Consider the following 57,671-nt stretch of genomic DNA (forward strand, 5'->3'; position numbering starts at 1 on the left):
TTCCATCCTTATCGAGTTTTACAATCAAAACATCTTTGGAGCCATAGCCTTTAGCTGAGTTTTGAACATTCCCTGCAACAAAGAATCCTAAATCCGTGGTCTGAATGACTGATCTGGCTTCTTCATCTGAAGAACTTCCCAAAGTTTTTTGCCAAAGCTCGTTTCCAAATTCATTGATTCTGATCAGCCAAATGTCGGAGCCTCCTTTTGATTCATCTTTCTTATCCTTATTTTTTCCAGAATACGAGGTTCCAGAGAGCAAAAATCCGCCGTCTTGCGTGGTAACGGTTGCTGATAGATAGTCATGATTATTCCCTGAGAAGTATTTCTCCCAGACTTCTTCGCCTTGTTGGTTTAGCTTTACTAAATGGAAATCGTAGCCGTTGTTTTGCTTTTGACTTGAGGTCCCTGAGCCTATTGAAGGGTTGGATTGAATTGAGCTTCCAGTTATCAGATACTGTTGATCTATTGTTGTAGTAACCTGGCTTAGAAAATCCTGTGTAGAGGATTTGATGTCTTTCTGCCAGAGTATCTGCTGGCCGCATAATGGAATAGTTGCATACAACATAAGTACGCTTAAGTAATTTTTTTTCATTGGCATCTGAAATTTTTTGTGAATTTAAAATTAGTTTGTAATCAATTCAATGGGGAAAACCCCATACTTTAATTAGTGATTTTACGGCTGGATATTTTAGCCTGATAGATAATCTTTATTCATAAAGTTTGGTTTAGTATTATTATTTAATTCTGTTACAAAGCTAGTTCCGTCCAGCGACAATACCTGTCGCATTATATTAATCAATAAATTATATGAAAATTATTTAAATACAAATGCAAAAGGCACGAGCTGAAGCCAATCCGTTAGAGAGGTACTGCGAAGAACCCGACAACCAGAAAGACCCCGCCCATGCCATATAGGTACACGGGCGTAAGTCTGTCAAAATCTGGTTGTCAAAGAAGATTCGCAGTTTTCTCTAACCAATATGACAGCTTACGCTTTGTTTCGTTAAAATTATGACTACGAAGATAAAAATATTTTATATCAAATGATAAATTCTCCTATCCGTATTTTCCCCATATTTTGATATAATCTTTTTCTATATTACATAGAACCGTATTGCTATTTAAATCTGCCTTAAAATTGTTTGACGGTTTATTTTATTATGATTGCTATGTTGTTTTCATATTGTTTCACAACATAATTGAAACCTAAATTATTAAGGGAATTTAATTTTTAGAGTAAGAAGTTTCGTTACGATCTAACAATACATTCAAAAAAAGCAATTTATTAAAGAATCACTACCAGTTCAAAAACCATATATTCTTTTTATTCAGGAACAGTCGATATGACTATATTAAACTGTCAAATAAATATAATTGCATTTTAATTATTTGTAAAGACTTGTGTGGGAAGTAATGTAAAATACTAAATTTATATCTAAATAGCATTAATATATTATAATGGGTGACTGAGTAAGAGTTTAAGTATATTATATAACAGGTGAAAAATAATAATGTAATGTTTAGGAACTGTAAAAAAGATCACACCCTATACTCTTTTACGACATATTTTGAAATTTAAAAGTCGATTTAAAAAATACTTATATCTAGTTCACATCTATAAATTTAATTTTCCTTCACTTTTTACTAATTAAATAAATCCTTTTTTACGAGTAAGAAAAATCGGTTATTTTAAAATATTCCGAAGATTAACATAACAATTGTAAAAGAATGAGAAAGGTAGGGAGAATTATATGTGTCTCTATTTTTCTTTTTTGACAGAACTGTATTTATTAACCTTGTTTATCCTTTTCGACCTCTTTCACCTCGATTGTTTTCAGAATCCCTTCAATAGTGCCTAGCTGTTCCGGGCTCATTTGTTCTATGATCTCTTGGTTTAATATTGTTGCTCCTATCTGGATAAAATTATTCTGGTTTTGTATCAGGGTATTGTTGTTTAAATTATTTTGATTACTTCCGGATGAAATGTTTTTTAAGGCTCCAACACATTCCAGATATAATTTAGCAGCTTTCATATCACCATTAATGGCATGCTGGAAAACTGTGGTCATTACTTTTGACTGCATGACATGAAAATGTGTCTGAAATTCTGAATAGTAGGCACTGTTTTTATAATCCGTTAAATGCTTATGAACCGTTTGCCGGCTCAGTTCGGTTTTACTTGCTATTTCGGTTTTTGTAGGCATCCTGCCATTTTCTTTGATATGGGAAGTAATAGCCCACATGATATTAATATGGTTCTGCTCCCACATTTGATTTTTAGTATCATCTACCATAATAGCTTCAATCTTTTGATAAAATATGTCCCTTTCTTCACCCCGCAGTTGATTGAAATGATTTTGGATAGCTTCAGAAAGATTATTCCTTTGCTCAGTGGTGAACCTTTTTATATCTTCAGGAGTAATTTTGTCTAAAGACAGAACTGAGTCAATGATAGATTCTGATTCTGTCAACTTCTGTAAACCTTTATTATTTCGTAAGGTTTGCTTTCTTTCTATTTTCATTGTGTGATAATTTTATAATTTATTCTGGGGCCGATAAGTACGGTAGAAAATGAATCTACTTTAGCCTGTTTTAAAGTTGCTCTACAATTGCTTTTCGTTTGCTTTGGAGTTTTCAATCTCAGGTTTTATAAGGTTTTGCAAAATTCAATTTCAAGTTTTTTCAAGTTCAAAAAACTGTTTTTTAATACTAACATTGACAACATATTGCATTTTCAATGTCAGGTTTTGACAGGCTCTAAATATGAAGTTTTGAATTTTTTAGCTGTAATTTCAAGTTTCAATCCTTAACGACCTTTTATTTCAAAGCTGTATGATTTCGTAAAATTCAAACTAACTTTTTTTCATCTTGCGGTACCCTTTGTGGCTCAAATTGAGTGTCAAAAAAATCGCAGATAGATTTCAGCCAAAAAGTTTAACATTCGGCCTCTTTTTTTAGGGCTTATATATTACGGCAGTGGTTTCACTAACATTTAAATTTCCTTTAAATATTCTTTAAACAAAACTGGGCTTGTATTAAAATATCATAATCTTTATTTCTATGTTTTTTGAGCTTATTTTTTCTTTCTCTTTTATGAATTATCATATAATTTATGACCTCTTCTTATTAGAGTTATTTTTATAAATGGTGCATATTCCAAATTTATCAGTCTGAAAGAATTTTTTCATTTTTGAAAAATCCAGATTTTACTAGCACTTCCTGTTTGGAATTTGCACCACTTAACAATTCAAAAATTTTGTCTAAAATTTGCACTTTGATTGTATGGTGCAGATTGTTCATGTTCTGTAATTTATGGTAGTATTTTTTTACTTCTCTTGCATAACAGTTTCGATAAGGATTTTGTAGTTTTGTTATCCAGAATTCAATTGTACTTGCTTCGGTTATATATTTTACCTCAGTAGGTTTTAACCCTGTTAAATTAGGCTCTAAATTGATGATAAGGACATTTTCCCATTCACTCAGTAAATTTTCCCCTATCTTCTGGTAAACCTCATCGCTGAATAAGTCACATAGGGAATAGATTCCCAACTTACGGATATTCTTTGCCTGCTTGCTTCTGACCTCAAAACGAAATGTATTTCTTTGTATATTGTACTGAGGATAATTTATAAACTGGATGCCCTTATCATAGGCTTTAATTTGTTTATACGAGGTGGCATTGGTTATTTTATAGGTCGTGATATTGCTGCCGAAAATAAATGGGGTTTTCTTGTAGTATATGATTCCTTCAATGAGGTTTTTCATACTCATGTCTGGGATAACATTAACACCATATTCCAAATTAATTAATTGCAGCTCTATAAATTCTGAGGGCTTAATTTCCAGAATAGAGAAAAATATTTCTGTCAAAACTTCTTTACAGTCTTCGGGGCTGAAGTCATTTCCATTATGTTTATTCCCATTGAAATAATAGTGCGGAGTGATGAGTATATCTACAAAAATGAATTCGTTTCCAGCTGTGTTTTTAGATCTGCGGCATTCCAGTTTAATATTCTGCTTTGTATGTTGGTATATAGTGGTATGATTTCCCTTACTCCTCAACTGTTCAAAGTCTGTATTATTAACCAGATTATTTATTACCTTCTGGTAAAACGTTCGGAATTTAAGGAAATCCAGCATGATACTTTGAAATGCTAAGTACATAACAGGACTTAATTACAGCCTGTTACGGTTGATAAATTCATCAATTTCGTTTCTCTTGAAATAGATCCGGTTTCCCAGCCCGTAGGCAATAAGGGTTCCGTCCTTTCTCCATCGGTGAAGGGTTGATAAATCAATATGAAGTATTTCGCATACTTCATTGCGGGTAAGATAACTGGTAGGTTCTTTGGGCTGGAATTCCTCTTTTAGTTGTTCTTTAAGTTCAGGGATAATTTCTTTTTTAATCTCCCTGATTAAGTCACTCGGTGTAGTTCCGATGAATTGTATTGCACTCATATGATTTGTTTTTATTTATGAGTACAAAGTTGAGGCATTGCAAGAGGCAAGTGTTATCCAGTTTTGGCAACAGTTTATCCAGTCTGCAAATTAATTACTGATTTTCAAAGAATTAAAGAATGAAATTATTTTTCGAGTTGAGAACAATTAGGAATCTTAAAGAGATCCTGTTTATCATTACTGAATTTATTTTGTGTAAATAATGACTGTCTAACACTTTCTAATGACGGTTGGACTTCCTCTCTGATGAATTCAAAATGATCTAAAATCATTTTAGCTGTTCCCTGTATGTTAACTTTGCCATTTTTACGCTGAGGCTCTATATATCCTTTCTCAAAGAGTTCTGTAAAAATATACCCTAATGCTTGTAAACTTCCAGTGATTTTGATTTTAGATGTAATAGGCACAGCCTCTTTATCAAAATTACTTTTATTTTGTTCTTGAGATTTGGCTTCTGACTTTAGCCTATTATAAAAACTAAATTCAAAAGCATTTAAAGATTTAAGCCTTTCATCTATAAAGTTTGCAATACGAACAACAGCAAATCCAAAGTTTCGATAAAGAGTAGCATTAACTATCTTCCCATTTATCGGTATATAAGTTTTTAAAAATGGAAGTGTTAATTTATGTATATCAAAATTAATCCAATATCCAAAGCTATCATTGTCAGAAATAATATCTCTCCGTCCTATATAATCTTTAATATTTACGCCATCTACTATTTCTACTTTATTATTTTTAAGGTACATATTTACTAAGTCTAAAACATGTTGTGCATATTCTATCATGGTAATTGTTTTCTTTTGAAAAAGGTTTCCTTCTTTGTCTTTATAAGTTGTAAAAAAAGCTCCCAATATTTGTAAATTTCCTTTATTTCTAAAAGGAACTAAACAATCCATAATTTCAATGACTCCTTCAAAATCCAGTTTATCTTCTACAACATTATAACATAAATAATACCTATATAGCTCTAATAAATCTTTTAAAAAATCTAATTCATCAGCATCACAATAATGCTCAAACCACTTTTTCAAATCTGCTTGATAATTTTTTTCAAATTCTTTGAAACTTAAATAAAATGGAATTTCCATAACTCTATATTTTCCATCAAAGTTAATTCCCTAATGCGACAATATATGTCGTTTTATATTAAAGCTTAATCAATTAAATGAGATATTGAAACACTCCATAAATCAACAATAGTAGTATTTTTTGATATAGAAGACTATAAAATTCTTTGTTTATCTGATAAATCCTTAAAGGTTTTAGCTGTTTGCATTGCCCAATCATCAGCCGTTCTACCAATATAATTTAGAAACATAGATTCTGTTTTATGACCTGTAATACTCATAAGTTGAGGTGTAGTAAAAAGTTTATTCCCATAAAAATTGGTGGCAAATGAGCGTCTGCAGACATGAGAAGAAACAAGATTACATTTTTCAGTTTCTATTATTTCGTTTTTCTTGGTGATTTCATTAAAAACTTTGCCTTTTATCATTTCATGGATACCTGCTAATTCACAAACTTTTTTAATATGCCTGTTAAATAGTGCAGAATTAGAAGCAGGATTATTAGCAAATACAGGCGGGAAGTCTCCATTATATTTACTTAAAATAAGTTCAACCTCATTATGTAAAGGGATAACAACTTTTTCTCCTGTTTTTTGTTGCGTTATCTCTATAAATCTAAAAGAGTTACCCTCAAAATCTGTTTTAGAGTAAATCATTTTTTTAGTCATTCTGAGTAAATCGCTTGCTCTTTGCCCCAAATAGCAGCCTAATACAAGCCAATCAGCAGCTTTACTCCAATCAGAATTTAGAGTGGTGATACCCTTTATTTTTCCTATTTCATTTAAAGAAAGAAATACTTTATGTTCACTGTTCGTCGTTCCGGTAGTAAATCCAGCTATTTGATGATTGATCTGTTTACCATTATTCCTTGCATCAAAAATTACAGTTTTAAAATTTTTAATAAATCTAGTTGCTGTAGTTTCTAATAGATTACAATCAACAATAAGGTAATTTTTAAAATCTAACAAAACCTTAGCACTGATTTCTTCAATCAAATAATTTTTCTTTATTTTTTTCTGATAATCTGCAAATCTATCTTTTAAGTTATTATACTTTCCAATAGTACTATTAGTATTGGCAGCAATGCTCTTTTTGAAATCTATAAAATTGGTAAGATAGATTAAAAAAATACTGTCATCAGTTTTTTCATTAATACGATTATAAAAAGAATTTATTCTCCCCTCTAACCATTCTTTATTAAAAATAACACCTTTTGCATAATCCGAATTATAGCTTTTCATTACAAAAATTTCCAACTCGTTAAGCTCTAAAGCTAAATTTTTAAATTCTGGAAGCTTTTGAATTGGCCTGGACGTTTTACTACTCCAAAATGCAGGGTTAATGGTTTTACCTGTTTTAGATTGAAAAACCTTTTCTCTACTTAACGAAAAGCGTAAGTATATCTGAGCATTATCTGACTTATGTAATACACGAAATTTAATAGTAGCCATTCATAATATTTTGATAAATCAAATATATAAATTATTCCAACAAAATTCCAACAGAAATACAATCTAATAAAATACATTGAAACATAATGAAATATTAAAATATTAATAATCAATAAATTAAAACAATATTTCATTTCACATCATATCACAAGAAGCTATAGTTTGGGTACGCTAGGTACCTCCAAGCCTTTCTATATAAAACTGAATTTCAGTAAATTATAGAAAGGCTTTTTTATTTGTCTCAACAGTACAGGAAACAGCTGTTTATTCCCAACAAAAAACCATCTGCAAATTTTAAATCAAACTGAAGAGTTTAAAGTAAAATTTAGCTATTTATATTTTAATTGATCGCGGGTTATTTTTAAATTAAAACTTAAAATTATAAACTCTGTGTATGAAAATAGTTATTAATGGAAATTTTATTCGGCAAAAATGTATTTTTGCATAAAATCACTTCAATGATAAAAAAGTTTATTTTTTATTTTTCTTTTCTTTTTTTCATTAATCTAAACGGACAAAAACCCGACCAGCAAACTATAGACAGTTTATGGACTGTGGCAACTGACAAGCAAGCATATGCCCATAAAGGATCAAAAGAAATGCTCCGTTTATGCACAGAAATATATTATCAATCTAAAAATATACATTATGAAAAAGGAGAACTGAGAGCCCTTGTAAAAATGTCTGAAATATATATTAATGAGCAAAATTATGAGGAAAGTTTAAATAAAATTTCTGAAGGTCTTCTACTCGCTGAAAAAAACAACAATAATATCATCTGGTCCGACCTGTTGCGGTTACAAAGCAATGTTTATTCCCAACTCGGGTATTATGAAAAAGCCGATAAGAGTGCCCGTAAAGCATTACTGATAGCAGATAAGATCAAAGAAGATGACAGGAAACATTTAGCAAATTCCCACGCTTTGAGAAAAATAGCTGAAAATAAACTTCAGGAAAATATATTGGAAAAGAAATATGACTCTGTTCATTTTTATTTTTACAAAGCATATACAGAATCTAAAAAATTAAGCCCCAATTTCCCCTACAGGAATCTGAGAATAGCTAAAAATGCCAAAAATATGGCACTGATCCTTTTTTACGAGGATAAAATTCCGGAGGCAGAAAAATATCTGCACTGGTACGAAGAGCTAACCAAAAATATTAAAGAGAATCCTGAATACACTTCCTTTTATACGCTTAAGGGAAATATAGAAAACAGAAAAGGAAATTACCTTAAAGCTGTTGAGTATTTTAATAAGTCCATCCATTTCTCAAAAGAATACAGAATACTTCCTTTAGAACTCGCAGAAAGCTATTCAGGAATTGCAGAATCGTATAAGGAACTTCATGATTATAAAAACCAGTCGGTTTATATTGAGAAAGCAAAAAAAATAACAGACAGCTTATCTGCTGCAGAAAAAAGTCTTGTAGAAAAAGTAGCAAGATCAGAAAAGACTGATGAAAGCAAGGAAAAATATCCCAAATTACTTGTTCTTGGTATCATGCTGGCACTTGTCATAGCAGGTATTACTTTCTTTCTTCTAAAAAGAAAAAAAATATTCTCAAGAGAAAATGCTTTTAATGAAAAGGAAAATGGTACAGAATATACTCAGGCCGGTAATCCTGTTGAAAAACAAACAACTATAACTGATTCACAGGAATTAAATAATGTTATAGAACTGGCTAAAACCAACAACTCATCTTTTTCTCTTAAATTCTCTGAAGTATTCCCAACATTCAATCAAAAGCTTCTTGAAATAAATCCGCAGCTTACTCCTTCGGATTTAGAATACTGCGCGTTGATGAAATTGAATTTTGATACTAAACAGATCGCAACATTTAAAAAGTCATCAATAGGTTCCGTGGAAACAAGAAAATCCAGAATAAGAAAAAAACTCAACATCATTAATTCAGAAAACATCTATACCTGGCTTATGAAAATTCAGTAGTAGTTTCAATCTGAAAACCATTTTTAAACATGATGTAATATCCTGTAATATTTTGTAATAAAATGTATGTCAACATTTTATACACATCATATTCGAGTGTAATAATTTTGCCACCAAAACAAAAACACTTTGGATATGAACAAAAAAATAGTTTCTTTTATTTTTTTCACTTGCAGTCATCTTATTTTTTCTCAGGTAGGCATCAATACAGATATTCCTTCGGCAACATTAGATATTGTAAGTAAAGGCAGCAGCTATGCAACAAAAGCCTTAGAAGTTAATAACTCCAGCTCACAAGAATTGCTGACAGTCCTTGATAACGGTAATGTAGGCATTGGCATTCAAAATCCCTCAGCCCAATTACATACCACAGGTACTGTACGAATGGAAGGTTTGGGTATTAACACAAATAATACAAGGGTTATGACAGCAGATACAGCTGGAAATATTACCACAAGATCAACTTCAACATTATTACCACAGGTACTTGCCGGAGCCAATGGTTTGGATGCGATAAATGCAGCTCAGACAATATCTTCTATCAATAATGTTCCTACCTACACGAACGGACTGCTTATTAAAAGTTTCACCCTTTCACAACCTTCCATAGTTACGTTTTATTATAGCTTAGGGACTATGGACCTCATGAGCTCATCCGGAAGCTCCGTTTTTAACGATGGCGCTGCCAAGCAGATCGGAACTAATTTAATATGGAAAACCGTACCAGCCGGAAGCAGCTTTCCTGTAAACAGTATACTTTGCACAAGTGCCCTGCCGTTTTCGAACATTGGAGACAACTATGTAAGCGGAACCTTTTATCTATCAAATAGCTGCTCATTGCTCTTACCTGCAGGAGCATATTCTGTTGAACTGCAAGGCTTTGTAAATGCATCTGATAATAACCTGGGAATCCGGGCAACGTTTGGCAGCAACAGCTATGACAGGTTTGACATCACGGCAACATCGGCTCAGTAATCCAAATTTATTAAATACAACTATGAATAATTTTAATTGGTATTTCATTATTTTTTTAATGAACAGCTGCTGTTTATATTCTCAAGTAGGAATAAATACTTCTACTCCTTCCGCAATGCTGGATGTTGTGAACTCTGGAAATACAACAAAAATCTTCAAAGTCAGCAACCTGAATAAGGAAATAATTTCTATTCTTAATAATGGTAATACAGGGATCAACGTACCTAATCCATCAGCACAATTACATACTTCAGGAAGTATACGTCTATCTGGATTAGGAGCTAATAGTGCAGAAACAAAAATAATGACCCATGACACCACCGGAAATACCACAACAAGATCTACCACCCTACTATTACCACAGATTCTTGCCGGAGCAAACGGCACGGATGCCGTATCTGTTACCCAGACTTTGTCTTCTATATCAGGAATCCCCAGTTATACAACCAACCTGTTTACGAGAAGTTTTACCATTACACAAACTTCAATGGTTATTTTCTCTTACCAATTAGGGGTTGGCAATATAATCAATACATCAGGAAGCAACCTAACTGACGGAGCTTCCAAACAAATAGGAGCACGCCTGACATGGAAAGCCCTTCCTGCCGGCAGCCCATTTACGATAAACGGCATATTGCATACGGATGCAGTATCTTTCATGAATTTATCCCCTAATTACACAAAAGGATTTTATTACCCAAGAGGAAACTGTTCTGTAAAATTATCTCCAGGCACCTATTCTGTCGAACTGAAAGGATACGTTTATGCATACGATACTGCTCAGGGCATACAAGCAACTTTCGGAGCCTCACCTTATGACCGACTGGACATTATAGCAACCCCTATACAATAACCGGATTATGAGCATTTCAAAGAACATTCATATAGGAAATCTAGTGGGAGCCAGATACAAAGAAATGGCTATCTCACCGAAAAGAGTATGTAATTTTTTTAAACTTAATGAGCAGGAAATAGAAGAAATGTTCCAGTTAGCCCATATGGACTCAGGTTACCTTCTCAAGTGGTGCAAGCTGTTGCGATATGATTTTTTTAGAATATATTCCCAACATCTGATTTTTTATGCGCCAATACAGAAGACCGGCAGCACTAAAAACACTTCACTGCCTCAATTCAGGAAAAGTGTTTATACGAAAGAGATTATTAACTTTATCTTGAATGAAATTAATACTGGCGAAAAAACTGCTCAGCAAATTATTGAATCTTACAGAATTCCTAAAACAACATTATATAAATGGATTAATAAGTATAATGAGGAACCAGATAACTAGCACAATATAATCATGAAAAGAACTAGTCTACCCAATTACAAGCTGATATTTACCGATATAATTTCAAAAAAACATCCGGAGAAAAAAGTGAAATGCCAGTCCATCCTGGATAAAGAAGACATGTCAATACTAGATGTGATTAAACTTAACGAAATTATATTTGAAGTAAATGACAAAGAATCATTGACAAATAATCAAAAATATAAAGCTTACGATGAATCTGCCATTCTCCATATATTGGAGTATCAGAAAAAAAACAAGCTGAATAATATTCAACTCGCTAATTATTTTAAGCTTAGCAGAAATACTGTGGCTAAATGGAGGAAAAATTTTCAGTCAGATACCGACCAATAATATTTTTTAAGAACTTTAATCATTTCATTATATCCTTACTTTCAACAGTAAGGATATTTTGTTGTTCAGCATATAATAGCTGTTGCTTATAACTGAAACGCTGTTGTTAAAACTATAATTTAATTTTTAGGATTTTGAATCTGTTCCAAAATCTTTTTTCCATTCTCATTATCCGGGTTTAAATCTATAGATTTTTTATACATTTCAATCGCTTTATTTGTATCACCTGTTTTTAACAGGATTTCACCATAGCTGTCATAAACATTCCAGCTGTCAGGAAATAAATATACGTTGAGCTTAAAAATATTCAGAGCTTCTTTCTTTTGATTGGTGGTTAGCATGCGGTAGGCCCAATTGTTAAGCTCAAATTCCTTTGGATTGAAATCAGGATTTTGGGCTTTCTCTTTCTTTACAAAGTCTATTGCATTTTCAAATCCGATTTTTTGCAGGTTTTTTCTAAGATACGTTAGTGGGGTCTGCTTTAATAATGTTCGGAATATAGCATCCTGCAATTTCTTCTATGAAATCTTCAGGAGAGCTTCCTCCTAAATTGGTTAATACAATTACCGCCAAGTGATCATCCGGGTATATAAGTAAAACAGATCTGTTTCCTCCGGACATCCCAACTGCCCTATGATTTTTCCGAAGTTTTGCAATTCCCCAGCCGCGTGCCCAATCTGTAGGTGTTCCGTTATTGAATTTGCCCGGTGACCACATCATATCCAATGTTGATGGCTTTTGTAATAATTTACCGTTCTGCAAGGCAATAATCCAATTCGCCATATCTTCAGATGTACTGTTAAGTCCCGCGCTTGTGCGGCTGAAATCAGGAAATTCATAATAATTAGTCGCTAACCTGTCCTGATTTATTTTTTTACCATCGAAAAAAGTCCTGTAGCTGTAGCTGGGGGCATAATGAGGAATTATATCTCTTGAATCTCCAAACAGGGTATGTTTTAAACGAGCTACTTTAAACTGTTTTTCTTCAAAGAAATCAGCAAATGATTTATTGGTAATCTTTTCAATAATTTTACCCAATACATAATAATTAGTCTGGTTATAACTGAATTGCTCTCCTGTTTTAAATTCCAAAGGAGTGGCTTTAAGTTTTTCAAAAATGGCTTCCTCCGTTTTTAGCGGTCCTATATTTCCCGTCACAGGATCAAAAAGTTTTAACATATCAGGCAATCCGGAAATATGGGTCAGTAACTGATCGACTGTTATTTTTTGCCATTCTAAAGGTAAATTATCCAGATAAGTACTGACAGGCGCATCCAATTTTACCTTTCCTTGTTCAATAAGCTGCATAATGGCAACCCCCGTAAAAATCTTTGTATTGGAATTAATCGGAAAAATAGTATTACTTTTTACAGCAACCTGGTCCTGTACGTTTGCAACTCCATAAGATTTACTTAAAACAATTTTACCGTTTTGGACGACTGCAATCTGGACACCCGGGATGCGTCTTGCTTTCATTTCCCGATGAATGATTTCATCTACTGCAGAACTTACGTTTTGAGCAAAAGATGATAATGAAATTAGCAATGATACAATGAGAAGATAAATTTTCATGATTTAATTTTATATATATAAAACAACTGAAACCCAAATCTATTACCTCTTTTCAATAATTTAACATGAATACTTAAAGGCTTAAGGTAATAATAACCCGATAATAAAGATCGGTAAATTTGATGGCTTTTTAAACGCACAATACAATAAAATATAACGCAAAAAAAATCCCCGAATTGCTTCGGGGATAAAAACTAATAACCATGAAAACTCAAATTAAACATGAGTTGCTTCATATATTGAAAAATCGTGCCAAAGTTGTAATACTTTTAAAAATATTTTCTTCTGTATAATGATGATTTTTCTATACTATTTTAAATGAACGAAATATAAAAAGCCCCCTAAAAATAAGGGATTACAGCATAATAGTAAGATAACAGCGGATATAAAATAAGTTCTATAATCAACATAATTATGATTAATATCATGTTTGGCATTCTGATCCATAACATAAGAAAAATAAAAAAGCCTCCTAGTGGAGGCCTAAAAAAACACAAATGATGAAAAAAATTTTATAATCTAATTAAGAAAATTATTATATAATTCTATGTCTTAAAGGTAATGCCTTCTCTCTTCCCATTTTATGAGTTCAGTCATAAATGTTTTTTAATTATTCTTTCAACAAGTATACCCCCTGGTCAGTTAACATAGGTAAAACCGATGTAATCTATAAAAATAAATTATACAATCATTACTTATAAATAATTATAACAAAATATAGTATCGTAAAATAGTAAAAAAAATATCAATACAATATGATTTAAGATATATTTTTTAAAAAAGTATTTTTCTACTTTTACAAAAAACTTAACTCATTAAATCGTGATAAAATTCTCTATACTTATAGCTAATTATAATAACGGTAAGTACTTTAGAGACTGCTATAATTCGTTAATCACTCAAACCTACGAAAACTGGGAAGTTATAATTATTGACGATGCTTCTACAGATGATTCCGTAGAAATAATTGAAGCTATTATAAAACAGGACCCGCGCTTCAGCATCTATCACAATACATCCAACCGGGGATGTGGATATACCAAAAGAAAATGCATGAAATATGCAACAGGAGAATTATGCGCCTACCTGGACCCGGATGATGCCTTATATGCAGATGCTTTAGAAAAAACCATAAATGAATTTAATGAAGATGACATTGTAGCAGCTTATTCCCAAATGATGCTCTGTAATGAAAACCTTATTCCTGACAGAATATTTGGAGGGACAAAACAAATCTACAACAGCAGATATTTTTTCAACTGTCCTACCCAGTTTGCCCATTTCTTCACTTTTAAAAAAGAAACTTACCTTAAAACTTCAGGCATCAACCCCAACCTAAAAAGCGCCGTAGACCAGGATCTGTACCTGAAGATTCTGGAGCATGGCAGTGTAAAATATATTAAGGAACCCCTTTATCTTTACCGTCTCCACTCTAATGGTATTTCTCAGCAGAGCTTCAAACAGGGAGCAAAAGAATCCTTTGCCAAAGTGATTCATGACACCATGAAAAGAAGGGGAATCAGAACAATTAACAATAAAATAGTCCCGGAAATATATACCAATTCACAGGAGATCTACGAGCTTCTGAACTATCAGACCTACAAACTCCACAGGCTTATCAATAAAGTAAAAGTAACTTTCAACATATAATAGCAGCTTCTCAGAAATGAGGAGCTTTTTATTTAATATTATTTCAGCATAAAAAATAGCCTCCGGTTCAGGAGGCTCAAAAACACAAATTAAAAATCCTCAAATGAGAATTTTATAAAGTAGATCTAATATTTACCTGAACTACTCAGCCCAGGTCATAGGAATATACACAGTAATATACCCGTCTGCATCTACCTGGGCGTCCGATACAGTCCCTGTTACGGAACCATAACCGGCCCAACCGCCTTGTCCCTGCATAGCCGAAAAAGTATACGTTCCTGCTGGAATTCCCTCATTATACGCTGGAAGAGCCTGGAAACCGCCCCCATAATACGTGTCATAAACTTCCCCTGTAACCGTATTCTCAGCCAGGAAGCTTCCTACATCGTAATTTCCTGAAAGGGACTTCGTACCATCCAGGTTGACAATACCGAATCTTAGCTTATAAGTTTGAGTCTTTGAAGCCTGTTTAGAGGTTTCAGAATGTGTCTGGGTCTGAACATCAGATATCATATCATCGTTTGAACATGATAAAGCCGTAATAGCCAAGGCCACAAAAGCCATTGTTTTAAAAATTGTCATTTTCATAATAAAGTAATTTGGTTCTTCCAAAAGTAACCAATTCATATGAATTGAATAAAAACTTTTAATGAACTTAAAATTACATCCATGCACCGTTCAATAAGCTAAAGCAACCTGAAAATATTTTCAGTTTTATCAAAAAAATTATCACTTTAACATTTCTTAACTAAATTTTGGCTTCATAATTGAAAATAAATAGGAAGTCACTGCCGTCTGGCGAAGACTACTTATTAAAATTTGAATTATGAAAAAGATAGTATTAGCAGGTTTTTTATCAGTCTTTTTACTGACAGCCTGCAAAAAGGACGAAAGGACAGCTGAAAAATCTCTGGAAGAGCAGAAACTTGAATTTCAGGCAAGACAGCTTGAAATAGAAAAGCAAAAGCTGGCTATCGAGAAAGAAAAAATAGTGTATGAAGCACAGAAAAAGGCAGACAGCATTGCTGAAAGTAAAAAATCTCAGGCAGCTGCAGCTAATAATTCAAAGCCTCAGATCATAAGAGAAACCAGAACAGTATATAGAGACAGAGGATCAAACTCTAATTCAGGAGGCGGAAACTATGCAGATAATGGAAGCAGTTCTTCCCAAGGAACCACTGCCACTCAAAAGAAAGGATGGAGTAAAGCAGCCAAAGGAACCGCTATTGGGGCCGTAGGTGGCGCCGCAGTAGGAGCCATTGTTGCTAAGAAAAACAGAGGTCTTGGAGCCGTGATAGGTGGTGTAGTAGGTGGTGCAACCGGTTATACGATTGGTAGGGCTGGAGACAGAAAGGACGGAAGAGTTCAACCACGTTAATTAATATTTTCACGATAACATTTAAAGATTGCTTATTTTTAAGCAATCTTTTTTTATGATGCTACTTTTATTTTCTTCGGTTCTTGTTCTTTCAGTACTCGCAGGCTGGGGGAAAGTCATGGAAAACTTCTTTGGCTCTCTAACCGGAGGTATTTCAGGTAGCATTTTAACCGGAATATTAGGACTCAGCCTTATATGGACTGTTCTTGCATTTTTTATTCCTATTAATATATATGTAGAAATTCCTTTTATACTTGCTGGAATTTTCTTCTTTTTCAAAAAGAAATTGCACTTAGAATTTCATCATTTTTCCAAGAAAGACACCTTTTTAATCGGCAGTATTTCACTGATTATTTTATACAGCAGTTCTTTTTATCCTTATATATTGGATCATTTCGGGTATTATGTTCCAACCATCAAATGGCTTACGGAATATGGTCTGGTAAAAGGTATTTCCAATCTGGATTTTACATTAGGGCAAATGTCCGTATGGCATATTTTTCAGGCAGGGTTCTCCGGATTTTCAGATCCTTTTCTAAGAATTAATGCCATTCTTCTGATCGCTTATACTTTTTATATTTTTGAGAAGAAGACTTGGATCCAGCTGTGTTTTATCCCCATACTCTTACTCTTCTCACAGTCACCAAGCCCTGATCTTCCTGTTATTACTTTATCATTGATTATTTTAAACGAAATCATGACAGGAAACAAAAATATCAGTCTTCTTTTTGCTTATGCTGTTTTTGTTTTTTCGATAAAACCTACCATGATATGGCTCCCATTACTGGTATTCCTTTGTTCTGTATTCATTTTTAAACCCAATTATAAAAACTGGATCTTAGGAACCGGGATTCTTATTTTGTTCTTTATCAAAAATATATGGACCTTCGGATATCCTGTATTTCCCGTTGCCATAGGTGATTTTGGATTCACCTGGAAACCCAATCCGGAAGTCTTAAAAATTTCATCACAATATGCTCTTCAGAAAACATATGATATGCAGTACAGCTACGAAGAAATTCAAAAATTCTCTTTTTATGACGCGGTCAGAAACTGGTTTACCCTGAAAGGAATTAAATCGAAAATCAACCTGATCTTCATTTTAAGCCTGGTTATTTTTTCTGTTTTTGCCTTCATTAAAAAGAAAAAAATCATTAGCCTTGTCTGCATTTCCTTATTGATAAAAAGTATACTGGTATTAGCTTTCTCGGCACAATACCGTTTTTTTCTTGATGTATTTTTCGTGATCGCTTTTATCCTGTTTATTCATTTCAGTAAAAAAAAATCACTTGCTTTTTTCTTCGCCTCAAGTGTATTGGTGATCGGGACTTTAAGTTTCCCCAATTTCATCCGTCATTATATTCCGAGTTTCAGGCCGGGAAATTTTATGGCCGGATTGAAAAAAGAACAGCTGTATGAGCCTTCAACTTATCATTATAATAAGTTTGAAACTTTCAAAACGGGAAATTTAAAATTCAATGTATCAAAGGATTACCCTTTTAATTTTGACACCTCCCTTCCTGCAATTTCAGCAAGTTATATTTTTGATGATGCAAAAGCAGGAATCTTCCCTCAGTACATTGACGAAAAAAACATCAAAAAGGGATTTATCTGGAAAAAATTGACAGCAGATGAAAAAACTGAAATCCGAAATGTTATCAACAGGATCAAAAATAGCAGACCTAAATAGTAATAAAAATTCCAGGATAAATTTCTAATTGAGATACCTTAAAATATCCTTCTTTTCCAGGGTAAATTTTTCATGAGATGCATTTTCAAGCGTAATCGTCTGGCTGCTGTCAAGGAGTAGTTTTACTTTACAGAAAGTCTCATTATCTATTTTTGACGTATCCATATTGTTTATTTTAATAATCTTCTCTGTTAAATTTAATCCTGATAACTGAGGAATTTGTAATTTATTAACAATAATCAGATTATCATTGACAGGGGCAAAAGAAATACCAAAAGACAAGTACTCCAGACTCTTATTCGGTTTGTTTAAAACAATTCTTTTATTAATAAAATCCAGGTCAACTAAATAATTTTCAATAAACCTGGTTCCTATTAAATCAGGAGAATCAGAGCTACTGTCTACCAGCTGATTACCCAGGTTTGAATTATTAATTTCAACCTCCATAATATCAACCTGCCTCTCCCCTTTACTAATACTGTTTAGAGATTGTGACAGTAACCCTTCAAAAGCCAGAAAATTTTTATCCTTTATTGCATCATAAGATTTTTGATTCATTGTAAAACCCATGCCGGAACCGGTATCAAATATAAATCTGATATTTTGATTCCTTATTTTGGCATTGATTTTTGGAACACCTGTAAAATTTTCTTCGGAGAATGGAATCATCACTGAAGCCGCGGTATATTCTTCCTCAGCTTTATCAGATATAGTGATGGTTTTACTTTTAAAATCAATCCGCCATATTCTATTTCTCATCATATTGGCTCCCAATATCCCGCTTATTTTTTTACAGGCACGGGAACTCATCCAGCCTATATCTGCAAATGAAAAATTTATATTCTCAAAATTCAAATCTGAAATCTGTAAATTATTTGTGGAAAAAACATCCATTTTAGATCGGACATTATTTGCATCAATTCCTTCAAAAACAGTACTGCTTTTCTTTTCATTCAGCTTACCCGTTAATTCAGATGAAATAATGGTGAAGGCTCCGGAATCAAAAATGAAGTTATGCTGGTCATCCCTGATTTTTACTTTAACGATTATTTTTCCATCAATAAAGTCAAAGGGTATTGTTACAGCTTTAAAAAAAGGACAAAGTAATAATAAAGCTATAAAACAATATTTCTTTAAATTTTTCATTTTTTTCTTTTATTTCAGATAAAAAACAAATATAAATATAAAAAAACCAGACTATTTATGAAGCAACTTTATTTACTCTTCCCAAAGCCGGGGCCCGGGTAAGAGAAAGTTAAAAATCTGTTGAATACAAATACAAAGACTTTATTATTATCTGAAGAAAAATAGGTAATTTTGTAACATGTTCAATACATTAGGTAATCTTCTCAGTCTTACAACATTTGGAGAAAGTCACGGTGTGGCTTACGGCGGTATCATTAATAATTTTCCGGCAGGTTTAACGGTCGATTTCGATAAAATTCAATATGAATTGGATCGTAGAAAGCCGGGCCAATCTGCGATTGTTACTCAAAGAAAAGAAAGTGACACGGTAAAGTTTCTTTCCGGGATCTTTGAGGGAAAAACGACAGGTACCCCAATCGGTTTTATTATAGAAAATGAAAATCAGAAGTCTAAGGACTATGATCATATCGCAGATTCATACCGCCCGAGTCATGCAGATTTTACGTATGACCAGAAATTTGGTATCAGAGACTATCGCGGCGGCGGAAAATCTTCAGCAAGAGAGACGATCAATTGGGTTGTTGCAGGAGCATTGGCTAAACAGCTTTTATCCGGTATCGAGATCAATGCTTATGTTTCTTCCGTAGGCGATATTTTCTGTGAAAAACCATATCAGGCTTTAGACTTTTCAAAAACGGAAAGTAATGATGTGCGTTGTCCGGATGCTGAAACTGCAGAAAGAATGATCGAAAGAATTAAAGAGATCAAGAAAGAAGGCAATACCATCGGCGGAACAGTGACTTGCGTAATCAAAAACGTTCCTGTAGGAATTGGAGAACCTATATTTTCCAAGCTTCAGGCCGAGTTGGGCAAAGCTATGCTGAACATCAATGCCTGCAAAGGATTTGAATACGGAAGCGGCTTCTGCGGTGCTAAAATGACAGGAAAAGAGCATAATGATGCTTTCAATACGGATTTCACCACAAAATCTAATCTTTCCGGAGGAATCCAGGGAGGAATTTCCAACGGAATGGATATTTATTTCCGTGCTGCGTTTAAACCAGTAGCTACTATCTTAAGACCTCAGGATAGTGTCGACAAATACGGAAACCCTGTCATTGTAGAAGGAAAAGGACGTCATGACCCATGTGTAGTGCCAAGAGCTGTTCCTGTTGTGGAAAGCTTAGCGGCATTTGTACTGGCAGACCTGTTTTTGATCAATAAAACAAGAAACATCAATAATTTTTAATATAAATATTGGGTAATGAAAAATTACTGGGATCAGGGAATTTCTTTTGAAGAATATATCCGCATCGGAAGAGAAAGATTAGAAAATCCTTCCAACCAACAGGAAATAGAATATAAACAATACTATGAACTCGGGCTTCAGAGAATGGACAGAACGCTGAAAAAGTATGTTCCGGATGAAGAACAGGTAAAAGAATTAGCCTCTAAGAATTTTGACGGAAAAATACTGATCATTTCAGAAGCATGGTGCGGCGATGCCAGCGCTACGGTTCCTGCTCTTGTTACTTTTTTCGAAGGGCATAACGATGTGAGAATCTTCCTTAGAGACAGTGACAAAAGTCTGATCAACCAATACCTGACCAACGGTACAGAATCTATCCCTAAAGTGCTCATTCTGGATAAAGATTTCAATGTAAAGAATTCGTGGGGACCGCGTCCGAAATACGGATACGAATTATTAATGAAACATAAGGCAGATCCGGAAGCTTACCCAAAAGATAGCTTTTATAACGACCTGCAGCTGTATTATGCTAAGAACAGAGGCAAGGATGCCGTTCAGGAGATTTTAGAATTACTATAATATCACAATTGAATTCCATAAGGCGAAAATTAACAGTAAATATTAACGCATGAAAAAGAATATCATATATCTTGTCCTTATCATCATTATCGGTGTCGTCGCTTTTGTCCCGGGAGTAAAAGAATACCTGAGAGATCAGTTCTTCCCGATCGCGACCATCGAAAATGCCGTACATGTAAGCGAAGAAGATTATGACATTGAACTGAAAGGAATCAATGTACCGAGTACCAATCTTAAAACATTTAGGAACAAACCTGTTTTCCTTAATTTCTGGGGAACATGGTGCCCGCCATGCAGAAAAGAATGGCCCAGCATTCAAAAATTATATGATTCCAGAAAGGGAAATGTAGACTTTATTCTTATTGCCATGAACGACAAGGAAGAGGATGTAAAAAAGTTTTTAAAAGAAAATAATTATTCCGTTCCTGTCTATATTGCACAAAGCCCTATTTCTGAAAAAATTCTTCCCAAAGTATTCCCTACTACTTTTCTTATTGATAAGCACGGAAGAATCATCATTAAAGAAGATGCCTCCAGAGATTGGAACACAGAAACTGTACATCAGTTCATTGACAATATCATCAAGTAATTATTTTAACTAAATTTTATAATTTATTGGTATAGAATTTGCGAAATTTACTACGTTGAAAAATTTATTAAAACTAAACACAAAATGAAATATTCAAAATTGAATCTTGCAAAAGAAGCGATCAGCCATAAAGGCTTCGTTAAAAAAATTCCTGACATCTTCAGAATGGTCAAGTTATGGAGAAAAGGAGAATACCCGATGAGATCTATCGATATCATCCTTCCTCTTCTGGGACTTTTATACGTAATTTCTCCTATTGATATACTTCCTGAATTTGCCGTTCCTGTTTTAGGAGTTATGGATGACCTGGCAGTATTGTCACTGACAATCCCAAAGCTTATCAAAGAAGTGGATAAATTTTTACTGTGGGAAGCAGAACAAAGGCTGAACGGCACTAAAATTATCGATGCAGAAATTGTAAAATAATAATTACAGAAATATTTTTAAACCATCCTGAAACATTTCAGGATGGTTTTTTATTGACAAATGGTTGATAAATTTTTAAGCCTTGTTTCAAATCATTAAATTTGCAATATCTAATAAAAAATAATGGAAAGTAAAAAAGAATTTTTCTTAGAGTGCTACAAGCTGGGCATCATCAAATTCGGAAGGTTTACCTTAAAAAGCGGTATCGAAAGTCCGTTCTATGTGGACCTGAGACCTTTGGCTTCAGATCCTAAAATCCTAAAGAATCTGGCTAATTATTTGTTGGAAATGCTTCCACTGGATAATTTTGATTTAATCTGCGGAGTGCCTTATGCAGCCCTTCCGATGGCTACTGCGATGTCTTTGGAAAGCTACATTCCATTAATTATTAAAAGAAAAGAGGCCAAAAGCTACGGAACGAAAAAACTGATCGAAGGAATTTACCAGAAAGGGCAGAACTGTCTTTTGGTGGAAGATGTGATCACTTCCGGAAAATCTCTTGTAGAGACTATTGCAGAAGTAGAGCAGGAAGATCTTAAAGTAGCTGACATCGTTGTGGTTCTTGACAGAGAGCAGGGTGGAAAACAGTTGTTGGAAAGTAAAGGATACAGAGTTCATACCCTTTTCAATATTTCAGAAGTTTGTTCTATTCTTCAGGAAAATGGAGAACTTTCTGATGAAGAAGTAAAAAGAATCCAGGATTTCCTTCAGGGAAACCATATTCAGTTTGAAGAAAAGACGAGAAGTTCTTACGAACAGAAGTTAGAGCATGCACAACATTCGGTTTCTAAAAAACTGTTGGAAACCGCTTTGGCAAAAAAATCAAATCTTATTGCCTCTGCAGATGTTACCACAACCCAGGAGCTGCTTGATCTTGCTGAAAAAGTAGGCCCTCATGTTATTGCATTAAAAACACATATCGATATCATTTCAGATTTTGAATACGAAAAAACAATTGTTCCTTTAAAAGCATTAGCTGAAAAACACCAGTTTTTATTAATGGAGGACAGAAAGTTTGCAGATATCGGTAATACACAGGAACTCCAATTCACCAGCGGCGTATTTAAAATTACAGACTGGGCAGATTTCGTTACTTCACAGGTGATCGGAGGATTTGAATCTCTGGACTGCTTCAAAAATGTAGGCGTTGTCGCAATCGTAGGAATGTCTTCCAAGGGAGCTCTCACTACGGCAAGCTATCGTGAAGAGGCTCTGAAAGTAGCACTGTCACATCCAAATGTGATCGGAGGAGTATCACAAAATCAGATTCCTGAAGAGCTGTTACTTTTTACTCCGGGTGTTAATCTTGCAGATTCAGGGGACGGAAAAGGACAACAGTACAATACTCCTGAACATGTTTTCAAAATGCTTCACTCCGACTTCATCATCGTAGGAAGAGGAATTTATAAGGCTGAAGATCCTGAAACCGCTGCCATTACTTATAAAAATGAGGGCTGGAATGCGTATGTTAATTCTTTGCGAAAAAACGTTTTTCAGGGCTAAAATCCTGCTGGATATATTCAAAATAAGTTTATATTTGGGCTTTATCACAGGATTTTGAAAAAGATTACGACTTGCCTTGTTTTGTTTTGGGGAATTGTACAGGTTTCCGGGCAAAAAGACAGTATATACATTGAAGCTAAATTATCTACCGACAGAAAGACGCTGGAGGTTAACCAGGAAATTGTGTATTACAATCATTCCGACAAAGACCTGCAATCGGTAAAGCTTCTCAATTGGGTTGTCGCTTATAACAAAAAAGGAACATCACTGGTATACAGAAAGCTGGAAGACAGGAATAGTGATCTTCATTTTGCAAAAAATAATCAGCTGGGTACACTTCTGGATTTGCAAATTAAAAATTCTGCACAGCCTGTTTCAGTGAATTCCACATCGGATGAGAATCTTTTTCTTCCCCTGAAAGAGGCTTTAAAGCCTGGCGAAAGTGTCAAATTACAGCTTCAGTATAAAATGCACCTTCCCGATAAGAAATTTACGGGTTATGGTACTTCAGATAAAATCACTGCATTAAAATATTTCTTTATTGTTCCGGATCATTTTGATCCGGACAATATTTCCAAAAGAAACTATCATGATATTGAGGAATCGGTAAGCTTCAATACTTTCTGGACCGTCAATTTTGACCTTCCTCCTAACAGTTTTATAGAAAGTAATCTGCTACAGATCCAGATGAATGCATTTAAAGGTTACCTTGATTCTGATCCTGAATTTGTAATCTCGCAGAACGGGCTACCTTCTATAAAAGTAAATGTGGATGGAGCCGATACCGAGATCAAGTTCGGTTATAATCTAAAACCGGAAGAAAAACAAAATCTTGAATTTTACCTGCCCCTGCATTTGAAGTTCATCAAAGAAAAAATAGGATTCCTTCCAAAAAACCTCTTTATTTCGGAAAAATTTAAATCTTCGGAAGATTTTTTCGGGAGTAATGATATCTCTTTCTGGAAATTCAGATTTCAGCTGTTCACTGACTCCGAAAAAACAGATCTTGATTATTTTGGAATCATTGCAAAAAAAATACTTGACGAAAGCATTATTGCGGATAAACAGAAAGATCACTGGTTTAAAAACGGTTTGAAATCTTACCTGGAAATCCAGTATCTCCAAAAGTTCTATAAGGAAACCAAGCTATTGGGCACGCTTCCGGAAACCCGTATTTTTGGGGTAAAGCCATTAAAATTATTCCATGCATCCAAAGTAAAATTGATTGACCGTTACGGACTGGCCTATCAATACATCATGTCCCAGAACCTGGACCAGAAGATCAGCGAGAACTTTACGGTTTTGAGCAACTTTAATGACATGGCGGTCAGCAGTTTTGAAACGGGAAGCCTTTTTAATTATACTGCCGAAAAAATGGGGTATGATCAGTTCAATAATATTCTTAAAGATTATATTTCCAAAAATACAGACAAGAAAATTGAACCGGAGGAATTTCTTAAAGAACTCGCTGAAAAAGACAAAACATCAGGATATCTCACCAATTTTTTAAAACAAAAAAACAGGGCTAACTTCAGACTGAAAAATGTCAGAAAACAGGATGATTCTTTGAATATCAAAATTGGTAAAAATATAGATTCTCCTATTCCTGTACAGCTTGAAACGCAGACCAGCGAAGGCGAGGTAAAATCTTATTGGGTAGAAACAAAAGAAAACGAAAGAATCACCAATTTTGCTCTTCCTGCTTCGGAAGATATCCACAAAGTGACTCTAAACTCGGATTATATTTTCCCCGAATCTAAATACCGGGATAATTTTTTATATGCAAAAGGTTTTTTTTCAAATGCAAAAAAAATAAAATTTAAACTTATCAAGGATATTCCAAATCCTGAATACAACGAAGTATACATCAGTCCAAGGGTACGTTTTAATAATACATATGATAAATTCCTTTTGGGTGTTAACTTAAAAAACCAATCTTTTTTCGATCAGAAGTTCTTGTACTCATTTACACCTACTTACAGTACAGGAACCGGAAAACTAACCGGATCAGGTGCTATCTCCTACTCTTTCCTTCCGGCCGAAGGTGTTTTCAGAAGTATTACTTTTGGAGTATCAGGTTCTTATTTCCATTATGATTACGGACTGGCTTACAGGAAAGGTTCCATATTTTCCAATTTCAACTTCAGGAAAAATCCAAGAAGTACGGTAAGCAGAAGCTTGGGTTTTTCTTATAATTATTTAGAAAGGGATCTCAGTCCTAAAATGATCGCTAACAAAGATTATGACAAATATAATCTCTGGAGCGCAGGCTATGGGTATAGCGACAGCCAGATGATCCATGAAAAAAGCTTAAGCTTAAGCACTCAGGGTATGGAAGATTTCAATAAAATAACTGCTGAAGGCTTTTACAGATGGGAATTTGCTCCAAAGCAAAAGTTAAGCGTTAGATTATTTGCCGGTTATTTTATAAGAAACGAGACCCGGAATAATACGTTCAACTATGGAATCTCAAGGGTATCCAATTATTCTTTCTCTTACAATCTGTTGGGGGAAAGTGCTAACAGTGGTCTTCTGTCACAGCAGTTTATCCTGGCTGACGGAGGTTTTAAATCCTTCATCCCGGGATCTGTTAATCAGTGGATTACTTCTTTTAATGTAGATTCCAGCGTTTGGAAGATATTTCATGTGTATGCAGACGCAGGGATCTATAAAAATAAAAACCGCCCTGCAGAGTTTATCTGGGACAGTGGTATTAAAGTAAAGCTTATTCCTGATTTCCTTGAAATATATTTCCCGATCCAGTCCTCCTTAGGCTTTGAACCTTCTTTCAAGGATTACGCAAAACGCATCAGATATACTTTAGTACTTAATCTCGGTGCGGTTATCAATGCTGCGAGAAGGGGATGGTATTAAAATAAAAAAGCAACTGTAAAACAGCTGCTTCTTTTAACATGTTATATTGAAAACTAACTTTTGCTTTAAATTAAACTTCATTGAATACAAAGTATTGTTTTAATGAATTCTTCTTTTTTCTATTTAGTACACATCAAATACAATACCACAAAAATTAAAATATTCAAAAAAATACACGATATCCATCTTTAAATATTAAAGAAAATTCCAGATTGAATATGATTATAAAAAAGCTCCGGCCATTTCTGCGAAATGGCCGGAGCTCATATTAATAAAGAAACTAAAATTAGTCTTTTAAAATTTTCTGAGATACAGGCTCGTTATTTACTGTTCCTGTAACGATATAGTTTCCTTTTGCCAGTTCAGCGACGTTTACACTACCATTTTCTTTTACAGAAGCAGATTTAACTACCTGTCCAAACATATTGTAAACTTTCACATCCTTCACATCAGCTCCGAAAGTAATTTCATCGCTTTTCACAAAAGTGTTTTTTACAAAGTTTTCTGCTTTTGCATTCTTAATATCTGAAACAGCCAACGTTGTTGAAGCATATGTTCTTGCAATCAGATTATCAATACTGATATTTCCCGTTCCTGAAGTAGCAGACCCTGCTTGTCTAATTGCCACAGAAGCTAATTGAGTTGCAGCAGCAGATGTACCGGTACTATTCGACAATAATGGTTGTGAATTGATCAGTAATGTTCCTACATTCGTTGAAGGAGTTACGCTATTATCAACAGTATAAGTAACCGTAATATTTGCAGGAGTTCCGTAAGGAATTTCAGTACCATAAGTAGGAGTTGCAGTACCTCCGGAATTATTTAAAACTCCAAGCGTATATCCTGTTGCGCTTCCTTTAATATAAAGTCTTCCGTAAAAAAATGTCACTGATGTACCTGCCGTACCACCAAACATTAAGAAATAGTCCCCAGTAGTAGTAAGTCCTGTTGCACTTGCAACATTAATTGTAGCAGAATAATCAGCTTTGTTAACTATACCGGCACCCATAATGTAAGGAGTAGAAAATGCTTTATTTGCATCTTCTGCATTTCCTGCTACTAAATTAACTACACTTCCATTCGCCATAAGCGTACCTGTAGTTCCGCTATGTGCAACCCATCCGTTTGCAGTAAGAGCTCCTGTATAGTTAAAATTATCTGTAAGTACAGTAGTTTGTGCATTTACAAAACTAATAGCAGATGCTATTCCCAAGATAGTAAAGATTTTTTTCATTATAAAAAGTTTTAAATTTATGAGTTAAAAGTACAAAAAACCATCACTATATAAAAGTGGCAAGACATAATTAACAATTAATTAAAGTCAATTTTTTAACAATCTTTCGGGAAACCTTACTACCATTACTATTTCCTATTGTGAAATAAATCTCTTGTCAAAGACTTATTGTGCTTTAAGTTGCATTTTCGGTAATTAATAAAGATTTAACAAACGTATAAAAAATTAATGATTGCGAAATTTGAGTATCAATAATCTACATGATAAAATCATCAGTAATTTTCAGGGATTTACAATAATTAGATTAAATTTCTGTTAATAATGCTAAACCCCGTTCCGTTAACATTTTTTAGTTATTTTTACGAATTATTTTAAAACACTTGCGCAATCTTTTTCTTCTGATCGGTTTGTTTTTCATGGGCATATTTTCGGCCCATGCGCAAATATTTTCGTGGAAAAATCCAAATATTCCTGAAGACAGTATTAAAAAAGACAGCATCCTTGCAGCCCGTTTTGAACAGGATATTTTCGCAAAAGACACTCTGGATTTTGTAAAAACCAACAACAAAATAATCGTAGATGAGGCAGTACTTGTCAAAAACGACAAAAAAAGATTTTTAGGAGAGCTGAACTCTAAAGGCTCCATCATTCGTGGAATTACATTCGGTAACAACCAGGGACAATCTGTACAGAGTTCAATGGATCTTCAGATTTCCGGAAGGCTTTCTAAGGATGTGACTATTTTAGCAAGTATTTCGGATCATAACCTTCCGATTCAGGCTGATGGCTATACACAAACCCTGGAAGAGTTTGACAAGATTTATATGCAGCTGAATATTAAGGATAAATCGATCCTCAGAGCTGGGCATCTTGATCTTGTAGAATCGAAAAATTATTTTGCAAAATTCCAGAGACGAAGCATGGGGCTTGAGTTTCAGACTGAATTCGGAAAGGATAACAAAACCTTTATAGATGTTTCCATGGGGGTTGCACGAAGTGAATTTCACAGGGTCCGTTTTCAGGGAGTGGAAGGCAACCAGGGCCCCTACCGTTTAACCGGGAAGAATGGTGAGCAGTTTATCACCCTTATTTCCGGCTCCGAGCAGGTGTTTATTGATGGTATTTTAATGAAGCGTGGTGAAAACCAGGATTATGTCATTAATTATAATACCGGAGAGGTAACCTTTACCAGCTTCCGTCCGATTTTTCAGCAGAATTTTATTACAATTTCATATAATTATACGAACAGGAATTACTCCCGATATTTATTTACCGGAAAAGTAGAACATCAGAGAGAGAAGTTTAAAGTAGGAATGAACTGGTTCATGGAAAATGACAACAAAAATGCTCCCCTTTCTTTAAATCTTTCCAAAGAAGACGAACAGATCCTTGCCGATGCCGGTAATGACCCCAATCTGATGTATGCACCATCAGGAGTAGTTACTCCATATGATGTTAATAAAATTCTGTATCGCTTAAATCCAGCCGGAAATTTCTACGAGTTTTCAACAGATCAGAATGAAACACTTTATCAGGTTTCTTTTACTTATTTTGGTATTAATCAGGGGGATTACAAAATTACACAGACAACTAATAACGGCCGTGTTTTTGAGTATGTCGGGAATAATATGGGAGATTATAAAGCGGTAAGAAAACTTCCTTCCCCTCAGAAATCGCAGGTGTATTCAGTAAATTCCGAATATCTTTTAAAAGAGGGTAAAATTGGGGCTGATTTTTCACTGAGCAATTATGATCTGAATTTATTTTCTTCAAAAGATGCCGCTCAAAACATTGGATACGCATGGCGTATTTTCGGAAATAAAAGTTTTACAAAAAATAACTGGAAAGGAACTCCGAGTTTTGAATATCAATATATAGACAAGCAGTTTCATATTCTTGACCGTATCAATGATGTAGAATTCTCGAGAGATTTTAACCTGGTACAGGAATTCAGCCAGAGAACTCAAAACAGGTTTATATTCAGCTTTTTAAATAAATGGAACAATAAATCTACTCTGAATTACCGCGTAAACTACCTGGATGAACAGGATACCTACAAAGGGATAAAAAATGATCTTGATCTTAGCTGGATCACAGGAAAGTTCTTTACAAAAGGAAACTTGTCATACCTTAATACGAATGCTACACTTCAGGACACGAAATTCATCCGGGGTGGAGTTTCTACAGAATTTACCGGTAAAAAAGGAAGCTGGGCTATCGGAGGAAGCATGGAACATAATGAGAAGAAGTATAATGATACGCAGCTCATGGATGTTACCAGTTTCAGCTGGAAAGAGATCTTTGTTCAGAAAAAGATCGGTGACAGTACACGCACAAAGCTTCTTGCAAAAGTGTATATGAGAGATAACGACTCTGTACGAAACAACAGGCTGGAAAGTATGAATAATATCCTGGGAATTATGGCAGAAAGCCAGCTGATCAAAACCGAAAGAACTACTTTAAATGCTTTGATACATTATAGAAAATTCTTTTACCAGAATGATGAAGCTGACATGACCCGAAATAATGATTTCGTAGTCGGGAATATTCTATATAACCAGCAATTATTCAGAAACGGAATGCGCCTGCAGGCATTTTATGAACTTGGAAACGGACAGGAAGCCCAAAGGGAATTCCAGTATCTTAAGGTAACAGACGGACAGGGTGTTTATAAATGGACCGATTATAACGGAGACGGCATCCAGCAACTCGATGAATTCGAAATTGCTGAATATTCTGACTTAGCACAATATATCAGGATTTACACCAATTCTGTACGCTATATTCCTTCCAATAAAAATAAAATTCAGCTGGCATTATTCGTTAATCCGTCGATAGTTTTCAATTCTGAAAATGCATTTTTAAAACGATGGAATTTTAATGTTTCGTTGAATTCACAAAACTCTTTTTACAAAAAGGACAAGGTTCTGGTACTGAATCCTTTTGAAAAAAACAGCGATCAGATCTTAAAAAACCAGAATATTCTGGCCTCTGTCCAGTTTAATCCAACTGAAAAATCCGGCTGGAACGGAAACTACCGTTTTATTACCAATGATAACCTCATCAATGCCAATTTCAGTAATGAAGAACGTGAGCAGGTTTCCCATTTCATCAATATTGGATATTGGTTTAACAAGGAATTCAGAGTTGATTGGGAAAATTCGATTCACGATCTTAAAAATTCATCCCAGCTATTTGCCACAAGGGATTACCGTTTGAATAATATTGAAACCAAACCGAAGGCCACCTATAAATTTACAGATGCTATACAGGCTGAACTTTCTTCTGCTTACCGTCAGAAAAAAAGAATAGATGGTGAAGAGCTCCTGAAAGCTTTTGATGTGACAGGAACCATTCAGTGGGAACGCAGAAAAACTTCGATCAGGGGAAATTTCTCTTTCATCAATAATGATTTTACCGGAAACAATTTCAGTATTGTAGGAAACCAGATGCTGGACGGTCTTAAACCCGGCAAAAACCAGGTATGGAGTGTTTTTATTCAGCAGGCGATCAACTCTTTCCTTCAGCTTAATTTAAATTATGAGGGAAGGAATTCCGGAGACAGGACCATTCACATCGGAAGTATGCAGGTGAAGGCGAGTTTCTAATTAAGTAAGGGAGTTTGAGGGTATGAGTGTTTGTAGGTGGGAATTTAGTTACTGGTTGCAGGGCTTTTGTTATCATCTCATTTCCTATCTTTTGTCTGAAATTTAATATCTGTTATTTAAACCTTACCATTCACTTGTGAAGCAAAAACTCACTATTCACATCAATTTTTTTCAAATAGATATCCATCATTTACAGTCATAGATATTATCATATTTTCAAATGTTTATAATTTCGTAAATTTGCCGCATGGTAAAAATAGGCAATATAGAACTGCCGGAATTTCCGCTTTTGCTGGCTCCGATGGAAGATGTAAGTGATCCTCCGTTCAGACGCCTGTGCAAGATGCACGGGGCAGATCTGATGTATTCAGAATTCATTTCTTCTGAAGGCTTGATTCGTGATGCAATGAAGAGCCGTAAGAAGCTGGATATTTTCGATTATGAAAGACCGGTTGGTATTCAGATCTTTGGTGGAGACGAAGAGGCGATGGCGATGTCTGCAAGGATTGTAGAGACGGTAAACCCGGATCTCGTGGATATTAATTTCGGATGCCCTGTAAAGAAAGTAGTTTGTAAAGGAGCAGGAGCGGGAGTTCTTAAGGATATTGACCTTATGGTACGCCTTACCAAAGCTGTTGTAAGTTCTACTCATCTGCCGGTAACGGTTAAAACCCGTCTGGGATGGGACAGCACCAGTATTAATATAGATGAAGTGGCAGAACGTTTACAGGAAACCGGTATCAAAGCTTTAACGATACATGCCAGAACGCGTGCACAGATGTACAAGGGCGAAGCGGACTGGGAGCATATTTCCAGGATAAAACAAAATCCTAATATTGAGATTCCTATTTTCGGAAACGGCGATATTGATTCTCCGGAAAAAGCCCTGGAATACAAACAAAAATATGCATGCGACGGGATTATGATCGGTCGTGCAGCAATTGGGTATCCTTGGATTTTTAATGAGATTAAACATTTTTTCAAAACAGGAGAGCACCTTCCGGAGCCCGTTATTGCAGACCGCTTACTTGCTGTCCGCCAGCACGCAGAATGGAGTGCGGAATGGAAAGGTGAAAAATTGGGTCTTATTGAAATGAGACAGCATTACAGCAATTATTTCCGAGGAGTTCCTCATTTCAAAGAATTTAGAAAAAAATTCCTTGAGGTATTTACTTTGGAAGAAATGGATGCTTTGATTAAAGAGACGCAACAGTTCTACGAAGAATACCCGGCACAGGTATAAAATAAAAAAACCATCAGATTGATGGTTTTTTTATTTTTAATATCCTCCTGATGAAGATTCGTTTTTTATTAAATTCAAAGCTGAAGAGGTTCCTATTCTTTTCACTCCCATGCTGATCATTTTCTCGGCATCTTCGGGGGTTCTTACTCCTCCGGCTGCTTTTACAGGAAGCTTTCCTGCGTTATCCAGCATGATTTTTATGCCTTCAAACGTTGCTCCGTTCGGTTTTCCGTCTTCTGTTTGGTAAAAACCTGTAGAAGATTTTACAAAAATGTTCGGCAGATCATTTTCGGAGAAGTTTTCTACCGACCAATCTGAAATATTTTTAGTAAAATCCGCAATCTGTACATCCGTTAATGCCGCAATTTCAATGATCCATTTTACGATCTTCTGATTCTGCAGAGCAAGTTTTGTACATTTTACAAACTCGTCTTTTACCAGGGCAAGATCTCCTTTGAGATAAGCATTATAATTAACAACAAAATCGAGTTCATCTGCTCCGTCTTCAATTGCTTTTGATGCTTCAGCAAGTTTCTCGTCCACAGTATAAGTTCCTTCATGAAAACCTATTACGGTGCCCACTGCAACATTTGAATGTCTTTCCTGAATATACTTTTTGATATCGGCTACATAATCCGGACGGATCATTACGGCAAAAATACCATGGTCTATGGCCTCCTGCGCAAGCTTTTTATCTATCTGTAATGTTTCTTCGTTTGAAATTCCTGACTGTTCGGGTGTTTTCAAATAGGTTGAATCCAAATATTGGGCAATCTTCATAATCTTTATACTTTCAGTTGTCTGTAAATACCTTGTTCCAAAGATATGAAAGTTTCTGTTCTTGTCACTCCTTTCAGCTTCTGAAGTTTGTTCAGGATCTGCATAAGATGGTCATTGTCTTTACAAAGAACCTTTAAGAATATGGTGTAATTTCCCGTTGTATAATGGGCTTCCACTACCTCATTCACTTCTTGCAGAGATTTTACAACCTCCGGATAGTGGCTGGGCTGGTCCAGAAACATTCCGATATACGAAATTACTTTATATCCGATTTTTTTAGGATTAAGGAATGAAATGGAGTTTTCAATAACTCCCGCATGCTCGAGTTTTTTAATTCTCTGATGTACTGCTGTTGTGGAAATTCCAACATTTTTTGAAATGTGGGCTAAAGACGTTTTAGCATTATCCATCAGCATGTAAATGATTTCTTTGTCAATCGAGTCTAAATGATAACTTGTGTTACTTGAATTTTTCATTTTCTACTTATTATTTATGTTTTTGTTTCTTCAAACTTTACAAAAACCGGAAAGTGATCGCTGTATCCGCCCAAATACCGGGTACCGGCATAGGTTCGGAAGGGACGTCCTTCAAAATTTTTCACCTGGCTGCTTATTTTTTCAGAATTAAAAATATGGGCACTCTGAAAATTCAAAGCATCATTTTCAAAAAGGGATTTTGACATGATGATCTGATCATACAACAGTCCAGACTTATAATGAAAAGTAGAATAATTTCTTGTATTAAACAATTCTTGAAAAGGGTTTACCAGGACCTTCTCGTGCTTATTGTCGTAGAGAATTTTTACTAAATTTTCATCATCAGGGTTTTCGTTAAAATCACCACACAATATTACATGTTCTTTTTCGCTATCTACAATTTTCAGAATCCGGTTATGGATCTCATTAAGAATAAAGTCTCTTTTGGGCTTATTAATATCTTTTTCTCGCTTAGAGGGAAGGTGGGCGATAAAAACATTAATAACAGTTTCTTTATATCTAATTTTAGAAAAAAGTACATCTCTGGTTGTGTCGTAATTCTCTGTGTTTTTTCTGTTTATAATTTCAAAGAAGAAGGTAATAGTTTCTGAGTCTATGATCTCTACTTTGGCTTTATGATATAACATGGCTACATCTACCTTTCTCTCATCCATAGAATTGTAATGTACAATTCCATATTCTGAATTAAAAGGTTCCATTTCCACCAGGTCTTCTAAAACTTTCCTTCCGGAAACTTCAGAAAGTCCAATTAAAAATGGGAGATCACCATTTTCCTCCTTCATTAATTGAAAAACGTGTGAAATTTTAAAAAGCTTATTCCTATATCTTCTTTCATCCCAACCTTTCAAGCCTGATTTTGTAGGATCTAACCGGTGAAGAGGCTTCGGGTCAGGTAAAAATAAATTTTCAACATTATAAAAAGAGAACATCTCCATCTGCAAAATTTGCTATCTTAAAATTATCAATTTCTTTTTCGTTGTAAATTTATTATTTTTTTTCAAATTTCATTAATTTATTTATAATATTTTCATCTTAATATTATGTAAGCAATATAAAATATTTAACAAAAAATATCAATAAAAATGCTTTTATAAAGTCAAATTATTAAGCATTTAAATTTATCAACACAAAAAATAAAACTAAAATAATATATAGTTATCCGATTAACACGAAAAAATTTTTAGTCTTTATAAGATATGATGGATAATTTTCACTTATTTCCACTTTACATCAATTCTTATTCTATTTTATCATCAAAATTTCAGAAACGTGAAAAAAAATTGTTTTTTTTACAGTTTTGTGTTATTTTTTTTAGAGCAAATCAGGACGTTTTTCCTGTGTGATCCTTACAGCTTCTTCATGACGCCATTCTTCTATCTGAGCAAAGTTTCCGCTTAGTAATACCTTTGGCACCTCCAGTCCTTTATAAACTTCAGGTCTTGTATAAATAGGCGGCGACAGAAGATCATCCTGAAAACTGTCTGTAAGAGCACTCTGCTCATCATTCAATACTCCGGGAACCAATCTTATAATAGAGTCCGCAAGAACACATGCTGCCAGCTCACCCCCTGTAAGTACATAGTCGCCAATTGAAATTTCTTTGGTAATGTGAAGGTCACGAACTCTCTGATCGATACCTTTATAGTGACCGCAAAGGAAGATCAGATTATTTTTTATGGAAAGGGTATTGGCAATTTTCTGGTTTAAGGTGATACCATCCGGCGTAAGATAAATTACTTCGTCATATTCTCTCTGGGATTTAAGATCAGAAATACATTTATCCAGCGGTTCTATCATCATTACCATTCCAGCTCCGCCTCCATAGGGTTCATCGTCAATCTGTCTGTGCTTATTGATGGCCCAGTCCCTCAGGTGATGGAAATGAACTTCTACTAAACCTTTATCCATTGCCCTTCTTAAAATAGAAGTCTGAAACGGACTTTCCATTAATTCGGGAAGCACGCTTATTATATCAATTCTCATTGTAATGTATCGTTTTTCTTATTAGGTGAAATAATTAATCTTAAAGAAGAATCTTTGTTGAAGTAGCTCCACATCCAGTTGAAAAAGACCGCAAGCTTATTTCTTACGCTCAGGATCAGCATGAGGTGAAGGAACATCCAGAAATACCAGGCCAGAAACCCCTGGAACTTCATAAACGGAAGATCTACCACAGCCCTGTGTTTTCCAATGGTTGCCAGAGAGCCCTGATCTTTATATTCATACTCTACCCAGTCATTGGTATTCTTCTTCAGGAAATTTTTACCTAAATTTTTTGCTTGATTAATGGCCACGTTTGCAACCTGAGGATGCCCCTTCGGATATTTTGGTGTTTCCATATAGGCAATATCCCCAACTGCGTAAATATTGTCGTAACCTTTTATTTTATTAAACCGATCTACTATATATCTGTTTTTCACTAATTTTTCTTCCGGAAATCCACCCACCACATTTCCTGTAACACCTGCTGCCCAGATTACATTATTGGACGGAATATCTTTTCCGCTCTTTGTGTATACCTTATTACCGTCGTAATCCGTAACAACTTCTCCGCTTAGAAATGTAACACCAAGATCCTTAAGGTATTTTTCAGATTTTTCCTGTGCTTCACTGCTCATTACAGCAAGCGGTTTTTCTGTGGAGCTTACCAAAATGATCTTAAGCTGATCAAAATTCATGTATGGATAATCTCTGGGAAGAATTTCTTTTTTCATCTCGGCAAAAGCTCCTGCCAGCTCTACACCAGTAGGTCCGCTTCCGACAATAACAATATTCCAGTTGCCGTCATCACTTCTGCTTTTTTCAAGAATAAGCTTTTCAAAGGTCATCAGTACATGATTTCTGATGCTTATTGCTTCCTGGGTATTTTTCATCCCGAAAGCCCTCGATTCCATGTCTTTGTTTCCAAAGAAATTGGTTTTGCACCCTGTAGCGATGACCAGTTTATCATAGGTAAACTCTGCTTCATCCGTGATCACCTTATTGTTGGCAGGATCAATTTCTTTAACTTCGGTAAGGCGAAACTGTGTATTCCTGGATTGCTGAAAAATCTTCCGGAAAGGGAAAGAAATATTGGATGGTTCTATCCTCCCGCATGCAACCTGATAAAAAAGCGGCTGAAACATATGATGATTCACCCGGTCCAGAACAATTACTTTTTTATTTCTGTTATTCAATGTTTTAGCAAGCTGCAGCCCCGCAAAGCCCCCTCCTATGATGATGATCTTTTCGCGTGTTTCCATAATACACAAATTTACTGATTTTATTTAGCATTTAGTAGTGAAAAAAGTTAGTTTTGCAAAACTTTATGACACCTAAAAAGTACACCAAAAAGACGGCCAAAAAAGTACATGAGAATCGTCGGAAGAATTATTTTTTCCGGAGAAAAGTAATATTAGCTGTTTTAATTCTTGCTTTAATAGGAACAGGATTTTACCTGAAACAGTCGGTTAGCTATTATTATGCACTGTACTTCAATAAATTCAGACATAAAAAACTACACAACAGTGAAGTGGAAGCAGCAAGGATACAGAAAATCCTTACCGCTAATCTCGATAAAACATATGGTTTTGATGTTTCTCATTATCAGAACAGGGAAGATATCAAATGGGACAGTCTGAGCATTGGAAATAAAACAATTCCACTGGAATTTGTAGTCATGCGTGCCACAATGGGAAACCGAAATGCCGACAAGCATTTTGATGAGTTCTGGATAAAAGCCCAAAAGCATAATCTGATTCGTGGAGCCTACCATTTTTACAGGGCTGATGAAGATCCTGTGATCCAGGCTAATAATTTTTTAGCGAATGTAAAACTGGAAAGCGGTGACCTTCCCCCTATTTTAGATATTGAAAAGATCCCGAAAAGAAAAACGAATAAAAAACTGATAGAAGATTTAAAGGTATGGTGCAAGATCATAGAAGAAACGTATGGGGAAAAACCGATCATCTATACCTATTATCATTACTATAAAGACTTCCTGAAAGGAGAATTTGACGATTATCCGCTCTGGCTGGCGAATTACAATGATGTACCCTCTCCCACTCCCAATGATCATTGGGATTTCTGGCAGTTTACGGAAAATGGTATTGTTCATGGCATTAACACCAAAGTAGATCTTGATATCTATAATGGAAGCACCTGGTCGTTAAAAAGACTTACGCTGGATTGACAGGGAAGGAAGAAACCCGAAAGAATTATTTCTCCCGGGTTTAATCAATTTTTAAATTAATTTATAAGTTTAAGAAATAACCGAAGGAGGCCAATTATCAGCAATATCTTCCAGCCTGCCTCTTCCAACCTAAAATTATTTCCCCAGAAATTTTGAAATATCTGCATTCAGCTCATCAGCATTTTCGAAAGGAATCATGTGGGTTGCATTTTTATAGATCTTAAGTTCAGCATGTGGGATCTGTTTGGCTATCATTTCAGTATGATCCTGTTTGATCACATCTTTATCACCTGCAATCACCAGAACCGGACTTTGTATTTTTGCCAGATCTTTTTTACTGATATGAGGCTCATTCAGCATAATTTCTACCAGTCTGCGTTCGTTGAATTTTCCAGATTTATTCTCTATATTCAGCACCAGAAGCTGATTTTTCATATGAGAAATAAGTCTTTCGTCGACACCTTCAGGAAAAGCATTGGCACCAATGGTAATCAATTTGTTCAGGTTTTCCGGATATTTTAAAGCAAACTCTAATCCTGTGACTCCACCGTCGCTCCATCCGGCAATATTAATTTTATGCAATTCCAGCTTGTCTGCAAGCATTTTTATATCTTCTGCAAATTGGGTATAGGTAAAATCTCTTTCGGAAGTATCAATACTTTTACCCTGCCCTCTGGTATCTACAACAATTACTTTAAACTGTTGGGAAAGAACCGGAATCTGCTGGTAAAAATCCTGGATACTTCCTGAATTCCCATGAAGAAGAAAAAGCGGTTCTCCTTCACCATAAATTTCGTAATAAAGCTTTGTACCTTTTAATTGAAGATAGCTGCCCGAAGATTCGTTTTTCCCATACACAGAGTTTTTAGATTCCATACTATATTGGGAAACATCTGGGATCAGCCCTTCGAGGTCATCTCCAAAAGCAGCCGTTTCATCTTTGATATTCTTTGCGCTTTTATCCACTTTTACATCGATATTAATGGCTGGGGCTGCCAGGGTTATTTTCTGCCAGTCACCATAAAATTTTCTAATAAATCCCGTTCTGAACAATGCAGCACTGATATTAACCTTTCCGTCAAATTCTTTTAAAAACTGAATTCCGATAAAGAATTTTCCCTGCACCCAGATATTATGATCATTCACATCCAGTGTATAAGTTCCGTCTTTAATCATATCTTCCGTAAGTTCTACTGTGATTTGTTCATCCAGGATATTTTGGTCGGGAAAACCGTTTTTTTCGGTATAAAGACTGTATCTCATCAGCACGGGCTTGTCTGAAATATAGCTGGCGATATTCAGGTTGATATTTTTGATCTTGGATCTTCTGCTGGCGTTAAATTCCAAAGCAGTTTCACCAAGAAAATCTTCTTTTTTGAACTTAGGATTAACGGAATACAGAACACTTTTTGTTTTCGTATTGACGCCCCAGTTTTTATCAACCAGCTTTTTAACTTTAATATTGACTTCCTTTATATTTTTAACTTTTTCTTTTAAAAATATCTGCTGACCATCATATTTCCTGAAATTCTGTACAGTTTCAGAATAAGGCTCATAGCCGGGAACCTCTATTTTTAGTTTTTTTGATGGATCAAATCCCGAAAGGTTAATAGCAAAATTTCCTTTCTCATCGGAAACAGTACCGGCGTTCTCTTTTTCTACCCCAATTTTTACGTAAGGAATCGGCTGTTTTTCATTTCCGGAAATTACAGTTCCCAAAATCACCTGTGCATTAAAAAAATAGGCTGCTAAAAGTAAGAATAAAGCATTGAGTTTTTTCATAGTATAAGTTTGATGCAAAATTCTTTATTTTCTCCCTTGAATACTCACAATGACTTATTAAATTTGGTTTGTATTTAGTTAAACTTATTTAAAAAAATCACCAGTCTGTGATAGGAATTCTAAAAAATGCATAAACTTTTCTTTTTACAGAATATTCATGATCTCTTCCCATGAATGCACTCTTTTGTAATTTTCATTTTCTATCAGCTCGTTGTGAGGTTGGGTGAAAATTAGTTTTTCTCCGGCAAAATGATCCAGATTTTTAGGATAATCATCGATCATTACATCACCGTGTACCACTTTTTTGCTTCCACACAAAACAATTTGTTCCCAGCTGATAAACGGAAAATGTTCTGCCAACCAATCAAATTTTTCTCTTAAGCTGTTAGGAAACTCCATCCCAGCAGAAACAATGTAGAGCTCATATTTGTTATTAATGTATTCCAAAGCTGCTCGGCTTCCTTCCATGACAGGAAGCGTTCTGAAAAAGCCAACTTCATTAACGTGTTTTTTTCCATTGGGAAACGCTTCAGTTTCAGGCATTCCTGCCAGATCATTGATTTCAATTTCTCTTCCTGAGTCTCTTTTTTCAAACTGCACCAGCTGATGGTACACATCTGCCATTACCCCGTCCATGTCTACGATTACTTTTTTCATTATTTTAATATGTAATTTTATGAAAGCTTAAACTTACAACATATCAAAAAAAATAAAAAATATCATCTATACAAAATAAAAATTCAAGACAAATTTATCTCATCGCAGCCTATTCAACGAAAGGCTTTCTTTGAATCCATTCTTTTTTAGGATTTAATCCTATGAAAATTCTTTTCATAAATAAATTGACCAAAGAATTATTATGCTTTATCAATCCGAAAATTTCAATAGGTTCCGCACCAATGGTTGATTTTATTTCCAAAGCTGTTCTCCCGAAAATTATTCTTTTAGACTTATTGCTAATTGCGAATTCTACCATATCTAAAAGCATGTTGAGATACAGTTGCCTTTCTTTTTGAATTTCTTTATCATAGCCTAAAAAATAGGTGTCAATATCTTGATTATTGAGGATTAAAGTATAGAATCCAATCAGCTTTTGGTTTAAAAAATATCCAAATACTTTAAAATTTTTATTGATATTTTTCTTCATGCATTCAAAATGATGTTCAGCAAGAAAAAAGGTATTGAACGGAGCATTTTCAGCTACATTTTGATAGAGAATATTCATTTCATCCTGATGCTTTTGTATCTCACCCAAATTCATTTCATGCTTTTCTATATTTTCAAATTTCTTTCGGGCAGAGCGGGCTCTTGTCCTGTATTTTTTAGAAAAATCATTCAAATAATCCTCATACACAGTCCAGCTTTCGTTTATCTTCAATATCATATTAGGCTGAACTGAAAATCGGAAATAGGGCTGATGGTTTTTACTCTGGAAATAGTTGACAAAATTGAACTGATAATCTTTATAAATGATCAAAGACGTTTTTCTGATGTCTTTCTGCATCTTCTGAACCGCCCTGTCCAAAAGTGAAACTACCTGTTCAAAAGTAATTTTGGCAGCATCAAAATAAAATCCATTCTGGCCTGTCAGCATATTGTTTCCCAAGATCATTACATCTTTACTGAATTTTCGGGCAAAGAAATTCCTGATATTGCCCCAGACTTCATTTTTCTGAAAGGTCACATGATTCTGGAAATTTAAATATTGGAATAAAGCACCGCCAATCAAATCATCATTATAAAAGAAACCGGCATAATAGCAGTCCATATTGGCAGGCCCGGAAGATTCCAAAATATTGAAATATTCTTTGGAAAGCATAATATTCCGGTTTCCGATCACAGAATTCCACTGTGAAGGTAAATCCGAAACGCTATTGTATATTTTTAAATTATATGACATAAAAAAGGCCACAAATGTAGCCTTATCATTTGGATCGTTAGAATTTTATTTTTGTGTAACCCAATTAAAGCCATCCGGCAAATACCAGCCACAGACAATTCCGCCCATAATGGTGATCGTTATGGTCCAGTATGCAGTATTAATGAAAGTATATTTCCAGGATTTCCTTTCAAACATTACATTAATTGCAGTAATGGGAAATATCAAAAATACTCCGGCTATAAAACAATGCAAAGCACCGTGGCCAAAAGAACGATAGGCCATTCCGTAATCTTTCATGAAGGCAAAAAATGAAGGTTTTGCATTCATTTCATCTCCACCAACCATGCCTAAGGCTCCAAGTTGATGTATTGTAATCATTTGCAGAAAAAAAGCGATCAGAAAAGACAGGATAAATGAAAAGACAAAAATAAATCCCATGTTTGATCCTTTCATTTTCTCTTCTGTCAGCCCCGATTCCTGCATCCAGACAGTTCCGAACATTTTTGGATGATACCAGATAAATCCCATAATAAGTGGAACCAATGCGGCTACAGCAATAGCCAATAAGTTAATTTCCATCATAATATTGCATTTTAATAAGTATATCAAATCTACATTAAAATACAACATAAAATGAAATTTACGTAAATTATAATTCATTTTAACTATAAATTAAAAGAAAATAGAATAAATTCAATAAAAATCTAATATTACATTCCAATCCTATACTAATTATAAAAAAAATGATTTACGTTTTAAAGATTCTTATATAATGGCATTAGTAAGTTTTAAGTGTGTACATTTTCGTATTTTTGCAGCTCAATTGAATTTTTAAATCAAACCCATTAAATTCCAATGAATTACGTTTCTGTAGAAAATCTTACTAAATCTTATGGCGTCAAAGTTTTGTTCGAAAATATTTCTTTTCATGTAAATGAAGGGGACAAAATAGCCATTGTCGCCAAAAACGGAAGCGGAAAATCTACCCTTCTTAAAATATTAATGGGGAATGAAATTGCAGACAGCGGGACTGTAAATATTAATAAAGATATCCAGGTGGTTTTATTTGACCAGGAGATTGAATTTGATTCTGATCTAACGATTGATGAGTTTATGATGACGCTTGATTCTGCGCCTATTCAGGCTCTGAAGAATTATCATCAATCTCTGCTCTCCACAGATTATGATTTCATTGAAAAAGCTTTGGCTGAAATGGAAATTCATAAAGCATGGGATCTGGAGAATGATATGAAACAAATTCTCTCCCAGCTGAAAATCACTGATCTGGAAGCAAAAATGGGAACCCTTTCCGGTGGACAGATCAAACGTGTTGCTTTAGCAAAACTACTGACTGAGACAAGAGCGGAACACCGTCATACTCTTCTGATCATGGATGAGCCAACCAACCACCTTGATGTGGAAATGGTAGAATGGCTCGAAAGTTATTTAAGTAAAGCGAAAATTACCTTAATACTGGTAACCCACGACAGATATTTCCTGGATGCGGTTTGTGACATTATCTGGGAAATGGAGGATAAAAATCTGTATTTCCATAATGGTTCTTATGCAACCTATCTTGAAAACAAGATGATTCGTGAGGATAATATGAATGCAACCATCGACAAGGCCAACAATCTTTACAGAAAAGAACTGGAATGGATGCGAAGACAGCCCAAAGCAAGAACTACAAAATCGAAATCCAGACAGGATGATTTTTACGAAACTGAAAAAATAGCTAAAACCGACACCAGAAAAGAATCTCTGGAACTTGATTTTGAAATGAAAAGGCTCGGAAACAAGATTCTGGAACTCAGAAATATTTCTAAAAGTTATGGTGAGAAATTATTATTAAAAGATTTCAGCTATCAGTTTCAACGGGGTGAAAAAGTAGGAATTGTAGGAAAAAACGGAGCCGGAAAATCTACATTACTGAATATTATCCAGGGGCTTGAACCTAAAGATTCCGGGGAAATTGAAACGGGTGAAACAATCAAATTCGGATATTTTTCACAAAAAGGGCTGAAGTATAAAGAAGATGAAAGAGTTATTGATTTTATCAAGGAAATTTCTGAAAATTTTCCTTTAGCCAACGGAAGAACAATCTCTGCATCACAGTTTTTGAGATTATTCTTATTTGATGACCAGACACAATATTCGCCTATTTCGAAACTTTCAGGAGGGGAAAAAAGGAGACTGCATTTAATGTATATTCTGTATCAGAATCCTAACTTTCTGATATTTGATGAACCTACCAACGATCTGGATCTTCCGACTTTAACCGTGCTGGAAAATTTCCTGTTGAATTTTCAAGGTAGCTTAATTATTGTATCTCACGACAGGTATTTCATGGACAGAATTGTTGATCATATTTTAGCTTTTGAAGGAGAAGGAAAGATCAGAGATTTTATCGGAAACTTTTCAGAATACAGGGAAGCTAAAAGCCGCGAGGATGCACTGGAAAAAAATGCGGTATCCAAACCGGAACCTGTAAAAGAAATTGTTGCAGTACCAGAGATTCAGCAACCTGCTTCTCAAAAAAGAAAAATGTCTTTTAAGGAGCAAAGGGAACTGGAAACGATAGAAAAAGAAATGCCTGAGCTTGAACAGCAACGTGCTAAGATCATGGATCAGCTAAATAATGAAACAGACTATGAAAAAGTCTCTCAACTTTCTGCCGAATTAGAAACTATTTCTGAAAAGCTTGAAAACTATGAGATGAGATGGCTGGAACTTCAGGAAATATAATAAGTGAGAGTGTTTGAGAGTGGGAGTGTTTGAGTGTTAAGGAAATTCTAAATATCAAATACTTTTACACTCAAACACTCCCACTCTCAAACTCCTCTACCCTACAGGTATACTATTTTCCCTTCTTTTGAACTTTCCAGGGATGCATCTATGATTTTCATATTCTGGACAACCTCTCTTCCCTGAGATGGTAATGCATATCCGAAAACGATATATTCATAAATCTGCTGATAATAATCCATATAGTTCCCGGGTTCGCTGGCAGTCAGCATTCTTTTGGTTTCTGAGCTTTCATTTACGAAATTTAAAATCCCGTCCGTCCCTTTTAAAGGCTCTGTCCATTCTTTGCCATAAACCGGTATGGCTCCTGCAACCAGTTCATTTTCCTGATTATCAGTTCTTTCCTGCAGGAAGCTTCCTTTTTCTCCGTGAATAGCATAGGCATAATGAGCTTCTTTGCTAAACACAGATGATTTCAGCCTTACTCTTAAATTGTTTTTGTAATAAAGCAGAATTTCAAAATAATCATTGGCATATTCCTGTCCTTTCATGGAAAACACATCAGCAAAAAGCTTTTCAGGATATCCAAAATATTGGACGGCCTGATCTACAAGATGGGCACCAAGATCATGCAGGGAACCTGAACCCGTCTGCTGTGGATCTTCTTTATGCTGTTTTCCGCTGGGTGTAGTACGGAACCTGTCGAAACGGATTTCGGTTTCTTTAACATCTCCTAATTTGCCGTCATTCAATATTTTATGAACCTGCAGAAAATCTCGGTCGAATCTTCTGTTTTGATAAACACTCAGAAACAGTCCTTTTTCTTCCGCCAGATTCACAAGCTCTTCTGCTTCTGAAACACTAACGGTGAAGGGTTTTTCAACAATTATATTTTTTCCTGCTTCAAGTGCCATCTTTGCATATTCATAATGGGTCTGTACAGGTGTATTGATAATCACAAGTTCAATATCTGCATTCTGAAGCATTTCTTCTACCGAACGGTAAATAGTTGCTTCCGGATATTTTTCTTTTGACTCTTCTTTACTTCTCTCTACTACGGCAGCCATAAAAAATCCGGGATGTTCTTTCAAAAATGGAGCATGAAATATTTTTCCGCTCATTCCAAAGGCACAAAGTCCTGCTTTTATCAATTGCATACTATATAATTTTCAACAAATATATTCAATAATCCCCAGTTTAAGAAGGCATAGAAGCAATCGGTTCTTTTACAGCATTCATAAAGTATGATTTAAATCATTTTATTATTTTTATCAATTCTAAATTAATATTTCAAAAAACCTTATTTTTGCCGCTATTTAAAACTAGTCTACATAAAAATAAAATGAATAAACAACTTGCATCTATAGGATTTTTATTGGCAGCCTTATCTTTAAGTGCTCAATTGAAAAATATTGAAGCCGATACCATCAGAACCCAAACCATTGAAGACATTAATCTTCATAAGACAGGAAATCCAAACCAGGCAAGGACTTTATCCACTAAGTCTACCCTTACGGTAATGGAAAACCCTCAGGCTATCTCCATTGTAACTCATGAAATTATTGAGCAACAACAGGCCAAGCAGCTGAGCGATGTTCTTCAGAATGTAAATGGTATGTACATTACTTCATCCAGAGGAAATTCTCAGGACAGTTTTGGGGGACGTGGTTTTATTTTGGGAAATGATAATATTTTTAAAAACGGTACAAGGGTTAACAGTGGTGTTTTTCCTGAAGTAAGTGGTCTGGAAAGAGTTGAAGTACTGAAAGGAGCCAATGCCATGCTGTACGGAAATACAGCTGCAGGAGGAATCATTAATATGATCACTAAGAAGCCTAAATTTAATTTTGGCGGAAGTGTAGGACTGAATGGTGGAAGCTGGAATTCTTATAAGCCAACAGTTGATATTTATGGACCTTTATCTAAAAATATTGCATTCAGAGTCAATGGTGCCTATGAATATGCTGAAAGTTTCAGAGATGTTGTACAGTCTGAGAAATACTATTTCAATCCTTCATTTTTATTCAATTTGAGTCCGAAATCACAATTGATTGTAGAAGCGGATTATCTTAAAAATAATTTTACTCCCGATTTTGGGATTGGTTCTATTACCAATGCTGACAAAAGCTACTCTATGAATAATCTGCTGTCCAGAAATGCATTCCTGGGAACAGACTGGCAGTATCAAAATGTAGAACAACTATCAACTAACATCACATTTAATCATCAGTTCAGCGAAAGATGGTCATTGAATGCCACTGCTTCTTATCAAAATTACACTAAGGATTATTTTTCCACAGAAAGGATACAATGGGAATATACAACCGGTAATCGATTAGCATGGAAAAGACCTTTAAACAGAACTTACAACGAACAAAATTACACATCGTTCCAGGCTAATATCAATGGGGAATTCAACACCGGAAAAATTAATCATAAAGTTTTAATAGGAGCAGATGCTGATTATGGCATTGCCGATTCTTATACCTATTATGATCCCACTATCGCAGATCCTAAAAAGGCATTATATGGAACGGCTTATTTGTTCGGTACAAACGGAAACCCTAACAGCTCAGTTTATTTGGATGATCCGTCTACATGGACAGGTGGTAGTATGCCTACTTCGGAACATGTAGCAAAATTTGAACGTTCAAGAATTCCTACACAGAGAATAGGAGTATATGCTCAGGATTTCATCAGTATTTCAAAGCAATTTAAGGTACTTGCAGGCTTAAGATGGTCTTATGTAGAAAACAAAAGCACAAGAAAAGAAAACTTCAAGGACAATACTACCCCTTATGTTCCGTTCTCAAGTTCTTCCGATATGGCTATATCGCCAAAAGCAGGTATAGTATATATGCCAAATGATAATTTATCAGTATTTGCAACCTATACCAACTCATTCTCCAATAATGTTGGTTTAGATAGACAAGATCAAGCTCTTAAGCCTACTTATATTGATCAGTATGAAGTAGGAGCAAAGAAAAACCTGTGGAATAATGCCTTGGCTATTAACCTTACTGTTTATCAGATTTTATACAAAAATTATTATCAGGTTGCTTTAGATGATAAAGGATTACAGATAGACCCTAACGGACTTTTAAAAGATTTTGCCGGAAAAATGAGGAGCCGCGGTGTGGAATTGGATATTACAGGAAACCCAAATGAAAATTTATCCATTATAGGTGGTTTCTCATATAATAATTCAGTTTATCTTGATACTCCTGAACAATTTGGATATGTAGAAGAGCAGAGACTGGTAAGAACTCCGGCCACCACAGCCAATGCCTCGGTATTTTATAAATTCACACGTTTTGCTAAAGGATTAAAAATAGGCGCTGGGGCTTACTATATTGGTGACCGACTAGCCGGATGGAATGATACAAAGACCGGAAGCAATAGTTTAGCTGCGAGAAATGGAGTAAGCAGAGTATTTGAATTAAAGGATTACACTACCGTATCTGTATCTGTAGGTTACGAATGGAAGAAATTCTCTATCCAGGGGAAAGTGGGTAACCTGTTCGATGTAGTGAATTACAATGTACATGAAAATTATTCTGTAAATCCTATTACGCCAAGAAACTATTATTTTACGCTTACCTACAAGCTTTAGAATTAAATATTATATAATTTCATCATTCAAAGTGGAAATTGCAAAAATGCAATTTCCATTTTTAAATATAAAAAAAGACATACAATATGGATAAGATCAAGGACACAAGAAGTTTTATGAGAGTTACACACCGCTATCTGGGGTATTTTCTTGCAGGAATAATGGCCATTTATGCATTGAGCGGAATTTTGCTTGTTTACAGGGATACTGATTTTCTAAAAAAAGAGAAAAAATACGATAAAACAGTCGCTGTCAATCTTACAGAGAAAGAGCTTGGAAAAGAATTGAAAATCAAAGGTCTTGAAGCAGAAAAAACGGAAGGTACTGTTATCTATTTTAAACAGGGTACTTATGATGCATCTACCGGAAAGGCAAAATACTCTAAAAAAGAACTTCCTTTTGTACTGGACAAAATGGTGAAACTTCATAAATCCCAGTCAAAAGAGACCTTATCACCCCTGAATACATTTTTCGGGATCTCTTTATTCTTTTTTGTGGTTTCCAGTTTCTGGATGTTTAATCCCAAAACAAAAGCTTTCAAACGCGGAATAAAATTCACTATTGCAGGCCTTATTATTTCGGTGATTCTTTTGTGTATTTAAATTACAAAATCATCAAAAAAAAGACCAAATAATTCACATTTCGATTACCTGAAAATTAACATTTATTCTGAGTTTTTATCTAAAATTAAGAAGCTTGGCACATTTCTTGTTTTTTCTTTAATCTACAAATGGTAACATTTAATTATTAAAATAATAAATTATGAAAAAACTAATTTTTGCAGGAATATTGGCAGCAACAGGTTTGACTGCAACAGCTAACGCTCAAATTCAACAAGGTAACTGGCTGGTAGGAAGCAGCTTAATATCAAGTAATTTTGGTTTAAATACTGGTGGAGGATACAATATTGGTTTACAGCCAAAAGGTGCTTACTTCATTAAAGATAATGTAGCTGTGGGTGGATATGTAGATTTAGGGATCAATAAAGTTACCAATGGCAGCCCTACTGAATTCACTTATGGTGTAGGTGGTTTGGGTCGTTACTACCTATCTCCGGGAGAAAAGGGTGTTGATAATTTGCTACACCACGGAAGATGGTTCCTTGAAGGTAATGTAGGTATCGGAGGTAGGTCAGTTGAAAATGCAGATTCTACAACTGGTTTAGATTTTGGTGCAGGTCCTGGTTATTCTTATTTTATTACTCCTAACATCGGTATTGAAGGTTTAGTAAAATACAAAGGCAGAGCAGGATTTGGTAGCGAAGGATTAAACTCAAATATTACATTCAACTTAGGGTTCAGTATTTATTTACCGACTTCAAAAGCTAAAGAAGTAGCTAATGATTTAAAATAATCACTTTATATTCACTTGAATAAAAAAATGAAATCGCCCCGAAATATTTCGGGGCGATTTTCGTACAAATTAAAACTAAACTATAAAAAATCAAATAAATCATGTATTAGGTTGAGGCGTATATCTCAGATACGGCTTTATTTCTGTCACTCCTTTTGGGAATATCTTTCTGGCATCTTCTGTAGAAATAGCAGGCGGTACAATCACATCATCACCATTTTCCCAATTGACAGGAGTAGCTACTTTATGCGAGTCAACCAGCTGAAGAGAATCCAGAACTCTTAAGATCTCATTAAAATTCCTTCCTGTAGAAGCCGGGTAAGTAATGATTAACCTTACTTTTTTATCGGGATCAATGATCAGCAAAGAACGTACGGTAGCTGTAGCAGAAGCATTCGGGTGGATAAAATCATAGAGTTCCGAAATTTTCCGGTCTTTATCTGCAATAATAGGAAACTGTACATCCGTATTCTGGGTTTCATTAATATCTTTAATCCAGCTTTGATGATCCTCTACTCCATCTACACTTAAAGCAATCACTTTTGTTCCTCTTTTATCAAATTCAGATTTCAGCTTTGAGGTGTATCCCAACTCTGTAGTGCATACCGGAGTATAATCTGCAGGATGTGAGAATAAAATTCCCCAAGAATTCCCTAAGAATTCATGAAATCTAATATCGCCTAAAGATGTTTCGGCTTGAAAGTCCGGTGCTGTATCTCCTAATTTAAGTGACATAATATTTTGCTTTGTTAGTCTACAAATTTAGTAGACTTTTTGAAACTGGCAAAATTTTTGTTGAATTTTTTCTATCTTTAATAAATTTTTTTTCATGCAGAACAATGGTTACAGCTACGTAGATGTTATTTACAGGGTTTTGGAGAGCTGGTATATGAGGTTTGCCGAGCTTACACCGAAACTTATTGTCGGAATTTTAGTATTTTCTTTTTTTCTTGTTACCAGTAAATACTTAAGCTTAGGTGCCGTAAAATTATTTCACAAATTTTTCCCTAAAAGCCAGAAAGAAAGTTCTCTGGTTACTTTAATAAGCATATTCAGATTCCTGATCATGCTGATGGGAACCTTTATTGCACTCGAAATCATGGGCTTCAGTGGTTTCCTTTGGAAGTTTATCGGAAGTTTAGGAGTAGCCGGGGTGATTGCCGGGGTTGCTTTGAAAGATCTGGTATCCAGTATTTTTTCTGGAATGCTCATTGGAATTGATAAGGCATTTAAAATAGGGGATTATATAACGATCGGAGCACATTCCGGAACAGTTCAGGAAATTGGTTTTTTAACAACAAAAATCATTACCGATGACGGAAAGAAAGCTTACATCCCCAATCAGGTAATTTTCAATGCACCTTTTTACAATATTACAGCATCGCCGCAGCGCAGAATTATTTTAAACTTCGAGATCCCTGCGGATGAAGATATCAGCAAAGCTCAGAAGGGGATGCTGGATGTCATTAAAAGCCTGGATGGTGTAGACAGGCTGGATACTTCGGAAGTGATCTTTACCGACTTAAAACAGGGCAATTTTAATCTCCAGGCTAAATTCTGGATGAAAGTAGGAGCCAACATAGTTCAGGTAAAAAGTGAAGCCTATCTGAAAATCAAGCAGCGTCTGGATGCAGACAATATCCAGCTGGTAACTCCTACAAGTATCAGCATTACGAATGGAGAATCTCTTCCTGCCGAAAATCAGGACAAATAAAATATCAGCCGCTTTTTTTAAGCGGTTTTTTTATGCTTCAAATTATTCTGATACTTTGATTTAAAGGTACATCTCTGATGTTATCGGGCTACAAAAAATTAAATTCAACCACAAAAGTCACAAAAGTTCTTTGACACTTAAGTTATTTTAAAGTTAAATAGATTGTGCATAGAAAGTACACTTAAGTTTTTAAGAAAATCTTTGATTTTCTGTTTATGTGAACTTATTGTTTTCAGGATGGTAAAACTTTTAAGCTAAAGTGATCTAAAGTGTTTAACATGAAAAACTTCTGTGACTTTTGTGGTAAAAAAGAAAACCGCTCCAAAAATGGAACGGTTTCTCAATTTATTTAAAAGTTCAGCTTACGCTAAAACTTCTTTTACTTTGTTGGCAGCTTCTTCTAAAGTAATTGCTGAATGTACAGGAAGACCTGAATCATCAATTAATTTTTTAGCTTCTACAGCGTTAGTTCCCTGTAATCTTACGATCAATGGAACAGGAAGGTTTCCCATAGCTCTGTAAGCATCTACAACTCCCTGAGCAACTCTGTCACATCTTACGATACCACCGAAGATATTGATAAGGATAGCTTTTACGTTAGGATCTCTCAGGATGATTCCGAAAGCTGTCTGAACTCTCTGAGCATCAGCAGTACCACCTACGTCAAGGAAGTTAGCCGGGTTACCGCCAGATAATTTGATGATATCCATTGTTGCCATTGCAAGACCAGCACCGTTTACCATACAAGCAACGTTACCGTCAAGTTTCACGAAGTTAAGACCAGCTTCACCAGCTTCAACGTCCATTGGATCTTCTTCTCTTGTATCTCTTAATTCAGCTAGGTCTTTGTGACGGAACAATGAGTTGTCATCCAAAGTTACTTTAGCATCAACAGCGATAATTTTGTTATCAGAAGTTTTTAATACAGGGTTGATTTCAAAAAGAGAAGCATCAATTCCAGTATAAGCATTGTAAAGAGATGCAATGAATTTTGTGAATTCTTTGAAAGCATTTCCTTCAAGACCAAGATTGAAAGCGATTTTTCTGGCCTGGAATCCTTGAAGACCTAAAGCAGGATCAATGATTTCCTTGTGGATCAAATGAGGAGTTACTTCAGCAACATGCTCAATATCCATCCCTCCTTCAGTAGAATATACAATCGTATTTTTACCTTCAGCTCTGTCTAAAAGAATAGAAACATAAAATTCTTTAGTTTCAGATTCTCCAGGATAATAAACGTCTTCTGCAACCAAAACAGAGTGTACTTTTTTACCTTCAGCAGAAGTTTGTGGAGTTACCAACTGCATTCCGATGATGTTCTGTGCATTTTCTTTAAGCTTATCCATGTTTGGAGAGAACTTAACACCACCACCTTTACCACGTCCACCTGCGTGGATCTGTGCTTTTACTACCCAAGCCTGAGCTCCGGTTTCAGCAGTAAGCTTTTCTGCAGCTGCTACAGCTTCGTCTACATTATTCGCTACGAAACCGCGTTGGATAGCTACTCCATACTTTGATAAAATCTCTTTTGATTGATACTCGTGAAGATTCATATTATTTTATTATTTTATTTTAAAATTTAAAGGTTGACAAATTTACTAAAAAGACATGGAAGTTCAAGTTTATTGACTTAAAAATTAAAGTGCAGTGAACTTGATTTTTAACATGTTTATCAAATTTGCTCTATTCTTCGGACAATTTCTCAGACTGTGAACCGATGAATGGAATTTTCGGAGCCAGAAAATAACCTGTCAGACTGGCAAAAAGTATCGGAACGAAATAAGTAAAGCCGGTTAAGGTTCCCAGAATAATCGTGGTGCTCATTGGTGTTCTTGTTACACAGGCATTAATTGCCGCCATACAGCTTACAATGGCTAAAGTAGTGTCAACCGAAGGAAACAGCTGATGAATAATCAGCCCTAAAGTGGTGCCTACAAAAAACAGCGGGATAATGAAACCTCCTCTCCATCCTGAAGTCACGGTAACCGCAATGGCTATGATTTTAAAAACCAGAATGACGATCAAAAAATTCAGGGCAAAACCCCCGTTGATCAGTTCGTTGATCTCATGATGTCCGAAGTATCTTGTGATTGGAAAATTATAGGCAATAATTCCTAAAATAATTCCTCCAACCAATGTTTTTATATAAATCGGAAACGACCTGTATTCAAAAACTTTTTTGAAAAATTTTACAACGAAAATAAAGATCCATCCGAAAACTGTAGCCACCACCCCGAATAAAAAGGCATAGATAAAATCATATACTCCTGAATAATGATAGGCTTTCAGATCCCAAGTTGCCCCTATTCCTAAATGAATAATCAGAGCGAACATCACATAACTGAAACAGCTCGCCACTAAAGCAGGAATAATAGCTTTATAATATTCCACTGCATGTTTGTGATGCAGAATTTCAAGGGAAAATAAACTTCCTCCAAGCGGAGCCCCGAATAAAGCGGTAAAGCCTGAAGCCATTCCAGCAATACTCAAAGAACGCAGCTCCTCTCCTTTCAGCCTGAAAATTTTCCCAAGCCAGGTTCCGGTAGAACCTGTTACCTGAACCAAAGGTGCTTCAGGACCTAAACTTCCACCCGATGCCACACAAAAAAGGGATGACAAAATCATGGAAGGATTATTTTTCGGCTCTAATTTTCCTTTATTAAACCTGATATTATTAACGATCAGATGGATTTCCCCGGGATCTCCGATGAAATGGATCACAAGTCCTGCCAGCAAACCGCAGACAGCCATGGTAGGGATAACCATCCAGCCCTGAAACTCAGCTAGAAATTCAGTAAAATGTTCTAATACGATCCAGTAACCTCCTGCAATAGCCCCTCCCACAAGACCTGTGAAAGCCCACATAAAAAAAGTCCGGCTGAATACAAAAGGATTGAATCTTATGGGTTGATCCAGAAGATTCAATGTTTTTATTAACCGTCTTCTTCTATTGATCTTCATTCTTAAATTCTGTTTTTAGCAAAGTAAAGAATAAGCATTCCCCAGCTCAGGATCATAAAAAGACCTCCCAGCGGAGTAACGGGTCCTAAAAATTTAAGGTTTGCTCCCAGGTAATCCTGCAGGCTAAGGAAATAAATACTGAAAGAAAATAACATGGTTCCCACAATCATCAAAATGGAAGTCCATTTTTCAGACGAAGTTTCAAATTTTAAAATATATCCGATTATCAGTAAGAAAAATGCAGCATACATCTGGTATCTCACTCCTGTTTCAAAGCTTTCAAGTCTTTCTACAGACAATATTTTTTTTAAAGCATGTGCTCCGAAGGCGCCCAGAATAACAGACAGCATTCCATACGCAGCACCAAAAATTAAAGTAATTGTTTTCATTTTTATAATTCTTCTAATTCTAGATTTAAATATTTTTTTGTTTTGTAATCCTGCCAGGTTCCGGTAATCATGCTGCCCTTTTTATTCGCTTCAATAAAAGCCCTCGGAATCCATTTTTCCAATTCTTCATCATGATGGTCATTCTCCGTAATGGAAATATGATCTCCCTGAATCTTTCCGTTCCATTCTATCAGTTTTTTATTTTTATCATACCAATACATGGCGGAAAAAGCATTTTCTCCATTATCCGTGTAAAGATGTTTGATCAGAACCGTAATGGGGTATTTATCAATTTTTCCTTTCAACAGCTTATACTGAAAACTTGTTGTATCAGTTTTTTCAGAACCTGACAGAAGATTTTTTGCGTAAGGACTCCAATATTTTTCTAGGTCTTTATAAGAAATTTCAATGATGTGACTTCCCAGATCATCCAATGCTCTCATCGCATGATTGGAACATCTTCCGGCAACAAAAGTCAATTGATCCTTTCCAAAATAGAATTCAATGTATTCCAGGGTATGCTCTAAAAAACAGTCTTCATACATTGCAATCTGCTCCTGAATTTCTTCTGTAGGATTTTTATCGGCTTTCAACTCTTTAAGAAATTCATCAACTCTTTTCCTGATTTTCTGATTGATTAAGCTTTCAATCGTTTTAACAGCATTGGGTTGAAATAAATCGGGACAATTAATAAAATTTCCTGTTCTGAGATCAAAATTAATCCATTTGGAAAAACCTTCCAGATAAGCTCCCGAAGCCTCGCCATCTATACCAATACTTAAAATATTTTTAGGGGTTTCTAATTTTTCCCAACTGTAAAAATAGAGATAATTGGTATAGGAATTGGTCGCAGTGGCAGCCTTTTTAAAAGGATCAAGGCCTGAATTCGGCACATATTCCAGTTCATTAACCTGCAGAAAGGTATTGATTTTATTTTCAACCAAAGGGTTTCCGGGATAGGAAACAACCGGAAAAACAGTATCTTCAGATTTCGGCTGCAAATCACTGATCTTTACATTTTTCTGCTGAGAAAAACTTAAACCAGAAATCAACAGGAAGAATACTATTTTCTTTCTCATTATTTTGAATGAATGTAGATTAAAATCAGTTTTGCCACCAACGTCGAAATTCCTAATATAATAAAGATATTAGAAAGCTTTTTAGAATTTCTAAAGCCCGGTGACGTCGTTTTCTTCAGGAAGATTCCGAAGATGATAAATACTATAGGTAGGATAATCTGCAGCATTATTGAGCTCTTAATCTGTTAAATTCATGAATAACCTCATGATGGCTTACCGTTTTGTCTTTAAAATAGTTAACAAAATGCTGTTTTTCCTCTTCTGTAGCACCCATTTGGTTTAGAATATTCAAAAGGTGCATCTTCATATGCCCTTTCTGGATACCGGTTGTCACTAAAGAACGGAGAGCGCCAAAATTCTGAGCAAGTCCGGAAACAGCCAGAATACTCATCAGCTCTTGTGCAGAAGGTTTTCCAAGTAATGCCAAGGAGAATTTTACTAATGGGTGAAGATTGGTCAAACCTCCCACTACTCCTACAGAAATCGGAAGATCGATCCAGAATCTGAAAATTCCGTTGTCCGTTGTACAGTGCGTAAGAGATCTGTATTGTCCGTCTCTCGCGGCGTAGGCATGAGCACAGGCTTCTGTTGCTCTGAAGTCATTTCCTGTAGCGATTACTACTGCATCCACTCCATTCATCACGCCCTTATTGTGTGTGGTTGCACGGAAAGGCTCTATTTCAGCAATGGTAACAGCCTGTTTGAATTTTCTTGCAAATTCTTCATTCGAAATTCCACTGTCATCCTTTAAATCATCAATCTTACATGAAACCTCAGCTCTTACGAGACAGTCCGGTGTAAAGTTGGAAAGAATATTCATCACAATCTGAAGCGAGTTTTTCTCTTCCTGTGTGAAATCTTCACTCGTTGCAATCTCCTGCTTCATTGTTTTTCCGAACTGCTCAAGACACGAATTGATAAAATTCGCACCCATGGAATCTACCGTGTCAAAGCTTGCTTTAAGCTGGTAATAATCCGGCATTTCGGAGGTTTTATCAATTAATTTGATATCCAGAATTCCACCACCTCGTTTTCTCATGTTGGCGGTAATATCTTCTGTAGCTTCAAACAGTTTTTTCTTTAATTTGAAATTAAAGAAATGCAGAAGTTTATGAGATTCCACACTGAAGATAAAGTGGGTATGCCCTAATTTTTCATTGTTAATAATGGTTGTTTTAAAACCACCTTTATCAATCCAGAATTTTGCAGCTTTTGAAGCAGCCGCCACTACTGAACTTTCTTCAACAGCCATTGGAAGAGCGAATAATTTCCCGTCAATTAAGAAATTGGGGGCAATTCCGTACGGCATATAGAAATTGGAGATCGTATTTTCAGAAAACTCTTCATGAAGTTTCTGAAGATCAGCATTTTCGTTCCAGTATTGTTTTAATATATTTTGATATTCTTCGTTTCCTTCAAGGTATTCGCTGACAAGCCAATCGATTTTCCCCTGCTTTGTAAGTTTAGAGAAACCTTCTACCGGTTTATGATTCATAGCATAAATTTAATAAGTGTAAAGATAGTAATTTTGAAAGTCTCCATTGTTGATAACTTCCAGAGAAAAAGATTGACATTTATCAATTTTGGAACTACTTTTGAACAAAGTTTAGATACAAATTATAACATCCTTCCGAAAAATGAATTTTGAACGCCTGAAAGAAAAACTCGAAATCCTTGCGGATGCAGCAAAATATGACGTTTCCTGCTCATCCAGTGGAGGAACGCGAAAGAATAAAAAAGGCGCCTTGGGAGACAGTTCCGTAAGCGGGATCTGCCATACCTATACAGAAGACGGACGGTGTGTTTCCCTGCTCAAAATCCTGTTGACCAATCATTGCATTTACGATTGTGCCTACTGCGTATCCAGAAGTTCCAATGATATTAAAAGAGCCGCTTTCACCGTGGAAGAGGTAACAGACCTGACCATTAATTTTTACCGCAGAAATTATATTGAAGGACTGTTTTTAAGCTCTGGAATCTTTAAAAATGCAGATACGACGATGGAGCGTCTGGTAAGGGTGGCAAAAAAATTACGTTTAGAAGAAAATTTTAACGGCTATATTCATTTGAAATCTATTCCGGGAGCAAGTGATGAGCTGATGCAGGAAGCCGCTCTTTATGCAGACAGGTTATCTATTAACCTTGAAATCCCAACAGAAAGCGGGTTGAAATTGTTAGCACCTGAAAAAAACCGACAGGATATGCTTAATCCTATGAAATATATTCAGAATGGAATTGCGCAATATAAGGATGAAAAGAAAATTTTCAGAAAGGTTCCTAAGTTTGCTCCGGCAGGACAGTCTACTCAAATGATCGTGGGGGCAACCAATGAAAATGATTTGCAGATCATCAAAGTGGCCGATCATTTTTATAAAAATTTCAATCTGAAAAGGGTTTATTATTCCGGCTATGTTC

General features: G+C 35.2%; 49 protein-coding genes and 1 pseudogene (1 of these 50 running past the window's edge). 23 read left to right on the forward strand and 27 right to left on the reverse strand.

Features of this window, described 5'->3' with window-relative positions; translation table 11 throughout:
* From LC418_RS18365 to LC418_RS18390, 6 genes and pseudogenes are all read right to left on the reverse strand, one after another.
* Nucleotides 1-595, reverse strand: a pseudogene (locus LC418_RS18365) (T9SS type A sorting domain-containing protein); the annotation flags it as partial.
* 1,198 nt (nt 596-1,793) lie between these two features.
* Entirely contained in the window at nt 1,794-2,525 is a 732-nt protein-coding gene (locus LC418_RS18370) for a hypothetical protein (protein ID WP_223560206.1), read from the reverse strand.
* A 643-nt stretch (nt 2,526-3,168) separates the two neighbouring features.
* Nucleotides 3,169-4,167 (reverse strand): hypothetical protein, encoded by a 999-nt coding sequence (locus LC418_RS18375; protein ID WP_223560207.1) that lies wholly within the window; start codon nt 4,165-4,167, stop codon nt 3,169-3,171.
* A 12-nt stretch (nt 4,168-4,179) separates the two neighbouring features.
* A complete protein-coding gene (locus LC418_RS18380) occupies nt 4,180-4,461 on the reverse strand; it encodes a helix-turn-helix domain-containing protein (RefSeq protein ID WP_223560208.1) in 282 nt (93 codons plus the stop codon).
* 125 nt (nt 4,462-4,586) lie between these two features.
* Nucleotides 4,587-5,552 (reverse strand): hypothetical protein, encoded by a 966-nt coding sequence (locus tag LC418_RS18385; protein ID WP_223560209.1) that lies wholly within the window; start codon nt 5,550-5,552, stop codon nt 4,587-4,589.
* 134 nt (nt 5,553-5,686) lie between these two features.
* Nucleotides 5,687-6,982 carry a phage integrase SAM-like domain-containing protein gene (locus LC418_RS18390; RefSeq protein WP_223560210.1) on the reverse strand — a complete coding sequence of 432 codons (1,296 nt, stop codon included), beginning with the start codon at nt 6,980-6,982 and terminating at the stop codon, nt 5,687-5,689.
* A gap of 458 nt (nt 6,983-7,440) precedes the next feature.
* Between LC418_RS18390 and LC418_RS18395 the strand changes: the two genes are divergently transcribed.
* The 5 genes from LC418_RS18395 (at nt 7,441) to LC418_RS18415 (ending at nt 11,549) form a co-directional block, all read left to right on the forward strand.
* A complete protein-coding gene (locus LC418_RS18395; RefSeq protein ID WP_223560211.1) occupies nt 7,441-8,931 on the forward strand; it encodes a hypothetical protein in 1,491 nt (496 codons plus the stop codon).
* A gap of 135 nt (nt 8,932-9,066) precedes the next feature.
* Nucleotides 9,067-9,906: a hypothetical protein gene (locus LC418_RS18400; RefSeq protein ID WP_223560212.1), complete on the forward strand. Its 840-nt coding sequence runs from the start codon at nt 9,067-9,069 to the stop codon at nt 9,904-9,906.
* A 22-nt stretch (nt 9,907-9,928) separates the two neighbouring features.
* Nucleotides 9,929-10,759, forward strand: coding sequence for a hypothetical protein (locus LC418_RS18405; RefSeq protein ID WP_223560213.1), 831 nt, complete (start codon nt 9,929-9,931; stop codon nt 10,757-10,759).
* Nucleotides 10,760-10,766: 7 nt separating this feature from the next.
* Nucleotides 10,767-11,195, forward strand: coding sequence for a transposase (locus LC418_RS18410; protein ID WP_223560214.1), 429 nt, complete (start codon nt 10,767-10,769; stop codon nt 11,193-11,195).
* 12 nt (nt 11,196-11,207) lie between these two features.
* Nucleotides 11,208-11,549, forward strand: coding sequence for a helix-turn-helix domain-containing protein (locus LC418_RS18415; RefSeq protein WP_223560215.1), 342 nt, complete (start codon nt 11,208-11,210; stop codon nt 11,547-11,549).
* Nucleotides 11,550-11,668: 119 nt separating this feature from the next.
* Here LC418_RS18415 and LC418_RS18420 read toward each other — a convergent pair whose 3' ends face one another.
* Both LC418_RS18420 and LC418_RS18425 read right to left on the reverse strand, forming a co-directional pair.
* A complete protein-coding gene (locus tag LC418_RS18420) occupies nt 11,669-12,061 on the reverse strand; it encodes a tetratricopeptide repeat protein (RefSeq protein WP_223560216.1) in 393 nt (130 codons plus the stop codon).
* A complete protein-coding gene (locus LC418_RS18425) occupies nt 12,006-13,121 on the reverse strand; it encodes a serine hydrolase domain-containing protein (RefSeq protein ID WP_223560217.1) in 1,116 nt (371 codons plus the stop codon). Before LC418_RS18425 ends, LC418_RS18420 begins: the two co-directional genes overlap by 56 nt.
* Nucleotides 13,122-13,943: 822 nt before the next feature.
* On the opposite strand from LC418_RS18425, the gene LC418_RS18430 reads away from it, so the two are divergent.
* Nucleotides 13,944-14,771: a glycosyltransferase family 2 protein gene (locus tag LC418_RS18430; protein ID WP_223560218.1), complete on the forward strand. Its 828-nt coding sequence runs from the start codon at nt 13,944-13,946 to the stop codon at nt 14,769-14,771.
* 141 nt (nt 14,772-14,912) lie between these two features.
* Here LC418_RS18430 and LC418_RS18435 read toward each other — a convergent pair whose 3' ends face one another.
* Nucleotides 14,913-15,359 carry a hypothetical protein gene (locus LC418_RS18435; RefSeq protein WP_223560219.1) on the reverse strand — a complete coding sequence of 149 codons (447 nt, stop codon included), beginning with the start codon at nt 15,357-15,359 and terminating at the stop codon, nt 14,913-14,915.
* A 238-nt stretch (nt 15,360-15,597) separates the two neighbouring features.
* Between LC418_RS18435 and LC418_RS18440 the strand changes: the two genes are divergently transcribed.
* The gene (locus tag LC418_RS18440; RefSeq protein ID WP_111955113.1) at nt 15,598-16,149 is read left to right on the forward strand and encodes a glycine zipper domain-containing protein; all 552 of its coding nucleotides are present in this window, start codon (nt 15,598-15,600) and stop codon (nt 16,147-16,149) included.
* A gap of 55 nt (nt 16,150-16,204) precedes the next feature.
* Entirely contained in the window at nt 16,205-17,839 is a 1,635-nt protein-coding gene (locus LC418_RS18445) for an LIC_10190 family membrane protein (RefSeq protein WP_223560220.1), read from the forward strand.
* 24 nt (nt 17,840-17,863) lie between these two features.
* Here the strand turns inward: LC418_RS18445 and LC418_RS18450 are convergent, their stop codons facing one another.
* The gene (locus LC418_RS18450; RefSeq protein WP_223560221.1) at nt 17,864-18,985 is read right to left on the reverse strand and encodes an aspartyl protease family protein; all 1,122 of its coding nucleotides are present in this window, start codon (nt 18,983-18,985) and stop codon (nt 17,864-17,866) included.
* A gap of 178 nt (nt 18,986-19,163) precedes the next feature.
* Between LC418_RS18450 and aroC the strand changes: the two genes are divergently transcribed.
* From aroC to LC418_RS18480, 6 genes are all read left to right on the forward strand, one after another.
* Nucleotides 19,164-20,234: a chorismate synthase gene (aroC, locus tag LC418_RS18455; protein WP_111955117.1), complete on the forward strand. Its 1,071-nt coding sequence runs from the start codon at nt 19,164-19,166 to the stop codon at nt 20,232-20,234.
* A gap of 15 nt (nt 20,235-20,249) precedes the next feature.
* Nucleotides 20,250-20,813: a thioredoxin family protein gene (locus tag LC418_RS18460; protein ID WP_111955119.1), complete on the forward strand. Its 564-nt coding sequence runs from the start codon at nt 20,250-20,252 to the stop codon at nt 20,811-20,813.
* Between the two features lie 49 nt (nt 20,814-20,862).
* A complete protein-coding gene (locus tag LC418_RS18465) occupies nt 20,863-21,402 on the forward strand; it encodes a TlpA family protein disulfide reductase (protein WP_223560222.1) in 540 nt (179 codons plus the stop codon).
* 84 nt (nt 21,403-21,486) lie between these two features.
* The gene (locus LC418_RS18470) at nt 21,487-21,828 is read left to right on the forward strand and encodes a YkvA family protein (RefSeq protein ID WP_111955123.1); all 342 of its coding nucleotides are present in this window, start codon (nt 21,487-21,489) and stop codon (nt 21,826-21,828) included.
* A gap of 123 nt (nt 21,829-21,951) precedes the next feature.
* Nucleotides 21,952-23,331: an orotidine-5'-phosphate decarboxylase gene (pyrF, locus tag LC418_RS18475; protein ID WP_223560223.1), complete on the forward strand. Its 1,380-nt coding sequence runs from the start codon at nt 21,952-21,954 to the stop codon at nt 23,329-23,331.
* Between the two features lie 54 nt (nt 23,332-23,385).
* Nucleotides 23,386-26,205 (forward strand): aminopeptidase, encoded by a 2,820-nt coding sequence (locus tag LC418_RS18480; RefSeq protein ID WP_223560224.1) that lies wholly within the window; start codon nt 23,386-23,388, stop codon nt 26,203-26,205.
* 286 nt (nt 26,206-26,491) lie between these two features.
* Here LC418_RS18480 and LC418_RS18485 read toward each other — a convergent pair whose 3' ends face one another.
* The gene (locus LC418_RS18485; RefSeq protein ID WP_223560225.1) at nt 26,492-27,439 is read right to left on the reverse strand and encodes a T9SS type A sorting domain-containing protein; all 948 of its coding nucleotides are present in this window, start codon (nt 27,437-27,439) and stop codon (nt 26,492-26,494) included.
* A gap of 416 nt (nt 27,440-27,855) precedes the next feature.
* On the opposite strand from LC418_RS18485, the gene LC418_RS18490 reads away from it, so the two are divergent.
* Nucleotides 27,856-31,047 carry a hypothetical protein gene (locus tag LC418_RS18490; protein WP_223560429.1) on the forward strand — a complete coding sequence of 1,064 codons (3,192 nt, stop codon included), beginning with the start codon at nt 27,856-27,858 and terminating at the stop codon, nt 31,045-31,047.
* Nucleotides 31,048-31,294: 247 nt separating this feature from the next.
* A complete protein-coding gene (gene dusB / locus LC418_RS18495) occupies nt 31,295-32,290 on the forward strand; it encodes a tRNA dihydrouridine synthase DusB (RefSeq protein WP_111955133.1) in 996 nt (331 codons plus the stop codon).
* A 36-nt stretch (nt 32,291-32,326) separates the two neighbouring features.
* On the opposite strand, the gene deoC is transcribed toward dusB, so the two are convergent.
* The 5 genes from deoC to LC418_RS18520 form a co-directional block, all read right to left on the reverse strand.
* Nucleotides 32,327-33,073, reverse strand: a complete 747-nt coding sequence (deoC, locus tag LC418_RS18500; protein ID WP_420837290.1) for a deoxyribose-phosphate aldolase — start codon at nt 33,071-33,073, stop codon at nt 32,327-32,329.
* A gap of 2 nt (nt 33,074-33,075) precedes the next feature.
* Nucleotides 33,076-33,546: an Lrp/AsnC ligand binding domain-containing protein gene (locus LC418_RS18505; protein WP_111955137.1), complete on the reverse strand. Its 471-nt coding sequence runs from the start codon at nt 33,544-33,546 to the stop codon at nt 33,076-33,078.
* Nucleotides 33,547-33,560: 14 nt separating this feature from the next.
* A complete protein-coding gene (locus tag LC418_RS18510) occupies nt 33,561-34,502 on the reverse strand; it encodes an endonuclease/exonuclease/phosphatase family protein (RefSeq protein ID WP_223560227.1) in 942 nt (313 codons plus the stop codon).
* Between the two features lie 376 nt (nt 34,503-34,878).
* Nucleotides 34,879-35,550, reverse strand: coding sequence for a tRNA (guanosine(37)-N1)-methyltransferase TrmD (gene trmD, locus LC418_RS18515; protein WP_111955141.1), 672 nt, complete (start codon nt 35,548-35,550; stop codon nt 34,879-34,881).
* Nucleotides 35,547-36,809, reverse strand: coding sequence for an NAD(P)/FAD-dependent oxidoreductase (locus LC418_RS18520; RefSeq protein ID WP_111955143.1), 1,263 nt, complete (start codon nt 36,807-36,809; stop codon nt 35,547-35,549). The genes trmD and LC418_RS18520 overlap by 4 nt, the downstream gene beginning before the upstream one ends.
* Before the next feature lie 65 nt (nt 36,810-36,874).
* Here LC418_RS18520 and LC418_RS18525 point away from each other — a divergent pair, with 65 nt between their 5' ends.
* Nucleotides 36,875-37,738 carry a glycoside hydrolase family 25 protein gene (locus LC418_RS18525; protein WP_223560228.1) on the forward strand — a complete coding sequence of 288 codons (864 nt, stop codon included), beginning with the start codon at nt 36,875-36,877 and terminating at the stop codon, nt 37,736-37,738.
* A 135-nt stretch (nt 37,739-37,873) separates the two neighbouring features.
* Here LC418_RS18525 and LC418_RS18530 read toward each other — a convergent pair whose 3' ends face one another.
* The 4 genes from LC418_RS18530 to LC418_RS18545 all read right to left on the reverse strand — a co-directional run bounded on the left by LC418_RS18530 (nt 37,874) and on the right by LC418_RS18545 (nt 41,984).
* Complete coding sequence (locus tag LC418_RS18530) at nt 37,874-39,520, reverse strand: alpha/beta fold hydrolase (protein WP_223560229.1); 1,647 nt, start codon at nt 39,518-39,520, stop codon at nt 37,874-37,876.
* Between the two features lie 144 nt (nt 39,521-39,664).
* Nucleotides 39,665-40,177 carry a 5' nucleotidase, NT5C type gene (locus tag LC418_RS18535; protein WP_111955149.1) on the reverse strand — a complete coding sequence of 171 codons (513 nt, stop codon included), beginning with the start codon at nt 40,175-40,177 and terminating at the stop codon, nt 39,665-39,667.
* A 109-nt stretch (nt 40,178-40,286) separates the two neighbouring features.
* Entirely contained in the window at nt 40,287-41,420 is a 1,134-nt protein-coding gene (locus LC418_RS18540; protein ID WP_223560230.1) for an 8-amino-7-oxononanoate synthase, read from the reverse strand.
* Between the two features lie 45 nt (nt 41,421-41,465).
* Entirely contained in the window at nt 41,466-41,984 is a 519-nt protein-coding gene (locus tag LC418_RS18545) for a DUF1761 domain-containing protein (protein WP_338075559.1), read from the reverse strand.
* Between the two features lie 273 nt (nt 41,985-42,257).
* Here LC418_RS18545 and LC418_RS18550 point away from each other — a divergent pair, with 273 nt between their 5' ends.
* Nucleotides 42,258-44,147, forward strand: a complete 1,890-nt coding sequence (locus tag LC418_RS18550) for an ABC-F family ATP-binding cassette domain-containing protein (protein ID WP_223560231.1) — start codon at nt 42,258-42,260, stop codon at nt 44,145-44,147.
* A gap of 101 nt (nt 44,148-44,248) precedes the next feature.
* Here the strand turns inward: LC418_RS18550 and LC418_RS18555 are convergent, their stop codons facing one another.
* A complete protein-coding gene (locus tag LC418_RS18555; protein WP_223560232.1) occupies nt 44,249-45,304 on the reverse strand; it encodes a Gfo/Idh/MocA family oxidoreductase in 1,056 nt (351 codons plus the stop codon).
* Between the two features lie 185 nt (nt 45,305-45,489).
* Between LC418_RS18555 and LC418_RS18560 the strand changes: the two genes are divergently transcribed.
* The 3 genes from LC418_RS18560 to LC418_RS18570 all read left to right on the forward strand — a co-directional run bounded on the left by LC418_RS18560 (nt 45,490) and on the right by LC418_RS18570 (nt 49,113).
* The gene (locus LC418_RS18560; protein WP_223560233.1) at nt 45,490-47,760 is read left to right on the forward strand and encodes a TonB-dependent siderophore receptor; all 2,271 of its coding nucleotides are present in this window, start codon (nt 45,490-45,492) and stop codon (nt 47,758-47,760) included.
* A gap of 86 nt (nt 47,761-47,846) precedes the next feature.
* Nucleotides 47,847-48,362, forward strand: coding sequence for a hypothetical protein (locus tag LC418_RS18565; protein ID WP_111955159.1), 516 nt, complete (start codon nt 47,847-47,849; stop codon nt 48,360-48,362).
* Between the two features lie 160 nt (nt 48,363-48,522).
* Entirely contained in the window at nt 48,523-49,113 is a 591-nt protein-coding gene (locus LC418_RS18570) for a hypothetical protein (RefSeq protein WP_111955161.1), read from the forward strand.
* 99 nt (nt 49,114-49,212) lie between these two features.
* Here LC418_RS18570 and LC418_RS18575 read toward each other — a convergent pair whose 3' ends face one another.
* Nucleotides 49,213-49,848 (reverse strand): peroxiredoxin, encoded by a 636-nt coding sequence (locus LC418_RS18575; protein ID WP_223560234.1) that lies wholly within the window; start codon nt 49,846-49,848, stop codon nt 49,213-49,215.
* Between the two features lie 94 nt (nt 49,849-49,942).
* Here LC418_RS18575 and LC418_RS18580 point away from each other — a divergent pair, with 94 nt between their 5' ends.
* Nucleotides 49,943-50,827 carry a mechanosensitive ion channel family protein gene (locus tag LC418_RS18580; protein WP_223560235.1) on the forward strand — a complete coding sequence of 295 codons (885 nt, stop codon included), beginning with the start codon at nt 49,943-49,945 and terminating at the stop codon, nt 50,825-50,827.
* Between the two features lie 362 nt (nt 50,828-51,189).
* On the opposite strand, the gene sucC is transcribed toward LC418_RS18580, so the two are convergent.
* From sucC to LC418_RS18605, 5 genes are all read right to left on the reverse strand, one after another.
* The gene (gene sucC / locus LC418_RS18585) at nt 51,190-52,380 is read right to left on the reverse strand and encodes an ADP-forming succinate--CoA ligase subunit beta (RefSeq protein WP_223560236.1); all 1,191 of its coding nucleotides are present in this window, start codon (nt 52,378-52,380) and stop codon (nt 51,190-51,192) included.
* A gap of 130 nt (nt 52,381-52,510) precedes the next feature.
* Complete coding sequence (locus tag LC418_RS18590) at nt 52,511-53,788, reverse strand: chloride channel protein (protein ID WP_223560237.1); 1,278 nt, start codon at nt 53,786-53,788, stop codon at nt 52,511-52,513.
* Between the two features lie 2 nt (nt 53,789-53,790).
* Entirely contained in the window at nt 53,791-54,177 is a 387-nt protein-coding gene (locus LC418_RS18595; RefSeq protein WP_111955169.1) for a DUF423 domain-containing protein, read from the reverse strand.
* 2 nt (nt 54,178-54,179) lie between these two features.
* The gene (locus LC418_RS18600) at nt 54,180-55,256 is read right to left on the reverse strand and encodes a hypothetical protein (RefSeq protein WP_223560238.1); all 1,077 of its coding nucleotides are present in this window, start codon (nt 55,254-55,256) and stop codon (nt 54,180-54,182) included.
* A gap of 166 nt (nt 55,257-55,422) precedes the next feature.
* The gene (locus tag LC418_RS18605) at nt 55,423-56,751 is read right to left on the reverse strand and encodes a hydroxymethylglutaryl-CoA reductase, degradative (protein WP_223560239.1); all 1,329 of its coding nucleotides are present in this window, start codon (nt 56,749-56,751) and stop codon (nt 55,423-55,425) included.
* A gap of 142 nt (nt 56,752-56,893) precedes the next feature.
* Here LC418_RS18605 and LC418_RS18610 point away from each other — a divergent pair, with 142 nt between their 5' ends.
* A protein-coding gene (locus LC418_RS18610) for a putative DNA modification/repair radical SAM protein (protein ID WP_223560240.1) crosses the window boundary here: on the forward strand, nt 56,894-57,671 show its 5' portion. 482 nt of this gene lie beyond the right edge of the window; the window shows 778 of its 1,260 coding nt (coding positions 1-778); it begins with the start codon at nt 56,894-56,896; its stop codon lies beyond the right edge, outside the window.

Origin of the sequence: Chryseobacterium lathyri (assembly GCF_019970085.1) — a bacterium.
GTDB lineage: Bacteria > Bacteroidota > Bacteroidia > Flavobacteriales > Weeksellaceae > Chryseobacterium > Chryseobacterium lathyri.

Excerpts from the sequence above, each read along its gene's own strand:
- LC418_RS18370 (WP_223560206.1), bottom strand. The coding sequence starts at position 2,525 with ATGAAAATAGAAAGAAAGCAAACCTTACGAAATAATAAAGGTTTACAG.
- LC418_RS18375 (WP_223560207.1), bottom strand. The coding sequence starts at position 4,167 with ATGTACTTAGCATTTCAAAGTATCATGCTGGATTTCCTTAAATTCCGA.
- LC418_RS18380 (WP_223560208.1), bottom strand. The coding sequence starts at position 4,461 with ATGAGTGCAATACAATTCATCGGAACTACACCGAGTGACTTAATCAGG.
- LC418_RS18385 (WP_223560209.1), bottom strand. The coding sequence starts at position 5,552 with ATGGAAATTCCATTTTATTTAAGTTTCAAAGAATTTGAAAAAAATTAT.
- LC418_RS18390 (WP_223560210.1), bottom strand. The coding sequence starts at position 6,982 with ATGGCTACTATTAAATTTCGTGTATTACATAAGTCAGATAATGCTCAG.
- LC418_RS18395 (WP_223560211.1), top strand. The coding sequence starts at position 7,441 with ATGATAAAAAAGTTTATTTTTTATTTTTCTTTTCTTTTTTTCATTAAT.
- LC418_RS18400 (WP_223560212.1), top strand. The coding sequence starts at position 9,067 with ATGAACAAAAAAATAGTTTCTTTTATTTTTTTCACTTGCAGTCATCTT.
- LC418_RS18405 (WP_223560213.1), top strand. The coding sequence starts at position 9,929 with ATGAATAATTTTAATTGGTATTTCATTATTTTTTTAATGAACAGCTGC.
- LC418_RS18410 (WP_223560214.1), top strand. The coding sequence starts at position 10,767 with ATGAGCATTTCAAAGAACATTCATATAGGAAATCTAGTGGGAGCCAGA.
- LC418_RS18415 (WP_223560215.1), top strand. The coding sequence starts at position 11,208 with ATGAAAAGAACTAGTCTACCCAATTACAAGCTGATATTTACCGATATA.
- LC418_RS18425 (WP_223560217.1), bottom strand. The coding sequence starts at position 13,121 with ATGAAAATTTATCTTCTCATTGTATCATTGCTAATTTCATTATCATCT.
- LC418_RS18435 (WP_223560219.1), bottom strand. The coding sequence starts at position 15,359 with ATGAAAATGACAATTTTTAAAACAATGGCTTTTGTGGCCTTGGCTATT.
- LC418_RS18440 (WP_111955113.1), top strand. The coding sequence starts at position 15,598 with ATGAAAAAGATAGTATTAGCAGGTTTTTTATCAGTCTTTTTACTGACA.
- LC418_RS18445 (WP_223560220.1), top strand. The coding sequence starts at position 16,205 with ATGATGCTACTTTTATTTTCTTCGGTTCTTGTTCTTTCAGTACTCGCA.
- LC418_RS18450 (WP_223560221.1), bottom strand. The coding sequence starts at position 18,985 with ATGAAAAATTTAAAGAAATATTGTTTTATAGCTTTATTATTACTTTGT.
- aroC (WP_111955117.1), top strand. The coding sequence starts at position 19,164 with ATGTTCAATACATTAGGTAATCTTCTCAGTCTTACAACATTTGGAGAA.
- LC418_RS18460 (WP_111955119.1), top strand. The coding sequence starts at position 20,250 with ATGAAAAATTACTGGGATCAGGGAATTTCTTTTGAAGAATATATCCGC.
- LC418_RS18465 (WP_223560222.1), top strand. The coding sequence starts at position 20,863 with ATGAAAAAGAATATCATATATCTTGTCCTTATCATCATTATCGGTGTC.
- LC418_RS18470 (WP_111955123.1), top strand. The coding sequence starts at position 21,487 with ATGAAATATTCAAAATTGAATCTTGCAAAAGAAGCGATCAGCCATAAA.
- pyrF (WP_223560223.1), top strand. The coding sequence starts at position 21,952 with ATGGAAAGTAAAAAAGAATTTTTCTTAGAGTGCTACAAGCTGGGCATC.
- LC418_RS18485 (WP_223560225.1), bottom strand. The coding sequence starts at position 27,439 with ATGAAAAAAATCTTTACTATCTTGGGAATAGCATCTGCTATTAGTTTT.
- LC418_RS18490 (WP_223560429.1), top strand. The coding sequence starts at position 27,856 with ATGGGCATATTTTCGGCCCATGCGCAAATATTTTCGTGGAAAAATCCA.
- dusB (WP_111955133.1), top strand. The coding sequence starts at position 31,295 with ATGGTAAAAATAGGCAATATAGAACTGCCGGAATTTCCGCTTTTGCTG.
- LC418_RS18505 (WP_111955137.1), bottom strand. The coding sequence starts at position 33,546 with ATGAAAAATTCAAGTAACACAAGTTATCATTTAGACTCGATTGACAAA.
- LC418_RS18510 (WP_223560227.1), bottom strand. The coding sequence starts at position 34,502 with ATGGAGATGTTCTCTTTTTATAATGTTGAAAATTTATTTTTACCTGAC.
- trmD (WP_111955141.1), bottom strand. The coding sequence starts at position 35,550 with ATGAGAATTGATATAATAAGCGTGCTTCCCGAATTAATGGAAAGTCCG.
- LC418_RS18520 (WP_111955143.1), bottom strand. The coding sequence starts at position 36,809 with ATGGAAACACGCGAAAAGATCATCATCATAGGAGGGGGCTTTGCGGGG.
- LC418_RS18525 (WP_223560228.1), top strand. The coding sequence starts at position 36,875 with ATGACACCTAAAAAGTACACCAAAAAGACGGCCAAAAAAGTACATGAG.
- LC418_RS18530 (WP_223560229.1), bottom strand. The coding sequence starts at position 39,520 with ATGAAAAAACTCAATGCTTTATTCTTACTTTTAGCAGCCTATTTTTTT.
- LC418_RS18535 (WP_111955149.1), bottom strand. The coding sequence starts at position 40,177 with ATGAAAAAAGTAATCGTAGACATGGACGGGGTAATGGCAGATGTGTAC.
- LC418_RS18540 (WP_223560230.1), bottom strand. The coding sequence starts at position 41,420 with ATGTCATATAATTTAAAAATATACAATAGCGTTTCGGATTTACCTTCA.
- LC418_RS18545 (WP_338075559.1), bottom strand. The coding sequence starts at position 41,984 with ATGATGGAAATTAACTTATTGGCTATTGCTGTAGCCGCATTGGTTCCA.
- LC418_RS18550 (WP_223560231.1), top strand. The coding sequence starts at position 42,258 with ATGAATTACGTTTCTGTAGAAAATCTTACTAAATCTTATGGCGTCAAA.
- LC418_RS18555 (WP_223560232.1), bottom strand. The coding sequence starts at position 45,304 with ATGCAATTGATAAAAGCAGGACTTTGTGCCTTTGGAATGAGCGGAAAA.
- LC418_RS18560 (WP_223560233.1), top strand. The coding sequence starts at position 45,490 with ATGAATAAACAACTTGCATCTATAGGATTTTTATTGGCAGCCTTATCT.
- LC418_RS18565 (WP_111955159.1), top strand. The coding sequence starts at position 47,847 with ATGGATAAGATCAAGGACACAAGAAGTTTTATGAGAGTTACACACCGC.
- LC418_RS18570 (WP_111955161.1), top strand. The coding sequence starts at position 48,523 with ATGAAAAAACTAATTTTTGCAGGAATATTGGCAGCAACAGGTTTGACT.
- LC418_RS18575 (WP_223560234.1), bottom strand. The coding sequence starts at position 49,848 with ATGTCACTTAAATTAGGAGATACAGCACCGGACTTTCAAGCCGAAACA.
- LC418_RS18580 (WP_223560235.1), top strand. The coding sequence starts at position 49,943 with ATGCAGAACAATGGTTACAGCTACGTAGATGTTATTTACAGGGTTTTG.
- sucC (WP_223560236.1), bottom strand. The coding sequence starts at position 52,380 with ATGAATCTTCACGAGTATCAATCAAAAGAGATTTTATCAAAGTATGGA.
- LC418_RS18590 (WP_223560237.1), bottom strand. The coding sequence starts at position 53,788 with ATGAAGATCAATAGAAGAAGACGGTTAATAAAAACATTGAATCTTCTG.
- LC418_RS18595 (WP_111955169.1), bottom strand. The coding sequence starts at position 54,177 with ATGAAAACAATTACTTTAATTTTTGGTGCTGCGTATGGAATGCTGTCT.
- LC418_RS18600 (WP_223560238.1), bottom strand. The coding sequence starts at position 55,256 with ATGAGAAAGAAAATAGTATTCTTCCTGTTGATTTCTGGTTTAAGTTTT.
- LC418_RS18605 (WP_223560239.1), bottom strand. The coding sequence starts at position 56,751 with ATGAATCATAAACCGGTAGAAGGTTTCTCTAAACTTACAAAGCAGGGG.